Here is a 57,671-nt window from a genome sequence, read left to right on the forward strand (position 1 = left end):
CTGGACCGTGTTTCAGTTCCAGTGTGGCTGATCATCCTCTCAGACCAGCTACTCATCGTCGCCTTGGTAGGCCGTTACCCTGCCAACAAGCTAATGAGACGCGGACTCATCTACAAGCAATAGCTTTCAGGAAGAGGCTATCTTTACCGACAATCAATATATAATCGCCAGACCATCCGGTATTAGCTCCACTTTCGCGAAGTTATCCCAAACTCGTAGGTAGATTATCCACGCGTTACTCACCCGTGCGCCACTCTACTTACCCCCGAAGGGGCTTTCTCGTTCGACTTGCATGTGTTAGGCACGCCGCCAGCGTTCATTCTGAGCCAGAATCAAACTCTCCAGTTATGAAATGAACCCAGGCCAGCTCTTGCGAACTGACCTTTATGCTTAAAACCTTAATATGTTCTAACTCGCTATTTAATTGTCAAAGACCTTGCCTGTCTCCATCAGCAAAACGCAGCTCCTAATCTCCTGCGAACAGCCGTGTCAACAAGTTTTTCAATCAAAGATCAGGTCGATCCCGCCAAAAACTCAGGACGCGACAAGGAGAAGTTTACTAGCCAAACCACCCTCTCCTGTCAATCGATTTTTTATCTTTTCTGCGGATCGGTCCGAGAAACAAATCACCTCGCAACCGCCCGCATCCCATCGACCCTGCTTCGCTCTCAAAGAACAGATACTTCTCTTTACATTCTGATCACTTGAACCGGACCGCTTCGCCTTCACGGCCTGTCCCGCTCAAGAGATGCGGTTTCTATGGACACCCGATCCTTTTGTCAAACACTTTTTTCATTCCTGCAATTTTTTTTGGCAATCAATTCTAATAAAATCTATAAATCAGTATGTTATAATAAATATGCCATCACCTGATCCTTCTGGCCCCCTTAGGTGAATTTCAGAAGAGGCGACAACTTCCCTGACACCGGGGGAGGTAAAGAGTTCCGACATAATATACAAAAAAAACCGCCCATCAGCTATTTTGTCTGACGGGCGGCCACAATGGACTAAGGGTAACCTTATGTGCCGAATATTTCACTTTCAAGCCATTCACGTACTTCGGGAGTGACACCATAGACTCCCTTGTGATGACTGACTTGATCCAGAAACGTCTCTTCCAGCTGACCGGGCAGATCAAACGAGGTGAGCTCCTCGGCGCCATCGGAGTTGCGCCGAATCAGGTATCCCTTCGGCTTGTTCTCCCAGGTGTTGATAACAAAATAATAGGATACATCGGCCTTACTCTTGACCCGGTTTTCATAGCTTCCACCATATCCGCTATTGCCCCATTCGAGATACAGGGCAACTGCATCCTCCGGAGTCATGTTCCAATCAATATCGATATCCTTGAATCGTGCGAACTGTCCCATTTCAGCTCTCCTTGGTTATGATCTTTCGTACGTAATTTTTTTAATAATAATTATTATCGATAATGTCAAGCAGCAATGCACAATTTCATCGACCACCTGACACACAGGATCAATACCCCTTCAAAGGACCTCGGGAGAATCGGCTAAATACGAATATCTGGGCAGGAACATGTGGAAGATCGACGGCGACAGCATTGCTGGTACGTTCGGGAAGCCTCGACAAAGCGATTGGCCCACTCAGGATTGCTGAAGGCATGCATGTGCGTGTAGCCAGCCAGCGTATTTCGGCAAAGAAGCATGTCCATGTGGGCGCGGACCCCTTGACCCCGCTTTAAACTCAGGCAGGGAATGATTTGCACGGGATCATCGGCAAGGGAACGGGAATAATGGAATTCATGTCCTACCAATGGTGTTCCAAGGGGATAAAAAGGATTGGCCTGGGTCACGTGTCCCTGGATATACCCAAGCCCCTGGGGCTTGGGACAAAAGGTTGTCGAAACGGGGAATATTCCCGCCATAGGAAAGGTTCTGCCCAAATATTCGAGTTCCCGGCACAGATACATGAAGCCACCGCACTCGGCATAAACAGGCATACCGGAACGGGACATGGAGCGCACTCGTTGACGAATCACCTCATTGGCCGAGAGCTTGTCCGCCAGGGTTTCGGGAAAACCTCCACCCAGATAGAGGCCATCAAGGGCTGGCCACGGACGGTCGTCAAGCAGGGACAACGGAACCAGCGTAGCCCCTGCTGTCTCCAGTGCCCTGAGATTTTCCTGATAATAAAACCACAGGGACGCATCCCGGACATACCCAATGGTCACGCACCCGGCCGGCCCCACCGGACGAGGGAACAATGATGTCTCAGGACACGGAACAGCGCTTGAGGTGTCAGCGGTGGAAAAGATGGCAGGGAGGTCAAGATGTTCGCGGACAAAAGCCGAAAGACGGGAAAAGGCGAGGTCGGTTTGGTTGAATTCCTGGTCGGAAATGAGCCCCATGTGTCGCTCGGGAATAGGATTGTTCGCCATCTTGGGCAACGCACCAAACACCTTGAGATCCGTATATTTCTCTATGGACGAGCGAACAATGGATTCATGGCGGCTTCCGGCGATCCGGTTGAGAATGACCCCCCTGAGGTCCAGGTCCGGATCAAACATCTGACATCCCATGACGATCGCGGCCATGGTTCGAGTGGCCTTGGTGCAATCGACCACAATGACCACAGGGGCCTTGAGTATGCGGGCCAGCTCGGCCGTGGAACATGTACCGTCCACATCCTTGCCGTCGAACAGACCACGGTTTCCTTCAACTATGGCCAGATCATGGTCGCGCATCCTGGCATGAAACAACGTCTGGATGGACTCCTGGGAAAATAGAAAAGGATCCAGATTAGAAACCGAAGCCTTGGCGGCCAAAGCCAGCCAATGGGCATCGATATAATCCGGACCCTTCTTGAATGGGCGAACGCGTATTCCTGCATCGGCAGCAGCACGGCAGACACCAAGGGAGACGATGGTTTTACCCGACCCTCCACTGAGTCCTGCAAGGACCAACCTTGGGCAGGGATTGGTGAATTCCATGCTAAATATCTCGCGCTACCAACCGTTCTGCCGGGCAGCTATGTGGCAGACAGGTCAAAAATTCTCTATTTCTCACCCTCGGAAGCATGCTGTTTGCCAGCACCTTTGAGACCGTACATGGTCGTGCTGCCACTGGACCAGTATTCAAGGATTTCATCGCTAACCAATTTGTTGATGATCTTCTTGGCTGCACGAGGTTTTTCATCGGGAAAAAGAGCCGCAAGATCCTTGAAATAGAACTTGCTCTTGTTCTTTGCTTTTGACTCCATGAAATCAACAACTTTCTGTGCATTCTCGTCCATGAGTCCCTCTCATTGTTTTCAAGACATGGGGCGGGAAAAACCCGCCCCATTGTTTTGGTCATGCTATTTGCAGATGTTGGCGAAATCTTCAGCACCGTGAGTCCACTTGAAGTTCGTGGTCTGACGCCAGGTGTAATAGGCGGGATCACGGAAATCATCGATGACATGTTCGGTAAAGGGGATATCGCAAACTTCAAAGAACTTTTCCCAGCCGATACGCTCAGCCCAATCACCGAGACGTTCGTATTTGTTGGCGTTCTTTGCATAGGCGTCAACAATCTTGCGAATGGTCTTGGTCATTGTAGGCCAGCGAGGGGGCTCGTTGGGGATAAAGGCGATAACGACCTTGGAGAATTTGGGTGCGGAGATACGGTTGGAGATCTTTCCACCAACCATGAGGGCAATACCATCACCTTCCTGGTCAGCCAGAGGCAGGGAAGGACACATGGTGTAACAGTTACCACAGAACATACAACGTTCGTTCTTGATGGCAACGGTCTTGACGGTCTTTTTCTCGCCATCGGCGTCGATTTCAGTCTTGGAAGGACGGATAGCGGCTACCGGACAGGAAGCAACGGCCAGAGGAATCTCACACACCTTGTCGATGTACTCGTGGTCGATCATGGGCGGCTTTCTGTGAATACCGAGAATAGCCAGATCGGAACAGTGAACAGCACCACACATGTTCAGACAGCAGGCCATGGAGATACGCAGGATGGCCGGGAGTCTCATGTTGGTGAACTCTTCGAAGAGTTCATCCATGGTGGCCTTCACGGTACCGGAAGCATCGGTGGCCGGGGTGTGACAGTGAATCCAGCCCTGGGTGTGAACGATATTGGTGATACATGCACCGGTTCCGCCGATGGGGAACTTGAAGTCACCACCGGGGCCTTTGCGGCTCAGCAGGTCGTCCTTCAAAGGGGCAACCTTATCCTTGCTGTCGACCATGAACTCGATGTTGTTCCGAGTGGTGAAGCGCAGGTAACCGTCGCAATGCTTGTCCGCAATCTCTACGATCTCGCGGATATGCTCGGTGCTCATCAGACGGCAACCGCCGCAGCGAACAGTGTAGACTTCGTCACCGCTGTCTGCCTTGTGCATGAGAACACCGGGCTCCAGGATCTCATGGTAGTCCCATTTCCCGAAATTCTTCTTGATGACAGGAGGCAGGAACTCATTGAAATCACGAGGACCAATATCAGTGATCCTGTTTTCCATTGGTTTATCGGGATTGTATCCGGATGAGATAAATGCCATTTTGGAACCCCCTTATCTTGCGTGATGTTTTCTGAACTCGTTGATGTCGCGTTCCCAGCCGCCTTCAACCTCTTCCTCTCTCCACAGGATGTAGGGATTGGAACGGGGTTCCTGGATATGCTGAGGCATGGCCTTGATGTTGGTCACTTCCAGAAGCTTCTGAAAGCCCTGACGCTTGATCAGCTCACCAAGACGTTCGCGGTTCTTGCCTTCTTCCATCCACCAGTCCCAGATATTTTCGATGACTTCCTGGATTTGATCGTAGTTGTCTTCGACCTTGATGAAGGGAACGAGCAGGGAACCCATCTGAGCACCATCGAGGATGGGAGACTTGGCACCACACAGCATGGAACAACCGCGATCGTTACCGATCTTCAGAGCGCGAGGCATGACGTTGATACAATGCATGCAACGGGTACACTCCTTGTTGTCGATAACCAGCTTGCCATCTTCGAGACTCATGCACTGAGAAGGACACAGGTCGATGACTTCCTTCTGGATGTCGAAAGCACCCCAGTCGCGACCGGCAAAGGCACCGGCGTTAGGCTGGATTTCGCCACCAACGTATGCGGCAACCGCTTCCTGATCGATGCGGATCTCGTCACGCCAGGTACCGAGGAAAGAAAGGTCGGAACGGGCGATAGCGGCAACACAACCGTTGGGACAACCGTCAAACTTGAACTTGAACTTGTACGGAAACGCGGGACGATGCAGTTCGTCCTGGTATTCATGCGTCAAATGGTTACACAGGGCCTGGGTGTCGTAACAGGCGAATTCACAACGAGACTGACCCAGACAGGTAGCCGGGGTTCTCAGGTTGGAACCGGAACCGCCGAGGTCCTGATCAAACTTGTGGGTCAGCTCGAAGAAAATTTCTTCCAACTGTTCGGTGGTGGTACCGATGAAGACGATGTCACCGGTGGCGCCGTGCATGTTGGTCAGACCACTTCCGCGGAAGTCCCAGAGATCACAAAGATCTTTCAGATACTGAGATGTGTAGTACTTACCGGAAGGCTGGTTGACACGCATGGTGTGGAAATGGGCAACACCAGGGAAGTTTTGAGGCTGGTCACAGTAACGGCCGATAACACCACCACCATAACCGAATACGCCAACGATACCACCATGCTTCCAATGGGTGGTGCCGTCTTCATAGGAGAGCTCGAGAACGCCCAGCAGGTCGTCACAAACATCGACAGGAATCTGATACTCGAGGTTTCTTTCGTTTTTGTGCCTTGATTCTGCTGCCCGTTTGATATCGGACACAAAACTTGGCCATGGACCTGATTCAAGCTGGTCCAGCAATGGAGTCTCACGTTTAGCCATCGCATTTCCTCCTTTAAGGTTTACACCGGATTCAAGAAAAACCGCATAACAAGTTTCACGTTTGTTAACCGGATTACATCCTCAACATCAAAAAAATCGAGCTATTAAACTTTGTGATTTTTCTTACAAAACGTTGTTTTTGTCAACCTGAAAATTCCGGCAGGACAACGATTTGTTGACGATTTGAGGCTCCCACGCTTCTCCGCAGACCTCTTTGTTCGCAAAGAGCACATGAAGCCGGAGAAACGAAAAAACGTTTTGTTTCTATCCCAATATCGACTGAGCGTCCAGGTCCATTTTGATTTTTTCTTGTGCGCGTCTGTTTCCTTGCAAAACGCGGCCACAATCAAATTGGTCGACAAGCAGATTAAGAATTGCAGCCAGATACTCGTCAAGCCACTGCGCCAAGACAAGCGAAAACATCCCGAACACTTTCGGTATCATGCAGCCTTCAATGGCGTCTCATGCATCGCCTGGACATCCACTCACGGGTTGTGGTGTCGGATGGTTCTAATCCTGTGCCTCCTGAAGAAGCTGGTCAGGAACTTCATAGCCCGATGCCAATGCCTTATCAAAGGCATCCCTGGCCTTTTCCTTGTCGCCCATTTCCAGATGGGCCAGGCCGATATTGTTCCAGGCAGGACCGAAATGGGGTTCCTGCTGGACAACCTTCATACATTCTTCCAGACAGGCGGTGGCGTCACCCTGCATCAGATAGGCGGCCCCCAAACTCGTCCGTGCCTGCAAAAAGCCGGGATCGAAGGACAGGGCTTTGCGAAAGGAGCCAATGGCCTTATCAATTTGCTGTTGCTGCAGATAGACAAATCCCATGTTTCCATGGGGTACAGCGAACCGGGGTCGGATATCTGCGGCCATCTTGTTGTAGCTTAAACAACTGTCCAGATCGCCACGATACATGGCGATTCCACCCAATTGGACGTATCCCTCGGCGAGTTCGGGTTCCTCCTGGATGGCCAGTCGAAGTTCCTTTTCCGCGGCCTCGAAATCACGTTCACCAAGATAGGTCATGGCCAGATTGTAATGTCCGGTACCGGTGTCCGAGGTACTTTTCATCTCTTCCTTAAACTTCTGAACGACTTGATTCTTATTGTTGTCACTCATATTCGCTCCTTACGATTCGCCGAACAGTGCCATTTATAAAATTTTCTCACGTCAACTCGCCATCAAAATTCCGCCCCTGTTTGGCGAGCAAGGTACTGTACCAGAGCGAGAAATCATACATGGCCTTGATCTTTTCATCATGCGTGGTGGCTCCTAGAGCCATGGCCTCGACACCTTCCCGGTAGGCAATGCCCACATCCATGGTTCGCTTGGCCTTCATGAACTCGGATACGAGCTGCTGAGCCGTCATACGGGCAGGTCCCATACGGATGTCGATGGGATCGTTGGGCTCGGCAAACGGATCCCATGCCTCGTAACCGATCCGATCGATGAACTTGCGGCGTCTTCCTCCCATGCGCTCGTACATGAACCGCTTCTGTTCTTCCTGTTCGGGTGTAAGTGTCTTTGTCATTTTCTGGTATCCGTCTCCAACGATATGATCCCATTGCGGGATCGAAAAAAATCAGCTCCGAACCGACCACTGGGCCTTTTTGGCCTTTTGGCCCTCTCGCTCAATGCCCAGATAATCATCATCATACACCGTCAGAACGGCTGACGATACCGGAACGAATACGGTTGCAAGCTTGGTGTGTTTGGAATTCAGGCTCTTGACCAGGGCATTGCTCAAAAGGACCAGGGCATCCTGGAGGCGCTCGACCTTGACAGTCGGGTACTGCTCCCCCGGAGCGAAGCCGGTGAGGGTGCAGACATGGGCCTTGCCGTTGATTTCCTGGGGAACCCCGTAAAGTCGACAGGTAATGGGCCTATGCTCATACATCTCACATTGGTCGTTCTCCCCTAGAAAAGGACATCGGATTTTTTCCTGTCCGACCATCTTGAGAACTTCTTCCCGAGACTCCCCTTTTTCCTGCATTCTGAAAGCCTTCTTCTTGGCCATGACCATCATTCTGTCGGCTTTATCCGCACGCAGGTATACCCGGTTCTTGACCTCTGGAGGAAGCTGCTTGAAATGGTGATTCAGATACATGGCCTCGACAAGAGTCAGGTCAAACAGCGCATAACAGCAATCACAGCATCCCCGTTTACAGGTCACCTTGTCGGGACAGGCCTGCTGAATCCGGGCAAAGGCCTGATCCGCCCCGGCAACAAGTTTTTCGTATTCTTCAAAGTATGTGGAAAAATCAAGAGACATAACATCATCCTCAAATCTGCGAACCCGCATGTGTAATCCTTCGGCCGAAGGTTCATGCGCGATCACCCATGTTTCGTCATGAAATGGCATGCAAAAAGTCTGGCCATCCTTGGGTCAGAACCAACATGCCAATGGCACTATGCCTTAAATGTTTCGGGGGGAGAGTGCAAGGAGGGGAAAAATGAAAAAAAAGGCCCCCGGGGAAGAGGGCCTGTGCGTCAACTAAGCTTCTTCAACAGTAATGGCGTCGGTCTCGCAAACTTCGATGCAGGATTCGCATCCAAGACACTCTTCCTCGTTGACAGGAACGGATTTTTCGTTCTTAAGCTCATATACTTCAACGGGGCAGACATCAACACATTCGCCGCAACCAACGCACTTCTCAGGATCGACAGTTACGTTATAAGACATACAAACCTCCAAAAAAAGTTGATTGGGTAAGATCACTTACCGAAGTGGTGTATGACCTCCCTTCAAGAGATACAGGGGAGTCATAGACGTGAAGATTCCGGGATGCAAGTTTTTTTAGCACCCTTTTTGGACAGGGAAGTCCCGGGAATGTAACCGGCATCCGCACATTTTTTTAGGCCAGCTGGTTCTATCAAAAAAAGGGCACACACCCATCATGACGCAGGATGTGCACCCTTGATTGCAATCTATTCGTTGATTTCGACCTTGACCCCTACGGCGATCTTGGTCAGCAGGGTCAGGATGAAAAATCCTGCCGCATAGATCCCGAGAGAGACACCGAGTTCAAGCTTGGTCGGAACATACTCGGTTATTTCCATGAGTGCGTTAGGTACGAAACCACCGCCGATCATGCCGAGGCCCTTGTCGATCCAGGCCCCGATAAAAACAAGCAGACAACCGGCAATGAGCGTATTGTCGTTTTCGCGGTTGCTGGGCACGATCAGGATGAGTACGCCAACAAACCCCATGAGCATGGACGTCCACATCCAGGGAACCAGGACCCCATCTCCGAAGAACAGATAGTGCCAATGATGGAGGTGGCTGGGAATATTGCTATAATTGACAGTAAAGACCTCGCACAGAACCAGGAAGAGGTTGACAGACATGGCATAGGCGATGGTCTTGCCAAGCGCCTTGAAAGATTCCTTGCCCGGATCGAACTTGGTGGTGGCCCTGACAATGTACAGCAAAATGATCAAAAAGGCAGGTCCGGCGGCAAAGGCCGAAGCCAGAAAGCGGGAAGCCAGGACTGCGTCCATCCAGTAGCCACGGCCAGGAAGACCACAGTACAAAAAGGCGGTCACCGTGTGGATACTTACGGCCCAGGGAATGGACAGGTAAATGAAAAACTTGATCCATTTGGGCGGCGCCACTTCCTTGCGATGGGCCTGCAGGGTAATCCAGCCCACGAAGATATTGATGAACAGATAGCCGTTGAGGACGATCATGTCCCAAAACAGCATGGAGTTGGGCGTGGGGTGCAGAATGATATTCATCAGCCTCTGGGGAGAACCGAGGTCTGCAATGATGAACATGAGACAGAGACAGACCATGGCCACGGCATTGAACTCACCGAAGATGAGCACACGCCCGTAGGTCTTGTAATCGTGCAAATACTTGGGGATGACCATCATCACGGCCGAGGCGGCCACACCGACCAAAAAGGTGAACTGGGCGATATAAAATCCCCAGGAGACGTCACGGCTCATCCCCGTTATGGTCAATCCATTGACAAGCTGCATGGTATAACACACAGCACCGACGGTTATAAGTGCCAGCAGGATAGCCAACCAGCCCCAATAAACCTTGTTACCTTTGAGAACTTTCTCGAGCATAGCTACCCACCTCTTAGATTAAGTAGTAGACGCCTGGTTCCGTGCCAAGCTCGGGTTTTCTACGAATGGAATACCGCGAAGCAAGAACCTTGCGCACCTCGGAATCAGGATCTTCCAGGTCACCAAAAAGAAGGGCTCCTTCCGAGACCTCCACGCAATAGGGGAGCTTGCCTTCAGCCAATCTCTCGGTACAGAATTCACATTTTTCGACAACTCCCTTGGTCCTGGTGGGGAATTCCGGCGTGGTTTCCTTGATATGCGGTCTCGGGTCCATGAAGTTGAAGCTCCGTGAGCCGTAAGGACAGGCGGCCATGCAGTACCGACAGCCGATGCACCGGTGAAAGTCCATCATGACGATGCCGTCTTCCCGCTGGAATGTGGCCTTGGTGGGACAGACCCGGACACACGGGGGATTGCTGCAATGGTTGCAAAGGGCCAACGTGGTTCGCTTGGCCACCCCGGGAACATGTTCGTGGGCCTGTTCCGGAAAAACGTTATGCATGCCCGCGGACCAGATCCATTTGATGTCCTGCTTGGTATCGATGGTCGGGACATTGTGATTCGTGTGACAGGCCTCGATACATTTTTTTTCTATGGCCGGGGTCAGCTTCTGCATGTCGATGAGCATGGCCCAGCGACCGGCGTGGAGCCCTTCACCATGCTGAGGGGCGCCATGCTTGGATGCCACGAACAGCCCTTCGGCACTTTGGGAGCCATGGGGACTGGCAAAGAGTCTGGACGCAGGTCTGACACTCCATCCAAGGGCGGCCAACCCTGCGATCTTGAGGAATTTTCTTCTTGTATTCTTCATTACTTGGCCTCCTTGGGGGCTACGTGACAATCCCAACAATACGGATTCACATCCAAGGTGTCGTGGCATTTGTCGCAGAACTTTTCCTTGCTGTCATGGCACTTCATGCAGGTCTTGACCAAACTCTTCTGATAATGCTCGCCGTTCAGGGTACTCGTGTACTCATGCATGCCTTCACGGACGACCTCGTCTCTCCAATCGTTAAGCAACTGCATATGCTCGGCACGCATCCAATCCTTGGATTCGACACAAAACTCGCTGTTCTTGGGAAGCTCGGGCTGGGGCTGTTTGTAGGCCGCCGATCCGGTGTTGTACCAGAAGGGAAACGAGAAAAGGACCACAAACACGGCCAGGCCGGCGATCACCGCACCTTTATCGTACATTATTCATCCTCCTTACCTGGCAGGGGTTCGCCTCGCAGATCGGTCTCTCTTTCCTGCTCATTGGGGAAGACCAATGCGTTACCCACAAGTTCGTGAATACCGGTCACCTCGACCCCGGGGACCCAGTAGTCCATGAGATCGGGGAAGACCGCCCTGTCAATGGCGCAGATACAACCAAGCGTGTTCACACCGTACTTGTCGTGGACATGTTTGACCGCATTGGCGCGGGGCAGACCGCCCATCATCCGCAATTCGTCATCCTCACCCGCATTGAGACCGGAACCGCCACCACAGCAGAAGGTCTGCTCGCGGATGGTGTTTTCGGGCATCTCGTAGAAATAGTTGCAGGTATTTTCAATGACATACCTGGGCTCATCCAGAAGGCCCATGCCGCGGGCGGGGTTGCAGGAATCGTGATAGGTCAGCTTGATATTGTCATTCCTGGACTTGTCCAGGTTGAGCTTGCCATGCTTGATCAGATCGGCCGTAAACTCGCAGATATGGACCATCTTGGTCGAAGCCGCGTTCTCAAAGACCGTTCCGGTGATCGGGTTGACAGGGGTTTCCATGTGGGATTTCTGATACTCGGGTCCGTTCATGGTATCCATGTACTGGGTGATCACCCGCCACATGTGGCCGCACTCGCCGCCCAGAATCCATTTGGCACCGAGGCGCTCGGCCTCCATGTACATCTTGGAATTGAGGCGCTTCATGGTTTCATGCGAGGTGAAGAAACCGAAGTTGCCGCCTTCAGAGGCATAGGTGGACCAGGTCACCTTGAGACCGTATTCCCTTTTGAGGTATTCAAAAAGCATCAGATACCCCATGCAGGTGTAGGTGCCCGGATCGGCGAACACGTCACCCGAGGGGGTGATGAACAGGATGTCCGCGCCCTTTTCATTGTAGGAGGGTTCGGGAAGGATGCCGGTGATCTCCTCGATATCCTCGCAGAAAAAATCGAGCATGTCCTTGAAGGCGTGGGGCTGGATGCCGAGATGGTTTCCGGTCCGGTAGCAGTTGGCCACCGGGGTGGCGATCCAGTCGATGTTCAGACCGACCAGATTGAGGAGTTCGCGGCCCATGATGGTGACCTCGGCCGTATCGATCCCGTAGGGGCAGAACACCGAGCACCTTCGGCATTCGCTGCATTGAAAGAAATAATACCACCATTCCTTGAGCACCGAGAGGGTCAGCTTGCGACCACCGGCGAAACGGCCCAGAATCTTCCCGGCCTTGGTGAACTCGCCACGGTACACGGAACGCAGCAGCTCAGCCCTGAGAACGGGCATATTCCGGGGATCACCCGAACCGATGAAAAAATGGCATTTGTCGGCACAGGCTCCACAGCGCACACAGACATCCATGAAAACCTTGAAGGTCCGGAAGCGATCGAGGCGCTCGCGCATTCCATTGAGAATGATCTCCTGCCAGTTTTCCGGAAGCTTCCAGTCATCGTCCAGGGGATTCCAGGACCTGGCGTTGGGCAGGCCCACGTACTCGACGCTCTTGGGGTTCGAGGCATAACAATACCTTCCGTCCTTGATCTCCAGAGGAAGGTCCATCCAATCCCCTTTTGGGGGCATGTAATCAATCTTTTCGGCTAGTTCGTTTGCTTTTGGAAGATTAGACATTCTCCACTCCTTCCTGCTTATCAACCGGCAGACCGGACTCAATCATCTTCTCTCTGAACTCATCCTCGTACTCGGCGTACGTGTGGACAGGAACGGGATAGTTCCAGGGATTGATGTGCCTGACAGCTCTGTTGTTGGAGGCCATATTTCTTGTTGGGCTCATGAAAACACCGCCCATATGCATCAGCTTGCTCAAGGGGAAATACACGAGCAGGGTACATACCAGGAAGAGGTGAACATAAAAGATGACGCCGATCCCCTCGGGAATGACCGGATGCAGCTGGACCATATTCATGGTCAATTCCTTGATGGCGACCACGTCGGTCTTGATGAAGTACCGCATGGCAACGCCAGTGATACCGATGGCCATGATCAGGAAAAGGGGAAAAAAGTCGGCAACCAGCGAGATGAAACGCATGTGGGGTACGACCAACCGGCGGATGAGCAGATAGGCAACGGCCAGAAGGAAAATGCCATCCGTCAGATAGATCACCGGGGCCCCAAGCTGGAGCACACCATCAACCGCATCGAACACGGAGATGAACCCCGGCACGGGTTCGGTAAAAAACCGCATGTGCCTGATGACGATGATCAAAAATGAATAATGAAAGGCGAGGGCCCCGAGCCAGAGCCATTTGCTCGAGCTAAACGTCAACCGGGGACCGGATCTGAGGTCGATCTTCGTGTTTCTGAACAGGGAACGGAAACACAAAACCTCGAGAAGCATCCTCACGACAACTCCGGACGTCGTAGAGGGATTTTCGATTTTAGAATGTTTGATCCATGGCAACGATTTCTGCTGACCACAGGTGGTCGGAATCCTGAAGGGCACCGGAGATTTCGCCCAGTCCATGACTCGCATACAGAAACCGATGACAAACAACAAAAAGGCCGCGTACGGAATGACGGTCCCAAAAAGGGAATGCCACCCCATTGCTCCCGCTCCGAGTACGGAGACCACGACGAGAGCAAATACCAGAAACAGGGAATAAAGTGCTTTCATCTACCTCTACCTCGTTTAGATTTGCACCACAAAAAAATAAACAGACCTCAGTCTGTGACCTCCTCTATAAGGTGGGACTTCTTCAGGAGCTGGTTGGTTCGGTTGTATAGATGGTTGGCCTTGTGCTTCCAGATTTTTTCCCGGCAGGCCATGTACAGATCAAAAGCAATGCGTGTCATATTTTCAATGCGGGACTCAATGGCTTCCCACTCGCGGATGCCCTCGGGATTCGCGAGCTCCACTCCAGCCTCGTCCTTGAGAATCTTCTTGATGCTGAAAACGAACTCCGTGGCAACTGAGGGCGCGAATCCCTGGACGGCCCGAATTCTGACGACGCCATCAACGAGTTTTTCAAGCCCCTCTCCATCGTTCTCCTGAAGCAGATAATCCAACAAGCCCTCCAGGCAAGAACGGAACGTGGTCCCCACGGGATTAGCGAATTCGTTTCTTGTCTCTCTAAAAAACTTGGCCCCCTGGGACTTGTACGTCTCCAAAAAGACATCCAGCCATGCGGCGGAGATCTTCTTCTTCCGCCCGTACAATCTATCTCGCAAACTCATGATTTCTCGGTTCTTTAAAGGTTTCAGCTTGTTGTCACGTAAAATTGGGACCTTGAAGTGCAACCCCAAACGCATAGATGCAGGGTTCTTAAGTCACTGGCAATTTGCCGTCAAGATAAATTGAGAAAAAAAACACAAGCTAATCAGTACAATTATATCGTTATTCCGGATAGTTAGTTTGAATTTTTCCTGGTAAAATGCAGTTCTGAAGATCCTGGTGAAACGAGTTGGACATTTTCTATATCCTCAACGCTGATCAGTATCCTGAATGGATCCCATGCAAAAAGTGATCATGGCATTTTCTCGAAAACCTGTGAACAAACCCGTCTCACTCGCCGATATCAGCCCATATTCTGCTTAGGATCGAAATTGTCATACGGCTCTGCCTCTTATATACTGCAGAAGCAATCCACCCGGGATTTTTTCCTATGCTTTTGCATACTCCTATGCTAAACGGTTCAGCTCTTGAATCGATAGCTGTGCACATGGAATCCCATAACAAGCAATGTATCGTATCATGTCTGAAATACCTTCACATATCTCACCCCGTCCATTCGTTTTCATCCTCCTTTTTCTCCTCGTCTGCCTTCCCCAGGACAGTCGAGGCGCGACCACTTCTCAAGAGGATGTTGCCTGGAATCTCTACGCTGACACGGTCCAAACCCTCAATCAGGGGGAGCTCACCGAGGCCCGCGGCAATGTTCTTCTCTTCCAGGGGGACAACACCCTCCAAGCTGATTACGCCAAATACTACAAGTCAACTCAATGGTTGTATCTTGAAGGAAATATCAAGGTCAAATGGGATGGCGACTATCTGGAGGCCGAGAAGGCTGAATTCGATCTGGGTAACAGCGTCGGCTGGATGACCAACGGGCAGGTGTTCATTGAGGACAATCATGTGTACATCAAAGGGGAAAAAATCCACAAGACCGGAGAGAACACCTATACATTCAGCCAGGCAACCGTCACCTCCTGTGATGGAGAACGTCCGGCATGGTCTCTGAAAACCAGCTCCGGTGATGTAACAATTAATGGATACGCACATCTCTGGAATCCCCGACTCCAGATCAAAGGCCAACCCGTTCTCTATTCTCCATACCTGACCGTACCGGTGAAGACCGAACGCCAGAGCGGATTTCTTCTTCCGGATCTGGAAGTCAGCAAGCAGCTTGGCGCCCACATCAATCTTCCGTATTTCCAGGTTATTGACGAAGAAACCGATCTGACCCTGTATGAAAATTACATGAGCAAACGTGGCCTCATGCAGGGCGTTGAATTCCGTCACACCCCGGATCTGGACACAAAAACCCTGCTCCGTTTCGACTGGTTGAACGACCGTCAGAACTATGAGGATGGCGAATATATCTCGAGTGACTGGCAACGCCCACACAGTGACAGATACTGGCTGCGTGGAAAATTCGACGGTTATTTCCTGTCTCCCCTGTGGCCGGCCAAACTCGATCTGGATATTGTCTCCGACTACCAGTATCTCCGTGAATTCAGTGACGGCCACAGTGGTTTCGATCAAAGCAGGACCGAATTCATGAATGAATTCGGTCGGGACATCGAGGACGATGACGACAGTTTGCGGGAAAACATCCTGTCGGTACGGCACAATTGGGCCAACACCGGCCTTGAACTCCGCCTGGAGTACACCCAGAATCTCGCCTATTTCAACGACAGTTCCGACAGGGACTCGGCCCTGAACCCTACGCTGCAGCGGCTTCCTGAAATCAATTTCAACGTGTACAAGAATAAACTCGCCTCGACCATGTTCGAATGGGAGGCCACCTCGCAGTATACCTATTTCTGGAGGGAATACGGAACCAAGGGATCCCGCCTGGATGTCCACCCGAAAATCAGCCTCCCCCTGCGATCGGGATACGGAGCGGTCATCCCCAAAGTGGGATGGCGTGAGACCCTGTATGCGGTGGACCGATTCGAGAACACGGGCAACACCATAGACACCAGTGATAAATATCCCTTCCGCGGCATCCCGGACGCATCGGTGGAACTGACCACCAATGTTTTCAGGGTATATGATCTCCAAGCCCCTCCCGTCTCCTCCAAGGACAATCTCGGCACATCCGCCTGGACCAAGCTCAAGCATTCCGTAGCGCCGGATATCGAATATTCCTGGGTTCCCAACACATTGGACGACCAGAAGAAAAATCCCCAATTCGACAGGGACGACACCATCTATCCCGAGAGCAACCTGACCTATTCGCTGACCAATCTTTTAACCCGCAAGCGGCTCACCGTGATCAACGATCCTGAAACCCAGGGCAATTCAACCACGACCCGAGAGGATTACCTCGACTTCCTGCGCCTCAAGGTGGAACAGAGTTACGACTTCCGGGAGGCCGCGCGAACCGAGCTCACGGATCGTTATCCCAACCGTCCCTTTTCCGATATCGAGGCGAAACTGACCATCAATCCACGGAAATACCTGAGCCTCACCTCCACCTCCTGGTACTCCCCCTATATCAACCGGATAACCGAACACGAACATACGGCCCGAGTCTTTCTCGACGACTTGGCCAGCGCATATTGCGGTTTGGATTTCGTGGACAGGGAGCAGGAGTATACGAAAAAAACCAATTACCTCGGTGCGGGAGACAGATCACGCATCCTGACTCTGGGTGGAGATCTGCATCTGTCCAAAAACTGGTTTCTGGCCCTCAATTACAAGAGCGATCTCGAAGACGGCAAAGATCTCGAAAGAGAGATGATCCTTACCTACAAGCATCAATGCTTCACCTTTGAGTGCTTTTTCACCAAGACAGACACCGACGAAAAGGTCGCCGTCATGATCACTCTATACAACCTCGGTAGCATGGGAGGATGAACATGAATGCATCCATCCGCATTCTCCCTCCTGAACTACAGAGTCAGATCGCGGCAGGCGAGGTTCTTGAACGTCCGGCCAGCGCGGTCAAGGAGTTGGTGGAAAACAGTCTTGACGCCGGCGCCACGAGCATCGATGTGGAGATTCATCGGGGCGGTCAGGAAAAAATTCTGGTCCAGGACAATGGGGTGGGTATCTCCGAAGAGGAGCTGCCGCTGGCCCTGACACGCCACGCCACAAGCAAAATCGGCTCCATGGATGATCTCCTGAATATCTCCAGTTTCGGGTTCAGGGGAGAGGCCCTGGCATCCATCGCCTCGGTTTCACGAACCACGATCACCACCATTGTTCCGGGAGCCGAACAAGGTGCTCAGGCAGAGGTAGTCCACGGAAGGATTTCCGAAATCCGCCCGGCAGCCATTGCCCGGGGAACCCGCATCGAGGTCAGGGAACTTTTTGCCAATGTTCCGGTCCGGCTCAAATTTCTCAAGACCACGGCCACGGAAGCCAAGCGGTGCCAGGAGGCCCTGGCCCATATCGCCCTGGCACATCTCGATGTTTCCTTCTCCCTGACCCATAACGGTCGGGAAATCTTCCGGTTCATGGCGGGTGACACCCTTGAGGACCGTTTACAGCGTATCTGGCCTCCCAGTTTGATGCAGGGACTTTCCCGAATACACTACGAACGGGACACCATGCGCGTAACCGGGCTCATGGGCGCACCCGGGCAAGCCCAGGGGCGTGGAGACAGGATCATCATCTATGTGAACGAACGTCCCGTAAAGGACAAGCTGCTCCTAAGCGCCCTCAGACGGGGGTATCAGGGGACCCTGCTCTCCAAGGAATATCCCCAGGCCCTTCTTTTCGTGACCCTGCCGACCCGGGAGGTGGACATCAATGTCCACCCGGCCAAGACTGAAGTCAGATTCATGGATGAGCGGGCCGTCTTCACCCTGGTCCAGGGGGCGGTGCGCAAGGGGCTGGAAACCGTCCAGGTACGACCAGACCATCTGTCCACTCCTAGGGAGTCCTTTGTCAGGGAAAGACCGGTGGACATCCCCGCAACAACCATCGAATCAGCAGCTCCTTTTTCCCCGTCGGGGAGAACCGCGGATCATACCACGCCTCCAGAGGATACACGGCGATCCGGGAAATTTTCAGCCCTGCATGAAGCAGAACGCCTTTTCAGCGCACAGGAAACCTCGCCGGATACGTCGAAACATTTTTCTTCGGAAAACCGATCAACGGCAACAGGGACAGAGACCGCCCCGGACAGCCCGACATGCTCCACCAGAGGATCGGATGATACCACATCCCCGCCCAATGCGGCTTCAGCGCCCCACGGATTGACCTATCTCGGCCAGTTCGACCGGACCTATCTCATTCTGAGCCAGGGCGACACCCTTATGCTCATGGATCAGCATGCGGCCCATGAACGGGTCCTGTACCACATCTTTTCCACTGCCGGGAACAGGGGAGAGCACCAGCGTCTGGCCATCCCCCTGGAAATGACCCTCCACCCTTCGGAAATCGAGGTACTTGAAAGAATCTGGGGCAGCCTGGCGCAAATCGGCTTCACCCTTGATCGTCCCGAACCAGCGACCCTGCTTATCCGGGCCATCCCCACCAGTCTCGTCACAGACGAGGCCATGAACTATCTGCGAACGGTTCTCGGAGAGCAGACCCGGGATATGAACAGCCTCTGGACAACCCTGAGCTGTAAAAGTGCCATCAAGGCGGGTCATGTCCTGGCCTATGACGAGGCCATGAACCTGGTACAGGCATGGTCCGAATGTCCTGACAACCGCTATTGTCCCCACGGCCGACCGGTCATTCTTACCTGGACGGTCAGAGAGTTGGAAAAACTTTTCAAGCGAAAGCCGTGAGTTGTACAAAAAACACCCTTTCTGATTGATGCCCGTACAGATGTAACTCGAATCGTGGAATTTTCAAGACGAGGTATGCATTGTCACGATACCGAGCAACGCTTCTTACAAGGAGAACCATTCATGAACATTCTACTCGTTGGATCAGGAGGCAGGGAACACGCTCTGGCCTGGAAGATCAGACAGAGCCCCTTGCTGACCACGCTCTATATAGCACCAGGCAACGGAGGTACCGCCCTGGAGGGCGAAAACGTGGATATTGCCCCGGATGACATCCCGGCACTGGTGGAGTTCGCTGTTGCAAAATCCATTGATCTGGTTGTTGCCGGTCTCGAGCTGCCCCTGGTTCTCGGGCTCAAAAACGGTCTCAAGGAAAAAAATATCCCCTGCTTCGGCCCCGGGGCCTACGCCGCCCAGCTTGAAGGCTCCAAGGGCTTTGCCAAGTCGGTGATGCAGGAGGCCGAGGTACCCACGGCCGATTTCGCCGTATTCGACGACTTCATCCTGGCTAAGGAATATCTGAAAAAACAGACCCTGCCCGTGGTTATCAAGGCGGACGGTCTCGCTGCCGGCAAGGGTGTGGTCATTGTCGACAATCTGCAGGAGGGGATAACCACCCTTGAAGAAATGATGGAAAAGAAGGTGTTCGGAAGCGCAGGCACCCGAGTGGTCATCGAAGAAGCCCTGCAGGGAGAAGAAGCCTCCTTCCTGGCCTTTTGCGACGGCCACACCGTCGTGGCATTGCCCTCTTCCCAGGACCACAAACGCATCGGCGATGGCGACACCGGACCGAACACCGGGGGCATGGGCGCATACAGTCCGGCTCCCATCCTGCCCCGCAAGGATTATCAGGCCACAAGCGATCTGGTCATCAAACCGATCATTCAGCATCTCGACGCCATGGACCACCCCTTTCAGGGAGTCCTCTATGCCGGGCTCATGTATACGGACAAGGGTCCCTATGTCCTGGAGTACAATGTCCGTTTCGGAGACCCTGAATGCCAGCCTCTGTTGGCCCGACTGGACACGGATATCGTCGAGATCATGCTCGCCTGTGTCAACGGCAGCCTGGATAAGGTGGATATCGTCATCAAACCCGAGCATAGCCTGTGCGTGGTCCTGGCAGCCAAAGGATATCCGGGCAGCTATTCCAAAGGCATGGAAATCACCGGAATCAAGGACGCCGAGTCCCTTCCCGGGGTCAAGGTCTTTCAGGCGGGAACCCGCCTTGAAAACGGCAGGACACTGTGCAACGGAGGACGGGTTCTCGGCGTAACCGCTCTGGGCAAGGACCTGGCAGAGGCCAAGATGAAGGCCTACGAGGCGGTGGACAAAATCGCCTTTGACGGCAAATACTTTCGCAATGATATCGGCGACAAAGGGTTGTCCCGGGGATAATCTCCGGCACGATGCACACCGGATAAACCGACATCCAAGGAGGAGCCATGCCCAAGGTGGCCATTTTCATGGGAAGCATTTCGGATGAGGAAAAGGTCCGACCCTGTGCAGACATTCTGGACAAACTCGGAATCGACTACCTGCTGACAGTGACCTCGGCCCACAGAACACCGGAACGGACCACCCGGCTGATCAAGGAGATGGAGGAGCAGGGATGCCTGGTTTTCATCTGCGCCGCAGGCCTGGCCGCCCATCTGGCCGGAGCTGTAGCTGCCAAGACGACCAGGCCGGTCCTGGGAATTCCCATTACCGGTTCCTCCCTTGGCGGCTTGGACGCACTGCTGGCAACGGTCCAAATGCCCCCGGGCTTTCCTGTAGGCACTCTGGCCCTGGACAAGGTCGGGGCCAAAAATGCCGCCTGGCTGGCGGCCCAGATCATCGCCCTGAGCGATCCGGGCCTGGAGCAAAAAATCCAGGCCGAACGCGCCGCCATGCGCGAAGACGTTGAAAAAGCTGCCCACGGCCTTGAATAACCACGAAAAAGCCCCCCTGGAGAATGAACGTACCAGGGGGGCTTTTTCGTATCTATCCTTTAAGAAAAAATCCTTAGAGGAGTTTTTCTTTTTTCTATTTCCCATACCCTTCCAAAAGCTCCAGGAACTCGTTGTCCGGGGTCATGATCAACCGGGTATTCTTGGACAACCCCTTTCTATAGGCCTCCAGGCTTCTGATAAACGCATAGAATTCCGGATCCTGTCCCAGGGAAGCGGCATAGATCTCTGTGGCCCGGGCATCGCCTTCACCCTTGAGCACCTCTGACTTTTTCTCGGCCTCGGCGAGCATAATAGCTCGTTCCCTGTCCGCACTGGTGCTGATCATCACCCCTTGTTCGCGCCCCTCAGACCGGTATTGCTTGGCCTGTCTCTCACGCTCGGCCCGCATACGGCCATAGATGGCCATCTGGTTCTCCGGGGGAAGATCGGTCCGTTTGATGCGCACATCAAGAACCAGAATCCCGTAATCCTTGAGCAGGGAGTTTGCCTTTTCCGTAACCTGAGTCATGATTTCGGCCCGGTCGCTGGACACGATCTCCGTCAGGGTGAACCGGCCCAGAGAGACCCGGAGTTCCGCATAGACGATGTCATCGAGACGGGAACGACCGCCTTCAATATTGTTCACGGTCCGGTAAAAAAGCAGGGGGTCGCTGATCCGCCATCTGGAATAATTATCCACGACCAGGTTCTTCTTGTCCTTGGTCAGGATTTCCGCAGGCTGGGCATCGTACTCAAGTATACGCTGGTCGAACATGATCACGTTCTGGACAAACGGCAGCTTGAAATGCAGTCCGGGGCCCTGGCTGTCGCCAACAGGTTTTCCAAGCTGGAGAACAATGGCCCGCTGGGTCTGGTCGACGATGTACACGGACTGGAACAGACCGAGGACCAGAGCCACGGCAACAATGATCATAATCGTGGGTAGTTTTTTCTCTGCCATGGTCTAGTTACCTCCCGTATTGCCGCTTACAACATTTTTGGATCCCACCATTCTGCCCGCCTGGGCCTGCTCGCCGATCCGGTCCAAAGGAAGATACGGGATCGCCTTGCCCATGGCATCGCTGGAAAGAATCACCTTGTGGACATTGGGCTGGGAGAGAATATTCTCCATGGTTTCCAGATACATGCGCTTCCTGGTGACATCCTTTGCTTTTTTGTATTCACGCAACACAGCCAGAAACTTGGAGCTGTCACCCTCGGCCTTTTTGATCACCGTTTGCTTGTACGCCTCGGCCTTGTTCAGGATAGAGGCGACCTCACCGCGAGTCTTGGGGATCAGGTCGTTGCGATAGGCCTCGGCCTCATTGATGAACCGGCTCTTGTCCTCCTTGGCACTGGCCACATCCTTGAAGGCATCGCTGACCTCTTTGGGTGGATGGACATCCTGGAGCTGGACAGCCACAATCTTGATACCGCTGGTGTAGTGGTCCAGAATCGTCTGAAGAAGTTCCTTGGTCTGGTTCTGGATGGCGAACTTCTCGGTGGTCAGGGCACTATCAATGGTGTTGTGCCCGATGACCTTGCGCATGGCCGCCTCGGCAGCATCCTTGACCGTTTTATTGGGCTGACTGATGTTGAACAGATAGTTCTGGGCGTTCTTGATCTGATACTGAACAATGAACTGGACATTGACGATGTTCTCGTCCCCGGTGAGCATGAGGGCCTCTTCAGGGAAGACACGGCTCTGACCCGCAATGTTGTTCCGCTGCCCCGCGGAACGAAAGCCTATTTCCAGCCGACGGACCTGGGTGACCTTGGGGGTCTGCACAGATTCAATGGGCACGGGCAGATGATAATGAGGGCCCGACACGGTTGTCCTGTTATAGGCCCCAAAACGCTGGACCACCCCGAGTTCGTCCGGAGCGACAATGTAGATGCCGCTTGCCAGCCAGAGAACAACAATGATCAAACCTACCAGTTTCATCCCGGGCAATTTCATCTGGCGGAACTGCTTGATCTTTTCATCCAGATTTCCCAGATCCGGCTTCCTCCCGGGCTGGTGCCTCTGCTTTTGCTCCTGCAATTTTTCCCAATCCCAACTCATAGATATCTCCGCATAAAAGGTGTGTGCTTAAGTGATGGCTCTGTAATGCACGAACCATCATTCAAACACGGGAAACGATCTTCGGATTCCTTGTCCTCGACTCTGTACCAGCTCATTGTTTCAAGTCAGGAAAGGATCACATAGGCATCAAAAGATCAGCTGACAACCCCTCCAGCTCTCTCTCGATTTTTTTGACTTTTATCAGGGGGGCGTCTATTTGTCCTAAAATTTTAAAGGGCCTTCCCCGGAAACACTCGCGTGGTCAGCCCTCTCACCAACAGGGCATGGATTATGCTAGTTGTCCATTATGTATGACTTCACCAAACATTGATCAAGAACCCGCCAACAATGACAGCCTTGCAAACAATTCAAAGCAGGATATCCTAATGAAACCGATCAATCAATCAATTTTCAAAGCTTACGACATCCGAGGCATAGTGGACAAGGATTTTGACGGGGAATGGGTGGAAACCCTGGGACGCGCCTGCGGGACATTTTTCGTCAGCAGGGGCCACAAGCGGGCTGTTGTCGCCCATGACTGCCGCCACTCCTCATCCGGCTACCAGGCCCGTATGGTTCAGGGACTGTTGGATACGGGGATCCATGTGACCTATGTCAACATGGTGGCGACCCCTCTTTTCTACTACGCGGTCAAAAAACTGGGGTTCCATGCAGGGGTCATGATCACAGCCAGTCACAACCCCAAGGAGTTCAACGGATTCAAGGTGTGGGAAGGCGAAAGCACTGTACATACCGATGATATCCAGGCCATCCATTCCATCATGGCAGGGGGTGATTTTGCCCGGGGGGACGGAATGGCCACAGAAATGGATATCGAACCGGCCTATCTGGAAGAACTTGGTGCGCAGACGACTCTGGACAGACCTTTCAAGGTGGTGGTCGATGGGGGAAACGGGAGTGCCGGACTGGTCTGCGTAAAGCTTCTGGAACGGATCGGTGCCACGGTCATCCCCCTGTACTGCGAACCGGACGGCAACTTTCCCAACCACCATCCCGATCCTACCGTGACTGACAATGTCCGGGATCTGCAGGCCGCGGTTCTCGAAAACAAGGCCGACCTCGGCGTGGGACTGGATGGCGATGGTGACCGTATCGGGGTCATCGATGAAAGGGGAAACATTGTTTACGGGGACAAGCTTCTGGCCATCTATGCCCGGGAGGTTCTGAAAAATCACCCGGGAGCGACCGTCATAGGAGAGGTCAAGTGTTCCCATCTCCTCTATGAGGATATTGCCCGGCACGGGGGTAATCCCGTCATGTGGAAGACGGGCCATTCCCTGATCAAGGCCAAGATGAAGGAGACAGGTGCCCTTCTGGCCGGGGAGATGAGCGGACATATGTTTTTTGCCGACCGATTCTACGGATTCGACGATGCCCTGTACGCGGCCCAGCGGCTGGTGGAGATTCTGGCCCAAAAAAACCAGCTCCCCTTGAGCGAATGGCTCTCCTCCTGGCCGGTTACCTGCAACACTCCGGAAATCCGCATGGACTGTCCTGAAGGCATTACATTCGATATTGTTCGCAAGGCCCAGGAATATTTCAGAAATGATTTCGACATGAACGACGTGGACGGAGTGCGTCTGACCTTCAAGGATGGCTGGGCCCTGCTCCGGGCATCCAATACCCAGCCTGTCCTGGTCCTGCGCTTCGAGGCCGAATCCGAGCAGCGATTGGCCGAAATCCGACAGATCGTTGAAAAACCCCTGCACCAATGGATCGAGGCATTTTCCACAACCTAGGAGCTCTCTGACGTGCTCATTCCCAAGATCTCACAACGGCCCGGAGACACGCCCCTGACCCGGTTTTTACGCGTTATGGCCCTTGTCGGTGTCTTTGTCCTGGTGGGCGTTCTCTACTGGCATTACTATGAACACTCTTTGGACGAGATCCAGACCAAACAGGCTATCTGGGATCAGACCAAGACCCTGACCTCGGACCAGAAAAAGGCCATCCACTCTTTCACCCGGATGCTCACGTCGCGCTATGGAATCGACCTGCAGCTCAAGGTGACCAGGGAACCGATCATCGTTCCCACCCTCACCTCGAAAACCCTGTTCATCGGCATCTGTCCGGACAGGCAGGAGGTCACCATCATCTTTCCCCCCCTTGTGCGATCGGCTCTGGGCACAGAGTTCGAAAAGTATCTGGCCAACGAACATTTCCTTCCCTTTTGGCAGGACGAACGCTGGCCGCAAGGCCTGGGATCGGCCCTGGCCCATATCGGGGAACGACTCGAACAATTGGAAAACAATGATGCCACCAACTGAACTCCCCACAGTAACTGTCTATACGGACGGATCGGCCCTGGGCAATCCCGGTCCCGGGGGCTGGGGAGCGATTCTTGAACACCCGAAAAAGGACAAGGAACTCTCCGGGGGGTTCGCCCGGACCACCAACAACCGGATGGAACTCCTCGCCGCCATCAAGGCCCTGGAGGCCCTGACCACAAAGGCGAACGTGGATCTGTATACGGATTCCAAATATCTCTGTGATGCAGTGAACAAGAACTGGATCCGGGGATGGGTGAAAAACGGCTGGAAAACCTCTGCCAAGAAACCGGTCAAAAATCAGGATCTGTGGACCCGACTTATCCCCCTGCTCGCTCGTCACGAGGTCCGTTTCCACTGGGTCAAAGGACATAATGGGCACCCGGAAAATGAACGGTGCGATGTCCTGGCCAAGGAAGCGGCATCGGGAAATGATCTGGCGGTGGATGAGGGGTATGAGGGGTAAAAGAAAAGTGCGCAGGAGGCAGTGCGCAGGAGGCAGGAGACCGGAGATGGGAGACGGGAGACCGGACTCGACAGTCATCCCGGACTTGATCCGGGATCTTCCCCGGTTTGATGGTGCTTGGGCGTTTCAGGCACATCCCTGGCCTTCAAGATCCCGGCCTGCGCCGGGATGACGTCAAAAAGGAAAATCCGACTCAAAAAATGACAACTTTTTTCAGAACTCGGCACTATCCACCGAACCGGCCCGCCTTACCGGGGTTTCCCCCTCATTCCCTCACCCGTTGAACAAACACCAATTGTACACAAAGTGAATGACTACCGGGGCCAGAATATTCCGATACCGGTCCCAGGCCCAGCCGAAGATCAGGGACGGGACGAACACGGCTGCTGCCCACAATGGTGGATGGTGGATGAAATGGACCCCCGTGAACGCCACTGATGTCACAATGTTCGCCCGGGTAATGCCCGGCATCACAAGCTGCCTGCCCCGTGCAAAGCCTCTCAACCATCCTTGCAGACCGTACCTGAACACGCACTCCTCGAGGACCGCCTTGATCAGCAGGACAGTCCATCCCATGGCAATCCGCTGTTGGGGCAGAAGCCAGGCCGACATGCCCGCAGCAGCCACCAGATAAAACAGCGGTTCCCGCACAAAGAACCACCCGCCGACAAAAGGGTTCAATCCTTCCAACGATGCATGGGACGAATGTTTCAAAGCCTGCCGGTCCTTATGCTGCACGTCTGGCGGACGCCGTTTACTTCCCAGCAACCCAGGAGATCGTTATCCGGGCAATTCGACATGGGGGTTGTCCAATGGTCCCGTCAGGCTGATTGTGTAGGTGGTGCCCGGACGCATAATCAGAGCAACTCCGGGGAATTGCTCCTTCACAAATTCGTCGGGAGTGATCGAGACGAGCAGTTTCAAGTCGCTTTTCACAAGAGGATGGCGCAGCATGATCTTTCCCGAGATCGTCCCTGTCATGCCCTTGCAGGAAAAATTGCAGGTTATGATATCAAGTCGTCCCTTTTCCAGACGGGCCTCCACCATCCCCTGACCGTCGACGACCGTGATCTTGTCAGGAATGCGCCTATCATCAATCACGAACATCACCTTGTCCAGCGTCACCGTGGCATTGCCCGTGCCTCGGGCGATTCGGCTCATGGGGCCGTTGAAAACAATCTCTCCGGTTGTTCTCCCGGAAACGTTTTCCAGTGTCTTCACACAGGCCAGCAGACCGCTTAGCCCGATGCCATCGAAGGAGAGCCGTCCGTCAAATTTCTCGGGACGCTGCATGGGTGCAAGTCGTCCCGTTCCTTCCAGATTGCCGCCGAACACCCGCCCCTGCACAGACGCATCCCAGACCTTGCGCACAAAAGAGAGGGGAGAGACCCGGCATCCAAGCTCCTCGAGCTCCATTGTCGGAACACCCGGTACAGTCGGACACGCAAGCTCGATGTCCTGGGCCGCCAGCCCCAGGGGCAACAGCGGCTCGGCCTGTCCGACCTCCACCCGGACCGACGGTGATTCCATCGTTGCCAGTCGGGCATTGACATAGGCGGTATAGGGAAAACCGAACCACAGGCAGATACCTGCCACGAGTACGGCAAAGGCAATGTAGCCGGCTATTCGTTTCATCCAGACCAACATCATTTTCCGCCTCCCAGCCACTGGTGCGTAACGCTGGCCGGACAACAAACATTTCCCACATTCAAAACAACCATTTACTTACCTCGGCGGATTCATGACATGGCCGAAAGAACCAGATCCACATCCAGAAGATTCTCATCGCGCTGCTTGCTCCGAATGGTCAGCCGTTTCACCCGAACCTGCTCGGGAGCCGATTCAATGTGAAAAAGATAGGGAACCAGAATATCCAGATCCACCCCTGTAAGCCGCATTTCCACCAATTCCTCGGTACGTTCCTCGGAAAGGGTCTTCTGGGCCGGGCGCATGAAAACAATGTGATTGCGCAGCCCTTCCCGGGCGGCCAGAGACTCCACAAAGGCAAACAGGGTGAACTGTTCGGGACGCTTCGATGCGGCCTTGCCCATCTCTTCGAGGGCCTTGTTCTGCCGGTTGTAGCGATTTCCCAGAACCATGATCTCCCGGAGGTACCCCCGGGATCGCTCGATCCTGGCCTCCGCCCTGTCCCTCTTCTCATGCAGGGGCACAATCACCCACTGCAACATCGCCATCCCCCCGACAAGAATCAAGGCAAGGGCCACAAGCATTTTCCTGGTTTTCGGACTCAGGTTCTCGAGCATGATTGTTTTACCCCCTCTCCAGCTCCAGGGTGAACTGCACCGTCCCATCCCTGGCCACACTCTTGGCCCCCTTGATCACTGCATCGGCAAAAAGCGGTGAGGACTGCAGCCGCTGTTTCATGGCCTCAACAGTGGCAAATCCATCGGCCGATCCTGAAATACGGACCTTGCTCCCATCCAGTGTGAATATGTCCAGAGTGACCTCGAAGGATGTGTCCACCAAAGCGCTGACAGCCTGCAAAACCTCGATGGCCGACCCCCTGGCCCCCTCCTCGTCAATGTCACCGGCATCGAAAATCGCCAATCTGTCCTTAAGAATACTGATATACTGGGAAGGGCGCATCCCCTTGCGGACATCGGGAAGCACCTCGACGACCCGGTCCCGGATCTGCCTGTCGAACAGATCCGCATTTTCGTTCTTGCGGTGTATATCACTCACCAGGGTGAACAGATAGACACCGATCAGCAACGCCGCACACACACCCAGATGCACAAGTCGTTTGCGCCGATCTTTGAAGGTCGTTTGAGGCGCGAATTCCCCGGTGCGAAAATTGAATCCAAGATCCTGCTTCCTGGCCCTGAGGGCCAGCCCGGCAGCATTGTGCACCAGCGACCAGGGAGTATCGGTATCAATCGCATCCTTGAAAAAATCCCTTTTGAGTTCCCCCATGGTCTGTACGGGAATATGCAGAGCACGTTCCAGAGCTGAACCAAGCCCTTTGACCAGACTTCCCCCGCCGCAGAGAACAATCTGTTCGGGCCTGAGACGGCCGAGATTCTGGGTCATGGTCACCAGACCGATCAGGGAAAGGATCTTCTCTGTCCAGGTACCAAGATCGTGTTCAGTCAGTACAGGGGATGCTGCGTCAACGGATTCGCTGGCCAGGGAGTTCTCACGCTCTTTGTCGTGATCCTCGAGAAAGGACGACCCCCCCATGGCCACAAAACGGTGTTCCATGATCTGATCATGGTGAACGAGGAAGACCTCGGTCCCGGACCACCCGGCATCCACCACGACCAGAGGATCGGGAAGCGCTTCGGCGTGTTCCTCGAGAAGGGCAAGCAGTCCGTGCCAGGAAAGATCGATCACCTCGATATTGAGTCCCGCATCCCGGTAAGCCTGGATCATGGCCGCAAGTTCTTCCCGTGCCATGGATCCGGTCAAAACCACCTGATCCCCGGTAGGTGTCTTTTCCTTTTTGGTGAATACGGAGACCAAGTTTTCTCCGGGCAGGGGCAACCTGCCCTCCAGCTCGAAATCAAGAACCTGGGAAATTTTGGAAGAGCTGGTAAATGGAAAGGTGAGCTGACGGACAAAGACCTGGCGTGAGGAGACCCCCAGAATAATTCGATCGCTCACCATCCCCTTGTCGGCCACAGTCTTGGCAATGACCCGGGCGAGCAGGGCATGGGGATTGACCGGGTCGGAAGTGTTCTTTTCTGCTTCACCATCACCCACTGATTCATCAAGCAGATCCCTTCGAATGAACGCCGTGTTCTTGATCACGGCACCCTGCATGGATCGCTCGATCTGCACCAATTTGATCAGACAGGAACCCGCATCGATCCCGAGAATTGTTTCGGCCATAGAGTTCACCCCTTCAGGGTGTTGATTGCAAATAAAGTGACGTTGTTGCGAGCTGTTCACTGAAACGGGAAACTGATCTCGAAGCCAGTTTCAACGTACGCAGTTTCCAGCTCATCGGATTTTAGTACCTTACTCAAAAGGTTCTGTTATAAAAAACAAGAAAATTTTATAACTGCTTGAACTTAAAACTTAAAACCTAAAACCTAAAACTGCGGCTTGTCCGCATTAGAATCCTGCCGCGGGTTACCCTGCTGTGCATCCTCTCCACGGCCTTGAGTACCTTACTCGTGAAAGTCTGCCATAAAAAACATGAAAATTTTATAACCGCTTAAAATTTAAAACCTAAAACTGCGGCTTGGCCGCATTAGAATCTCACCCGCTCCACCCGCACATTCTCTGGAATGGATTTTTCGGGATCCGGGGACTCGCTGCGATGGAGAATGGCCAAGGCACTCTTTGTTATGGCTCCGACCCGGCCGGACGACCTGACAGCAAACCAGGAACTCGTAATCCCGGCCCCGGGAAAGCTGACAAAAGACGAGCCCTCCATGGCCAATTCCCTGTACCAGTCCGAACGGCTCAATTGATCCCGGTTCCATGGATCCCGTCGATATTCGTCCATGGCCCGGGCCAGGGGCAGGGCCACATCCTCTGCCACATCCCGGGCAATGGCCTGAAGTACCAGCGGATGGGCGGTATTGATATTCACCGCCTGGGTGTGCACCACTGAAAGCAGGTCCTTGAGTCCGGGCATCCCGTCCCCATCGCCTTCATAAAGAAAATCGGCCAGATCGGGAGGAATCTCGAGCCGATTGAGGACCAGGCGGATCTCGTTCACATCCGAGAGCGGGGCGTTGCGGCAATCTTCCAGTTCTTCCACGTCAACCAGCAGACCATTCTGTGACTCCACGGGGATGGATGTCTGCCTGTCTCTGTCCATCCAATCCCTGAGCCCCCAAACCACATATCTGGCCACATCCATGGAATCATCCTCGTCGATTCCCGTTTCACGGAGCATGATCGCGATGAGTGAACCCAGGGATTTGGCGACATCCTCTCCCCCGGTTCCCGCCTGCACGAGTTTGTTCAGCGGATACTTGCCCTGTTCGTCAACAATCTCGAGTCCGATCTCCCCGCTGTTCATCTCCGGAACCATAAAATCACTGGTGTCGGGAAACCTGGCCCAGTCTTCAAGCAAGGTGTCCACGATCTGTTCTTCTTCCTTATCCTCGAGCATATCCTGATACAAAAGTGCCTGGGCCAGACGAATCCCGGAGATGGCCAGCCGTTCGGCCTGCACCCCGTTGCGAAACATGGTGGCCCCGGCCGTGGACACCTGCATGGTTCGCATCCCCTGGATAACGACCACGGCAAGTACGGAAAGAACAATCAGGGTCAAAAAAAGAACCGTGCCGCGCTGATCGTTGAACACACCCCCCTTCATGAATCCCCCGCCTGCGTCACCAGGGGACGGACAATGATCTCGTAGGATGTCGGCTCCCCATTCATAGCCACACGCAAAGACCAGCTGATCAACCGGGGCACGGCGAGCTGTTTCGCTTGCTTCCGCCCGGAACCATCCCATGCAGTGACCATCTGCCCTGTCTCGTCCAGATAGACGGGTCCGCCCTCTTCGACCCAGAGAAGCCCGTCGGCCAACTCCACCTCCTGTGCGGCCAGTTTCGGGTACAGTCCGGCAAAGGGCAGTTCGCGTCGAAGCAACCTGTACGTCGCTGACTCATCACTGTCTGCATCTTCGGGAACAAGCACATAGGAAACCAGGTTGATGCGCTCCAATCGGCTGTCGTTTTCAAATCCCAGCGAAGCCCGGGTCGGAAAGGACATGAGCACGGTTTTGTCCTCGTGATCCCAAAGCATGTCCACCGCGTTCCCTGTGAACACAGGAAGCTCGATCGGATGTTCCAGGCCCTGCGTTTCGTTGGTCGCTGCAGTGGCATTATCATCCCGAATCCCGGTGTTCTCCAGCGTCCCATTTTCTTCTTCGCGAAAGGCCGTGAGGTCCGAGGCTGTCATCGGGGCATATGATCGGATATCGTTGGATATCCGGGATACGACCATGCGCATCATCTGATCGGTTCTGGACAGGGACTCGATATCCCGGGCCACATCGAGACAGGATGCATAAACCCCGAAAAGCACGCTCATGACCGTGGCGGTGATGGTCATGGCGATCAGGATTTCAAGCAGGGTAAATCCACACGACGACATCTTTCTCACCAGATCACCTCACCGCCCCTGCCTGAAAAAAAGTTCTTCGAGCACCAGGGCCCGGGTCTGGTCAATGCTGTGTCGAATGGTCAGCATCCCCTTGTCCATGGTTTCCACATCCGTGGACAGGATCTCGAATTCCCATCTGTACCGATCATAGGGAGGGTCAAAAGTTCCTTGCCACTCGGTCCATTCATCCAGGCCCACGGCCCCGATCCCCTCCATGAGATTCTGCCCGAGCATGCCGACCTCGGTCATCTCTCTGGAGGCGATCAAGGCATCCTGGTTTTCCCCGCTCCCCTTGAGAACCGCCAAAAGGCCCACGGAAAGAATGATCAGGGCCACCAGAACCTCCATGAGGGTCAGAGCGGATTCAGACGACCGGGGAAAGCAGGGCGTGGATATAGTGGACGCAATGGGGCGATCTTCGGGCCCGAAAAAATGGGGATACTTCATCCTTACCCCTTAGACCTGAAACCTTAACCCTCAAACCCTACCCCTCGAAACTGTCTTCCAGACCCTTGTCACCCGACAGGACCACGGGACGAGGGTTGAAGGATTTGAGATAGATTGTCTGGATACGTCCATCATCGGCCAGACAGTGGATCAATGCCGGTTCGGCCAATCCATTGGGTAAAAAAACCAGGTCAACCCGTTCGCCCTCGATGACCTCGCCGGTCCGGATCAGGATAACATCCCGAAACCTGGTTCCCTCCTCGGGCCTGAGCAGAAGGGTATGATCGTCCTGGTTCAGAAAAGTTGCATCCTCCATATCCAGAGACTGTGAGGCATCGATGATCAACCTCCAGGGTTCCCGGTCGAGCATGGCCTGATTCCTGGCCTGGTTCGCTCCGCTCAGCACCCTGTTCACGGTGATCCGCAAGGGATCCCCGCTGAACACCTTGTCCATGCCGGGCAGAACCAGCCCCAGGGTCAGGCCGACAATGAACAGGACCATGGTCAGCTCGATGAGAGTGAATCCCCTAGTCGAGTTCCCAGCTCCTGATATCGGCATTGACGCCCTCCCCTCCTTCCTCGCCATCGGCACCATAGCAGATGATCTCCACGTCATCGTGCTCGCCCGGAGAAATGTACACGTAATCGTTGTTCCAGGGGTCAAGAGGTACCTTGGTGATGTATCCCTTGTCCGGATAATTGGCCGGAACCCTGCCTACAGTGGGCTTTTCCACCAAGGCGGCCAATCCCTGCTCGGTACTCGGGTAATCACCGGCATCGAGCTTGTACTTCTTGACCGCCGTGAGCAGGCTCTCGATCTGCATCTTGGCCTTGACCATCCTGGCCTTGTCCGGCTCGTCCATGAGCCTGGGGACGACAAGCCCGGCCAGAATCCCCAAGATGACAATGACCACCATGATCTCGATCAGGGTAAAACCGCGTTGGAACCAAAATCTTTGATCGACATTTCGATGATGCGTATTCATAGGCATGACTCCTTGGTAACTGCCAATAATGTAACGTCGTTCTATCGGGTCCAGAAAAAAGTTGACACGTCTTTGAATTTTTCCTGCGCCCTGCGCCCTGCGCACTTACCCCGTCAGCTTTGCATAAGGTCTGCTAACCTCGCAATCTCCCTAAGCATTCACTTTTCCTGCCTCCCGCCTCCTGCCTCCCGTCTCCCGCCTCCCGTCTCCGTCTCATTTCTTCCCATGCACACGATTCTCAAACATCCTTCCGGCCAGGGAGACCCGTATGCTCTCCTTGAGAATGGCCTCGACCGTGTAGCCATCGCCCACAGAGGCACCCTGTTTGACAATGCGCTCATTGACAACGGCCAATCTGAATCGGGGAAGCGGGTCCCAGACAATGGCGTTGACCTCGATCCCCGGTGCCGGGGACAGGGAAATTTTCCGGATTTCCGGTTCCACAGACCGCACCCGTGAAGTCACGTCTGCCTGTTCCTTTTCGGCAACGACGGTGTCCGTTGCCCCTGCTTGAAACGGTTTGCCCTGACCGGATTGCTCTGCTTGCGGAGAAACGTGTGAGGCAGGATCTTCCGCTTTCATCTCGACAGCGGACGTGGACATATCCTGGTTGGCGGGTATTTCCGGTGCTGATTCCCTGGCAGCCAGGAGTTCCAGAATTTTTTTCAGTTGCTCTTCCACCCCTGCGTGGGTTCCATTGCCCCGGGTATCGACAGATTCCGGTAAAGAGATGGTTGCGACATCGTCCCTTTCGGAGAAACTTGCACCCGAAACCTCGTCCGGAACAGCCAATTGAGGGGCCACGGTCCCATTTTCCACCCCAGCCATCACAATCGTATCGGATCGTTTTCCCATCCCGGGTGCAGCGGTTTCGGGGATGACGAATGAAGCGTTGGCAGCAGTCGTCATGGGGAGAGTGGCTTCAGGAAGGGTGACAGCCACGGGCGGCTGGTCATCAAATACGCGGGTCCCGATCCCGACAGACACACAAACAAGCACCAGGGCCGCAAGCACCGGTCCCCATACGATCGTCCTGGATGTTTGCATGTCCGGAAAGAGGATTGGAGCGAAAACCGGGTTCTTGCACAACTGGTTCACGTCTTTGGGGCCGATGCTCCCGACCCGTCGTTCATACGCCCCTTCAAGAAGACGTTCACAAACCTGGTTGATCAACCGAGGGTTCCCCCGGGTCACCTTCCAGATCCTGGTCACGGCCGCAGGGGTGAACAGATCCTTGCCCGAACCGCCCGCCTGGTCCAGCCGGAAACGGATGTAGGCGGCAACATCGTCCTCATCGAGATCTGCAACCACAATCCGGTTCCCGAGTCGCTGATTCAGGGAAGAAAACCTGGGTTGCCTCAAGGTTTCCTGAAACTCGTTCTGGCCCGCCAGAACCATCTGCAAGAGATGCCTGCCCCTGTGCTGGATATTGGTCACGATGAGCAAAAACTCGAGCACGTCGGGGCTCAGAAGATGGGCCTCGTCCAGAAAAAGTACGACCACCCGGCCCGTACGGTCCTGCTCCCGCAAAAATGCAGTCAGCATACGGACAATATCTCCCGACCCCGTAACCTCTCCGGAAAGACCGAATTCCAGAAGAATCTGTCGACCGAACTCCTGGACATCCAGAAAGGGATTACCCAGATAGCCGATCAGAAACTCATCCCGATAGCGTGTCTGGACATAGCGACAGACCGTGGTCTTGCCCTGTCCGATCTCACCCAGAACAAGAACCAGTCCGGCCCGTTCGCGAATGGCGTGAACCACGCGATCAACGGCCCGAAGATGCAACCCGGAAGCAAAAAAATACTCCGGATCAGGCGCGGTTCTGAAGGGACTCTGGTTGAGGCCGAAGTAGGATATGTACATAACGAACTGTTTTAGGTTTTAGGTTTTAAGTTTTAGGATGCGGACAGGGCCTCCAGCATCTAGCCCCGATACAACACAATCCAGGGCAGTAATCTGTCGAGCCTTAAAAAAAGTTGTCACTTTTCGAGCTGAATTTTCGCTACCTGCCGACATTGCCAGAGACAAGGCATGCCTTGTCTCTGCAAAAACGTGCACCCCACACCGGGGATATCGGACTTCTATGATTCTTGTCTTCCGTCCTTATCCTAAAACGTAAAACCTAACACCTAAAACCGCCCCTATCTTATAAGATGACTCATCTCGAAGATCGGCAGAAGCACGGCCAGGACCACGAATCCCACGACCATGCCCAATCCCAGGATCATGACCGGCTCGAGCAGGGATGTGGCCACGCCGAGACGGGTGGAGACCTCCATTTCCGAGGTTTCCGCGACCTTGAAGAGCATGGCGTCCAGATGCCCGCTCTGTTCGCCGGCGGCGATCATCTGGATGACGGTTTCCGGGAAAATGCCCTTGCGCGACAAAGGAGCGGCAATGCTCTCGCCCTCGCTGATCTCTTTGCGGCTCGCGTCAATGGCCGAGGCCATGACATCGTTGTCCACCACGTTGCGGACCACGCTCAAGGCCGTGAGCAGGGAAACGTCGTTCTTGAGCAGGGTGGCAAAGGTCCGTGCAAACCGGGAAATGGCTGCATGGTGAAGAATGGGGCCGACCACCGGGACCTTGAGGATGAAGCCGTGAAACCGGACCCTGCCGGAAGTGGTCCGCACATAGAATCTGACAAGGATCGCTCCAACCAGAACCGCGCCGAGGATAATCGGCCAATACTGCTGCAAAAACGAACTGATGGCCATGAGAATGATCGTGGGTCGGGGAAGGATCTGCCCGTAATCCAGAAATATCTGGGTCACCTTGGGGATGACGTAGGTCAGCAGAAAAAACACGACCGCAAGGCCGGTGATGAGCATGAGCAGGGGATAGGCCAGACTGGACTGGATCTTCCTGGACAGGGCGAGCTTGCGTTCTTCAAAATCCGCCAGCTGTTCCATGACCAGTTCCAGGGTGCCGGAGGTTTCACCGGCCCTGACCAGGGCTGAAAAAGTCGGAGGAAAAACCGAACCATGTTCTTCCAGGGCGTCGGCCAGACTGCTCCCCTCGTTGACCCTCTCCTTGATCTGGGCCAGAACCAGACGCAACGGCCCGGGTTTCATCTGTTTGACCACCCCGCTTATGGAGGTGACCAGCGGCAGCCCCGCCCCCAGCAGAGTGGACAGCTGCCGGATGGATGAGGCGAGCTGAATCCTGGAAATTCTGGCCAGGGAAAATCGAGACCCGCGGGATCCTCCGCCCCCTTTGCGCCTGGCACGCTTCACCTGTTTGATGACCGAAGGATACAGCCCTTTGCCGCGCAATTTCTGCCCGGCCAGACGCACACTGTCCGCATCCACGATTCCCTTGGTGGACCGCCCCTTGCCATCGATGGCCTTGTATTCAAAAATCGCCATAACCACCCAAAAGTTGAAATCTCAACCATCATGCGCAACAGGGGCGATTCGTGATCGCCCCTCCGATTGGAAAACCTTTTTACCTGTCGAGTCCTAAAAAATAGTTGTCACTTGTCTGGGATTCTCCTGTCTCCTTTCTTTTCCTCCTGCTCGTTCCGGTTTGGGCGAACACAAGATTCACCTCTTGTATGTTAGTTCCATTCGCCTTTCCTGCGCACTGCGCCCTGCGTACTGCGCACTTTTTTCCCGTCTCCCCTTCTCCAGCCTCCCGTCTCCCTTTCTCCCTGTCTCCCGTCTCCCTTTCTTCTGCCTCCTGCCTCCTGCGCACTGCGCACTCCCTACACCTGCGTCACCCGCAAAATCTCACTCACCGTGGTCTCGCCCCGGGCGACCAGTTCCATGCCGCATTGACGCAAGGTTTTCATCCCCCTGGCCACGGCTGCAGTGCGAATCTGATTGGCGTCCGAGGTCTGCAGGATCAGTGAGGCGAGTGCCTCGTCCAGATGCAGAAATTCGTAGATACCGGTCCTGCCCCTGTATCCCGTCTCCAGGCACGCGGGACATCCCCCGGCCTTGTACAAACTGGTTCCTGCGGGAAGAGAACCAATGCCCCATTCTTCCAATTGTTCCCTGGTGGGTGTGTAGGGGCTGCGGCATTGCGGACAGATTCTGCGTACCAGCCGCTGGGCAACGATCGCACGCACCGATGACGATACCAGAAAGGGCTCGATACCCATATCGATGAGTCGGGTCACAGCCGAAGCCGCATCATTGGTATGCAGGGTGGAAAAGACCAGATGACCGGTCAGGGCGGCCTGGATGGCGATCTCGGCGGTTTCCAGATCCCGGATTTCCCCCACCAGGATAACGTCCGGATCCTGACGGACCATGGCCCGAAGCCCCCGGGCAAAGGTCAGATCGATCTTGGAGGAAACCTGCATCTGCCCGATTCCATCGAGCTGGTATTCGATAGGATCCTCGATAGTCAGGATGTTCTTGTCCGGTGAATTGATGTGGTTCAGGGCCGCATACAGGGTGGTCGTCTTGCCGCTTCCTGTTGGACCGGTGACCAGAACGATCCCGTGGGACAAAGTGACCAGACGGTACATGTCCTGAAGCAGTCGATCAGGAAGCCCGATTTCTTCCAGGGTCAGCAGCCTGAGCCCCTTTTCCAGAAGCCGCATGACCACCCGCTCTCCAAATGCCGTGGGAATGGTGGACACGCGCAGGTCCACCTGCCGATCCCCGATGCGGATCTCGATGCGCCCGTCCTGAGGAAGCCGTTTTTCCGCGATGTTCAGTTTGGCCATGATCTTGATGCGTGAAACCACGGCGGAATGGAGTTTTCTGGACAGGGAAAGCTTGTTGTAGAGCACACCGTCCAGTCGAAAGCGGATATTGAGCTCGTGGTGATACGGCTCGATATGAATGTCGCTGGCCCGCCCCTTTACTGCCTGGGCGAGGATATGGTTGACCAGTTTGATGATCGGGGCCTCGCTGGTTTCATCGAGCAGATCCGCACTGACCTCTTCCTCGAGCCCTGTGAGCAGTTCCTCACCCTCATCCTGATCCAGATCCTGAATGATCTCGCTGGCCCCATCGTCTTCTGCCTGTCCATAGACCCGATTGATGGCCGAGAGAATCTCCCGGGCAGGGGCAAGAGATGCATGCACGGTCAAGGGAGCGAAAATGACATGCAGATCGCCCATGACCTCGTCACTCTTCAAGGGATCGTGGATCACGACCTGAATCTCGGCATCGGTACGTCCATAGGGGAGAACGAGATGTTTCTTGGCGTATTGGATGGGCAGGGTGCTGACCAGATCGTAATCCAGATCCCGGGCACCGAGATCATCGATGATCTCCATTCCCAGATTCTCGGACCAGAATGCGAGAAGCTCCCGTTCGGAGATTTTTTTCTGGTCCATCAGGATGCGGGTCACCTGACCGCCCTTGTCCTCCATGATGGCATGGGCCTCGGCCACATCCTCCGGCGAGAGTCGTCCCTTGTGGACAAAATATTCCTCGGGGAGCATCGTTTCCATCATCTGACCGCCATGGGACCAGCCACATACAGGGGTTTGTCAATGGGTTCGATCCGACCGTGAGAGTCATAGCGAACGGACTCGATGAGCTTCATCTTGTCTAAAAAGACCTTGCGGGAATCCTCCGGGCTGTTCACCACATGGGGGGTCAGAAAGACGAACATGTTTTTCTTGCCCATTTTTTTGGAGTCCGTTTTAAAGAGCCATCCCAAAAGAGGAATATCTCCCAATCCTGGAATTTTATTGACGGTATCCGTGGCACTGTCCTCGATCAATCCGGCTATGACCACGGTTTGACCGTCGGCCACCTCCACGGTTGTCTCGGCCTGCCGTTTCCGGGTGATAGGTGTCTTGATCAAGGCGGCAGTAGTCGCCGAGTCATCGACCCTGCTCACTTCCTGAAAAATTTTCATCTTCACCGAGCCACGATCATTGATCTGGGGAGTGACCTTGAGGGTCACGCCGACATCCTTGTACTCATAGTTGGCGTAATCAATGTCCGCATTGGAGGTGTTGGTGCTCGTCTGATAGGGTCGGTTTTCTGCCACAACGACCTTGGCCTCCTCGTTCTCCAGGGTCATGAGCTGAGGCGTGGAAATGATGTTCACGTCACTATTGGTCTGGGAAGCCTGAACAAATGCGCCCAGGCTGAAATAATTCTTGCCTTCGTAGGAAAAAGGCAACGAAAGTACACCAAAGGAAACACCGGTCCCGCCCAACATCTTCGTTGCCGAGTCCACGTCCGTAACCAGGCCCTCGGCATTGCCCGTCCCAAACATGAGGGTCTCGTCACCCGATGCCCCAAACTTGCCGCCTCCCTGCCAGGACACGCCAAAATCAAAGGTATCGTCAGCCGTAACCTCCATGATGGCCGCCTCGACATAAACCTGTTTTCGCGGTTGATCCAACCCCTTCAAAACTTTTTGCAGGGTCTCGAATTCATCCGGATCGGCCGAAATGACCAAACTGTTGGTCGCCTTGTCGGCCACAATTTTGACATCCGTGGAAATGATAGGGTCCTTGCCGGTTTGTCCCCCCTTGCCTGCCAACCCGGTAAGGACCTTGGAAAGTTCTTCGGCATCGGCATTGTCCAGATGAACGACATGGATGGTTTCCTCCCCTTCGGGCGTCGGATGATCCAAACTGTCCAACAACCTTATGATCTGGGCCATCTCCTGGGTCTGGGCCAGAACGATGACCGCATTGAGTCGTTTGTCCGCCACGACCTTGACCGGGTCGGAAATCTTGCCTCCCTTTTTCACGGGTTGCACAATTTTGGCCAGATGCTGGGCAACATCCTCGGCCTCGGCATGATCGAGCCGAACGACGTTGATGCTCGCGTCTTCCATGGGCACATCGAGTTCGCCCACAATTCTGAGCAACCGCTGAATATTGGAGAAATAATCGGTCAGGATGAGGGTGTCCGTGGGGTCGTAGGCAATGAGGATACCCTCCTTGGAAACCATGGGCATCATGATCTTGCGCAGATCTTCGGCCGCAGCATGCTGCAGGGGGATGATCTGAGTGACAAAGGTGTCGTCTGGGCGTGAGGAACGCAGCGGCTTGATCCTGGTCTCGATATTCTTCTGCCGGGCTGAAACCGAGGGAACGACCTTGGTCACATCCCCGGCGGGAACAGCGGTCAGCCCGTTGACCTCGAGAACCGACTCGAACACCTTGTAGGCCTCGTCCACGTTGATCTGGGAAGGCGAGAGCACCGTGACCTTGCCCTTGACCTTGTCGTCGACCACGAAATTCTTTCCGGTTATCTCGCTGATGAACTTGATGAAGATATTGATGTCGACCTGATCGAAATCCATGGTGATGTACTTGGGCTGCTTGGACGGTTGGGCCCCCACTGGAGAGGGGGACACAATCACCAGAACGATGAACAGCCCCAACAAAAGACAGCCGGTTCGTTTACCCGAAAAATGCATATGATATCTCGCTTTGCATGCTTGATTGAAGCTCATTGACCCTGATTATTTCAAACGCAGGGCTATATCCCGCTGGCGTCCGAAGCGTTTGATATTCACGGCAACCTGCCCGCCCTTCTCGAGTTCATCATACAGACTCGTGGCCTGATTCAAATTGGTAATCGGAGCCCCGTTGACCCCAAGGATGATGTCGTTGCTCCGAAGTCCCAGCTTGGAAAAAGCGCTGTTCTTGGCCATGCTCCTTACCTTGAATCCGTTGATCCCGCCGGACCTGTACCGTTCAAACCGGGCCGATTTGAAAAGCCCTGGAATATCTTCGAGGCTCTCCTGCACATCCTTTCGGTCCAGGGTGACCACCTGAACCGGGGTTCTGTTGGCGGATTGGTCGGAACGCTGATCCGTTCGGATTTGTTTGCCGCTTTCCGCACTCTCCATCTTCAGAACCTCGTCGCGTTGGCCCGTGTTCAGGACAACCGCATACCGAAGGATCTTCTTGATCGTGGCCCCCTTGACGCTCTCTCCTTCCCGGTACATCCGCTCGTTGCGCCCGTTGGCTTCGGCAATGATGGCCGTGCGCATGGCAGGGTCACTGGCGACAACCGTACCCATCAACTTGAGTTGCAAAGAAGCCAGCGGCATTTCCTCGATCTTGACCTCTTCCTTTTCAGATTCTTCCTTGACGGATTGCCTGGCGGTTCCAAAAAGATCCCTGGCCGCAATCACCCCATAGTCGTCAAGTCGCTGGGACCGGGACCCGGATCGCGTTTCCGGCTTGATCTGCTCAGCGACATGATCGTGACCACTCAGAACGATTTCATCCTCCAAAGAGGCCTTGTACCCATCCAATCCGGAAGACATGAGCATGTAAACGACCATGCCGATCACCGCCAGGTTGAGGGCCTTTGCCGGCACCGAGCCGCTGAGCATCTGCACGAACAGGCGCAGATGGCCAACCTTGGAACCGGAAAGCGTCGACCAAAGGCCGTCAAATCCCCTTGTCAATCCGAACATGAAAAAACCTGCATCGTGAATAGTTTCGGTTAGTGATCGTCATCAGCATCCACAGGGCACTCGCCCATCTTCTGCAGCTGCCTGTACCGGTCGCACAAACCGAGACTGCAGGCCTGGCTCATGTCCGCGCATCCGAGGCGATTGCCACCCAGACGCATATACAAGAGACCCCGGTTGTAATAGGCAGCCGCAAACCCGGGATCAAACCCCACGGCCTTGGTATAGTCGGAAATAGCCTGATCATAATCGGTCATTTCCTCCCAGGCCACAGCACGGTTGAAAGAGACCTGGGCATCCGCCGGTTTGAGCCGCAGGGCCGCACTGAAATCCTGAACAGCCTCCTCGGTCCGCCCCAGAGCCACATGGCAATTGCCCCGATTGACAAAGGCTGAACGCATGGAAGGATCACGGTCAATGCAGCCGGAAAATTCCTTTACAGCTCGCTCGTATTGCCTTTTGTCCAGATAATACAGGCCAAGATTGTAATAGGTGGGAGCATAGTCGGGATGCGTTGTTACAAGCAACTCCCATTCATCCCGGGCTTTTTCTTCCTGGCCGCTTGCATACAGGACCGCCCCCCGGTTGCTTGCGGCCTGAACCATGTCCGGATCGATCTCCAGGGCGGCGGAATAATCCGCCAGAGCATTCAGGTATTTCCTGGTCTGCTGGAAACAATACCCCCGGTTGTACAAGGCCACACTATCGTCGGGTTGAGCCGAAACAACCTTGTCCAGAATATCAATGGCCTTGGGAAAATTCCCTTCCTGGATCTGACGGAGTGCCTGCCGAAATGTCGCCTCAGGCGTTGTAACAGCCGGAACGGTCTCCTTTTTTTTGGTAGCAGCGCAACCAGCCACCAACATCAGGACAGCCATGACACAAACAGCACACATGGCCGGACCGATGATCTTAGCGCATCTATTCATTGTATCGCCTGTTGTTTTGAGTCTATCGTACATCCCAATCAATGAAGGATCGTTGGAGAAAATGGCAGAACAGAGCATAGGGTGACTGATTGATGTCTGTGCCCCCATGATGTTACGAGAAGATATACCGAATACAATTTCGGATACCAGTTGAGATTAATGCAAGGATCCAACCAAATACCCGCCTATCTCGCGACAGCCGGAACGATCTTGGTCTTACAGGGTCTAGAATCAAGCCCGAAACAGGAAACGAAAAAACTAAAGTTCCAGCAATCTCCACATCTGCTTCGTCTGCCCCAACCGCCTGAGTATCTTACTCTTGAAGGTCTGCTATGAAAAACAAGAAAATTCTATAACCTCTTGAACTTAAAACCTAAAACTGCGGCTTGGCCGCCTTAGTTCACTCCATGAATATCTTCCGAAACTTGTCCAGCAGGCTGGTTTCAGTGATTTTCTTGTCATCGAGCATGCCTTTCCTGTCCCGATCGAGCATCCGTTCGTTGAATATGGTCTGGATGTTTTCGTAAATGCGCGGCGATTTGGACAGAATCATGCTGAATCCTTCCCGGTCGACCACCAGGCAGCGGACAACGGTTTTCGCCGTGATATCGGCGGATCGGGGCTGTCCGGTAAGCAGGGCCATTTCCCCGAAAAAATCACCCTGTTCAAACTCGGCCAGGGTCTTGCCTGCAGATTCGACCACAACACTGCCTTCCAGAAGAATGAACAGGGCCGTGTCGCTCGAACCCTTGGTTACAATAACCTGATTCTGCAAAAACGACTTCATGCACGACGAACGAACCAGCAGATCAAGACTGTCTTCCGCCATCCCCTTGAACAGGGTGATGTTTTTGAGCATTTCGATAATGGCCGGGGTTTCATCGCGGGGCTGGTGATATTCCCTGCTTGCCAGGACACTCTGGGGATAGGGAATGGGAATATCTTCCTTGCGGAATTGATACCAGACGGCCGTGTTGATTTCGTCAACAGCCCGTCTGGCAGACTCGAACTGGCGGACATAAAAAATGATCCGGTATTGCATCCTGTAGGGACCGTACTCCATCAAACGGACAAGGGGGGGGAGGGGATTTGAGAATGATGGAGGATTTCTCGAGCACCTCCATGAGTGCGGTTTTCACCCGAATCGGAGGAATGGAAAAATCAACGCCGATTTCTATCTGCCTCCGGACATAGGGAATGGGCCGGTTGAAATTGATGAGGGTGTCCTTTGATATGCTGTTGTTGGGAATGAGCACGTAATCCCTGCTGATGGTCTTGATCTTGGTGTACCGCCAGCTGATCTCCACGACCTTCCCCTCGTTGGTGGCAACGGAGATCCAGTCTCCAATGGCAAAGGGCTTTTCGATCTGAATGAGCAATCCGGAGATGAGGCTGCCGATGGTATCCTGCATGGCAAAACCGATGACCGCCGTGAGGATGGCCGATGAAGTCAGAATGGAACTGGGATCGATGTCAAAGGCACTCTTGAGAACGACAACAACGATAACGATGAAAAAAAGAAACTTGGTCAGATCGATGAAAATATGATTGACCTGCTCCTTTTTGATCTTCTTGAGATAGATCTCAGCGTAACATCCGTCCAAAAAACGGATGACAACAAACCAGATCACCACGGCCTTGATAAAAAGAAACGGTATTTCAGGCACCGATATGCCCATTTTGGGAAAAACCATATACTCGAGGACATAGACGCTGATCAGGACAAAAAACCACTTCAAAAAACGGATAGCCTTGATGGCGATATTATATCGTTTAAAGGCAGCATCCAATCCAAAGGAGATCGCTGCATAGATGACCACTAAAACGACCAGCAAGAGCCAGGCGTCAAGGGAGAACTCGCCCAAAAAATCTGTAAAACCTTGAGAAACGTCCATAAAATCAAGACTCCATAACTATGAGCGATGAATACCCGTCACTGTGTTGACCCAATTGGAAAAAACGGTTTCAGCGAGATTTTCTGCACACTTTTGTACCGTATTGAATCTCCTAATCAAAACAACCAAAAAAGGCAAAGAGTCCCTGTGACCCTTTGCCTTTTTTTCAAGCACGTTCAATCGTTGTCCCTTACAGCTTATGCCAGGTCGATCTTTTCCTTGATATGATCGAAATCAAGCAGAGAAGCCACGAGATCACCCCCATGACGGATCTTGATAGCGTCCCGGAGCTTACTCCGGGAAAGAATGACCTCCATCTTCCGGGCCACGGTATAGGTGTCGTCCCGGACAACGATAAGCGGAATACCAAGCACCTCCGCGCGGGTCATGATGATGTCGTTGGGATAGAGATTCCCGGTCATGATCAGACATTCGCATGCACCTTCCAGAGCCACCAGATGCACATCGGAACGGTCACCACCGACGATGACTGCGGATCGTCGGCTTTTCTTGAAGTGGGTCATGAAGTTTTCCACCTGCATGGTTCCAATCAGAAAATTCTCCACAACCTTGTCCTTCTTGTCCTGAGCCGTGATCAATTGCCCGCCGAGTCGCTCGCAGAGATCTTCCACCCGAATGGCCCCCATGAGCGGATCGCTCGGAATGGTACCGAGAATATGGATGCCCTGCTGCTCGAAAAAAGGGATGAGCATGGTCGTCAATTCACTTGTAAAGGAAGCTGGAATATCATTGAGGATCGCTCCCAGAAACTGATCCCCCAGGCTTTCTTTCATGACCGCCAGATAATCGTATTTGAGTTCCTTGTCGAAACGATCGATGACCAGGGCCTGGAGCCCGAGACGCTTGACAATACTCACGCCGTCCAGGTTGCAGTACTTTCCGGAAAACATGCTTCCCGATCCGGAGACAATCATTACATCCTTGTCCTTGGAAAGCCGTGCATAGGCCTCTTCGATCCTGGGCATGAGATCTTCGGTCCGTCCGGAAAAGGCCTTGACCATAAAATCCTGGTCAACAACCACCGGCGTGACATCACTGGAATCACCCTCAAGACCCAGGACATCCTGAATAAAAAAAGCATCTTCATCGCCCGGTTTGCCGTCTTTCTTGAACGGCAACGCCCCAATGGGCTTCATGTAACCGACACGATATCCATCTTTTTGCAGTTTGAGACCCAGACCCAATGCGACAAGATTCTTGCCCGCATAGGCCGAGGTGGCTCCAACATAAATTCCATGCATAATGCCTCCAGGGGAGAATAAAAACAGGTCATCGGGGGAGTTCACAAGCAGATAAACCGATACATCCAGCTACTGAAAAATTGTTGTTGTCCGTAAGGACGTCGACGGTATCAATCCAGGGGAGCAAGGATCACCTTGGCATCTCCGATGATTGTTTGCTGATGATCCACATAAACCGGGCTCAATTCGAGCTCGAGTATTTCGGGGCAGTCCAAAGCAAGCTGGGATACCGTGAGCAGGACATCCTCCAGGGATTGCAGATGGGCACCGGGCTCTCCTTTTTCTCCGCGGAGAACGGGAAAAGCCCATGGTTCCCGGATGATATCGTGGGCATCCTGCAGACTCAAGGGAGCCAGGCGATGAGCGATCCCTCTGCGCTCATCGTCACACCCACCGTCGAGAGCAAAGGATATCAACGGGCCGAATTGCGGATCACGCACAAAACGAATGCAGACCGGCCGTGCCGTGGATACGGCCTTTTTTTGAATCATACAGCCGGAAATGAAGATTTCCGGCCAAAGACGACGAACGCCTTCGGTTATCTCCCAAAATGCCTCGTACACACCCTTGTTGTCTTCTACATCGACACATCGTGTTGTCCCCACCATATCCGCCTGAGGTGAGGCCAGTTTGAGGACGACGGGAAAGCCCATCTTCCGGGCCATCTTGGCGGCACTCTTGGCCGTTCGTGCCAGCTTCATCTCCCAAAAGGACAATTCATAGGCCATGAGCAGGGGTTGGGCCTCGGCACCCTGCAGGACAAAAATCCCTGACTGGCGTGCATCATCGATGATTTTTCTGATCTTGGGGCTATCCCGGCGGTAGCAGACCTCAACGGGATAGGGCTTACGCTGCCATACCAGATAATCGTGCATGGCTCGGGCTGTAAACACGGCCTGTTCCAGATGAGAATAGCAGGGTATCCCGCTTGATTCAAAAATATTTCGAGCGCTATCGGCTGTAGGACCACCAGGAATGCACAGGTACACCGTTTTATCGATATCTTTCAACCGAGTGGCCAGCGACCGGGCCAGTGCAATCATATTCATTCCTTGGCGTGGAACAATAACAACCATCAGAATATGGACCTGCGGGTCACTTCCCACGCATGCAACAACCCGTGACCAGTCCCGTGCACTGGCATCTCTTCCCATGACAACAGGTCCGGACGCGTCAACATGTCCGGGAATTATTTCGTCGATCGCATGGATTGTCTCTCTGGAATAACCGGGAAGCTCAAATCCGAAACCATCGGCAGCATCTGCAGCCAAAATGGCAAAACTGTCTGCATTGGTTACAATGGCGACATTGTTTCCCTTGGGCAGATCTTGATTGGAAAACCCCTTGAGCAGGGCGAGAAAAGAGGGAATATCCGGGGGAGAGATGATACCGGTCTGCCTGAAAACCGTGGCATAGGTCTTGGCGAACCCGAACATGGAGTCACGATGAAACAGCGCAGCGGTAGCTCCCTTTGGCGTATTGCCCGGCCTGATCAGGATCACAGGTTTTTTTTTGGACACGTCCTGAGCGGTTCGCAAAAATCCCGGACCATCCCCGATTCCCTCCATATATCCTGCGATGACGTCCGTATCCGGATCATCTCCCAGAAAGGCGAGCATGTCGGCTTCACTGACCCTGGACCGGTTCCCCAGGTTGATGCATTTGGAAAACCCGATCAGATCATCCTGGGCCAGGTCCAGAATGCTTTGGGTCATTGCACCCGATTGCGAAAAAAAAGCGATACGTCCCTGCAGGATGTCAGGCAGCGACAGGCTTGCGTTGACTCCCGCGACCGTGTTGACTAAGCCCATGCTTTTGGGTCCGACAAGGGTTATATCCCATTTGCGAACCAGGGCACCAACACGCTGCTCAAAAACAAATTCATCGGCCCGTGTTTCTGTCTCACCCGGTGCCAGACAGATCATAAAGGTGATTTTGACCGTACCCAGGGCCTCGACAATCGGAACTACGGCCGACATTTTCAAACAAATGACGGCCAATTCTATATCCCCAGGCAAGTCATCGACACGCTCGCATGATTGCAACCCGTGCACTTCCGCGCCACCGGGCACGACCGGTACGATCCGTCCCTGAAACCCCGAAGCAACGATCCGGGCCACGACGGACCATACAAGTCCCCCTTCATGACCGGATTCGCCGATCACGGCAATGGATCGTGGTGCAAAAAGTGGTTCAAGAGATGTCACTCGCATGGAAAAAACCTATGGAGCAATTCGTGGAAGACGGTGTTAAGGAAGTGGGAAGCCTGCAACGGGCTATCCATTATGAATTCTCGCAAGTCAAGCTTTTAGTCATGGCGCTCACGCACAGTTCCTTTGCCAATGAACACAATACACAAAGCAATGAGCGCATGGAATTTCTCGGTGATGCCGTTGTGGAAATCTGTATTTCAACGGAACTCTATAACAGATTTCCTGACATTCCAGAAGGGGAACTGACCCGGTTGCGAGCCAGCCTTGTCAGTGAACCCGGTCTGGCCCGAGTGGCCAAGACCATCGGGCTGGGAGATTTTCTGCTCCTGGGTCGGGGAGAGGTCGCTCAAGGTGGGAGGGAAAGGGATTCCGTTCTGAGCGACGCTTTGGAGGCTATTCTCGGGGCTGTCTACCTTGACGGGGGATTCAGGGCGGTTCAAAAATGCATCGCATCGCTGTTCGCCCCGTTCTGGCCCGAATACACGGAAAAACAGCGCCCCAAGGATTATAAAAGCAAGCTGCAGGAGTTGACCCAAAAATACGACAAGGCCCGACCGACCTACCAGCTCTTGTCCAGTGAAGGGCCTGAGCACGCAAAGGTCTATATTGTCCAGGTGAGCCTGCCTTCGGGGGAAACCCTGGTGGCAAAAGATACCAGCCTTAAAAAGGCCGAGCAAAAAGTGGCCCAAAGCGCCATCGAGCTCCTGGAGACAAGACGCTGACAACCCATGACGATTCAGGTGAGCTTTACAAAAAACAGAATGCAGAAAATTTATAGTGAGAGGTAATTACAATCGGTTAGCATGCATGCCTGTCTTTTCTTCCATGCACGGATCCGCACCCGGTGCATGGTTGCATCTCAGCATGGTGAGTCGTCAAAATACGGACCTGACCCATTGCAATAACTCTCGATTTTTTGAGAAGGAGAGACAAGATACGTTCTCAGACCGTATTCCCCTGCAAAGAGGGATCGCCTCCTTGCAGGGGTGCCTTGGTCATCAGCGCACGATATCCGAACATGAGGTCAAGCAGGAAACTACATTTATCCCTGAATGAGCTGCATGGCCATCTGCGGCAGGGAGTTGGCCTGAGCGAGCATGGCAACGGCCGACTGCGTCTTGATCTGCTGTCGGGTAAATTCTGTCATTTCCGAGGCAACATCCACGTCTGAGACACGGGATTCGGCCGCCTGGAGGTTTTCAGCCTGGATGTTCAGGTTGGCAACCGTTGCCTCGAGCCTGTTCTGCAGGGCACCGAGATTGGCCCTGATATTGTCCTTGGATATAATGGCCGCGTTCAGGGCTTCCAGGGCGTCCTCAGCCAGTGCCTGGGTCGAGATGGACCGCCCCGTGGCCGTTTCTGCGGCTCCCATCCCCAGTCCCAAAGCCGAAGCGGTGGCTGTACCGATCTTGATATCGTAGTAGTCTTCCGCCGAGTCGTTGCCCGTACCGAAATGGATCCGCAGAGCGCCTGTCGAGCTGAGACCGGTACCGTCATGATCCACATCGGAAAGATTCCCGTTCAAAAGATAGATACCATTAAAGTCCGTGGCATTGGCGATCCGCGAAATTTCCGAGGCCATGGCCTGGTATTCGGAATTGATGATGATACGCTGATCGGATGTGTAGGTACCGGTTGCGGCCTGTTCAGCGAGTTCCTTCATGCGGATCAGCTTTTCATCGATCACCCCAAGGGCGCCGTCGGCGGTCTGGATCAGTGAAATGGCGTCATTGGCGTTCCGGGTCCCCTGGTTGATGGTCGAGATGTCCGAGCGCATCAATTCCCGAATGGCCAGACCAGCAGCGTCATCAGCGGCGCTGTTGATACGCAGGCCCGATGAAAGTCTGCTGGTTGAGGTTGAAAGGCTGTTGTAGGAATTACTCAAATTCCTGGACGAATTCATCGCCATGAGATTGTGATTGATGACCAAAGACATGATACAAACCTCCTTGATAGGCTTATGTGCGTTTGTGCCCTACTAAGCAATCAAAGTGCCATCAAAAAAAAACTACGCTATTTCAAGCTAATAAAGTTCATACGAGGCATTTTTTTCCCATCAATTCTCAGGCAATGGTCAATTTTATATCTGTTGATCCAGGTGCTGAGTGTCAAAATTTCCGCACAAAACAATCAATGCGTACAGTGCATCTTTCGGATTTCAGAGAGATGGTCCTAAAGAAATTTCATTTTTGGCCGATTACCTTTTTAGAAAAAATAGCTACGACCACGATCCACCACCCAGGAGACCGTCATGGAACTGAACCTAGAAACCATCGAGTCAAAAAATAGGGAGATTACCGGCCAGGAATCAATCTCCCCGCCACGGCACGCAGAATTTCCCCAAGACCGGCCTCGGGAAGAAAAAAATCTGCAATCCCCTCTTTCCCGCGAAGACGCTTCCAGTGAACCCAAAAACATTCAGGAAGTGGAAATCGAAAAGGTCAGTAACGCCCTTGAACAATTCTGGGACGCCATGGGGGTCAGCCTGAAATTCAAGGTCGACAAAACCACCGAGATTATCCAGGTGGAGGTTATCGATCCCAGCTCTGAGAGGGTCATCAAAAAGATTCCCGAAGATGAGATCCTGCATATGGCCGCCTCTCTCAAGGAATCAGTGGGCTTTCTGGTGGATAGAAAATTCTAGAGACAGTTCATGATGGTTGATGCGTGGGGCAACACATACATGGCGGGAGCCAAGCAGCATGGCGGTATTGTGCCGAGCGGAATGATCGCTGTTTTATTCCAACATTTCAAGGCATTAAGCTTAATCATACTGCTTAAATGCACCCGCGCAACACCCCCTGGGCGTGCACCGTGCACCAGACCAATAAAAAGCCCCCGTGGAGATCTCCACGGGGGCTTTTTATTGGATCAGTTACATCCGGCTGAACAGCAAGTTACTTGCCCAACCACGCCTTGACCAATTCCGGATGCTCCTTGAGAAATCGCTTGGCATTTTCCAGAGGATCGGCATCGGGTTCCTGATTCCAGGCCATGAGCATCTGCAGCTGGTTGGGATTCTCATAGGCAAAACGGTCCAGAATGCCATAGACCTCAGGCATATCATCCTTCAGGCCCTTACGGACGATGGTATCGATATGCTCTTCTTCACCCAGGACGCCCTTGGGATCTTCAAGATACTTGAGGTCCCAGCGACCGAACATCCAATGGGGGGACCAGGCAGTGACCACGACCCATTCCTTGTTCTTGATGGCATTGGAAAGAGCCATGGTCATGGTTGCCCCACTCCCTTCAACCAACTCGAACTTGTTCAGGTTGTATTCTTCCATGACCTTCTCTGACAACCCCATGATACCGGCTCCGGGATCGATACCAATGATCTTGCCGTCGAACTTGTCCGCATTGGCGTTCATCTCGGTAATGGAATCGATGGTCACATAGGAGGGAACCGCCCAACCAAGACGAGCTCCGTAAGAGATTGGGCCCAGATTTTCAAGCTTGCCCTCGAGTTTTTCAAGATACGTGGCGTGGGTCACCGGCAACCAGGCCGTGACCATACCGTCCATGTCGCCCGCACCCACGGCCTGCCACATGGCGGCAGCGGCAACAGGATAGAGATCGACCTCATAGCCTTGATCTTCGAGCAAGGCCTTGACCAGATTGGTGCTGGCCGTGGCGCAGTCCCATTCGACATAGGCCAGCTTGACTTCGCCCTTACCAGCCAGAGACGGAGAAACAACCATCAGACTCAAGGCCAAAACGGCCATCAGTGCAACAACACATTTTTTCATTACATACTCCTTGTAATTGTTTGGTAATTTACATTGATTTTGAGGAACCGAACTTTTGCAGTATACGGTCCAAAACAATAGCTACAATAACGATTCCTATACCGGCTTCAAATCCATTGCCCATCTGCAGACGCTGAATGGCCTTCCAAACTTCGCCACCCAGACCTTTGGCACCGATCATGGAAGCGATAACAACCATGGACAGGGCCAGCATAACCGTCTGATTCACTCCGGCCATGATGGTTGGCGTGGCAATGGGGAGCTGAAGCTTGAATAATTTCTGCCACCGGTTGGAGCCAAAGGCATCGGCACATTCCACCAATTCACTGGGCACCTGCCGAATACCGAGACAGGTCAAGCGGATGGCTGGAGGCATGGAAAAAATGACCGTGGAAAAAATGGCCGCCACCTTCCCGAGTCCGAAAAAGGGAATGGCCGGGATCAGATAGACAAAGGCCGGCATGGTCTGCATCACGTCCAGGATGGGCATGATGACCCGATACCCGATGGTGCTCAATGCCGCGAGCACCCCGATGGGTATACCCAGCGCAATGGCGACCATGGTGGCCACAATGACCAACGAAATGGTGCTCACTGTGGCCGCCCAGAGATCCATGTTCCAGATGAGCAGAAATCCGAACAGGGTGAACAGGGCTACCCCGCGTTTTCTGGTCAGAACCAGGGCTATGCCCGCAAGGATCAGAATCAGGAGCCAGGGCGGCAGAAACATGAGACCGTCCTCGAGCCAGCCCAGAAGTTCTTCCATAATGGCGGAAAACCCCTTGGTAATAAACGAAAAATGTTCCACCAGGAAATTGATGACTCCCTCAATACAATCTCCTACGGGAATCGAGGGGATGTTGATTCCAAAAAGTATCATGAGTTCCTCCCTCTTTCAGCGATAGCTCCAATAAGGGATCCCCGAACAATAACCCCCTTGAGACGTCCGTTTTCTCCAACAACCGGCAAGGGATGTTGGATGTTCTGCATGATGCTGAACAATTCGTGAGCCGGAGCACCAGGCAGCACCGAAGTATAATCGGTGAGCATAAACTTGGTAATATCTTTTTCTCCGGCATCAATCATCTTGGCAGCGTCATCTGCTGAAAGGATGCCTACGAGTTTGTGTTCATCGTTCAGAACGAAAATGCTGGAGATCTTGTGCTTGCGCATCTTGCGCAGGGATGCCCGAGGTCCGTCGGTCTTCAGGTGTGCGGCGGTTTCGGACTTTTTCATGACCGATTCTGCGGTCAGCACCTTGGAGATGTCCACGTCCTCAACAAACCGACGCACATAATCGTCGGCCGGGTTGGTCAGGATTTCTTCGGCCGTGCCGGTCTGGACAATGGCCCCATCCTTCATGAGAATGATCCGGTCACCAAGTTTGAGGGCCTCATCCAGATCATGGCTGATGAACAAGATGGTCTTGCGCATCTCATCCTGCAGATTGAGCAGCTCATCCTGCATGTCACTCCTGATGAGCGGATCGAGTGCGCTGAAGGCCTCGTCCATGAGCAGGATATCGGGATCAAGGGCCAGGGCCCGGGCTAGGCCAACCCGCTGTTGCATACCGCCGGACAATTGCTTGGGATAGGAAGTCTCCCACCCCTTGAGGCCGACGCGATCCAGGCTGTTCATGGCTTTTTCCCGGCGTTCCTCCGGGTCAACCCCCTGAATCTCCAGACCATACTCGGCATTTTCAACGACTGTTCGGTGAGGAAAAAGGGCAAAATTCTGGAAGACCATGCCGAGCTTGGTCAACCTGACATTACGCAGGTCATCAGCAGACAAACCCACCAAGTCTTGTCCGTCGATAATCACCTCTCCGGCAGTTGGCTCGATCAGCCTGTTGATGCAGCGGACCAGAGTGGATTTTCCACTTCCCGAGAGACCCATGACGACCAGTATCTCTCCCTCTTCCACATCAAACGATACATTGCCGATACCCACGGTCTGGCGGGTTTTTTCAAGGATTTCATCCCTTGAAAATCCTTGATTGAGCAACTCCAACCCTTTGTCTGGATTGGACCCAAAAATTTTGGTAAGATTTTTAATGCGTATTTTTGACATTGTCACCTTCGGATTGTGGTTACAAGCAAAGAAAAGACTAGAGCCGGGCATCAAAGAAAGACGATCTCCATGAGGGTGCCTGCTCCAACCTTCCAAGGACAAAAATCAAAATTCATTCTTGTTCCCTTTACGAGCAGGATGTTTATTTAGCACAATTAACCGTGATGTCAAATACGTATTTTTTCTTAAACAATCATCTACAATCAATCTATACACATATTTTTTATTCAACTATAAATTATTGAACGTTTACTGCAGATAATTATTTTCGTATTTCCAGTTTAAAAAATAATTATTAAAAATATTAATAAGTTTTTACATAGCATTTTTTTGCAAAATGATCACAGTGTTAATTTACTGAACTTCTTCTGGACAAAGAGTACATCCAAAACATGAAATTTCATTCAAAAGGAAAAAATGCATTATTTTCAGCGGCCACATTCTTGAATGCATACCCTCCTGGTCAACGTTTGAGATCCCAAGCAAGGCCGTCCGTTTACCAATCGAGCGGACGCATCACCCCTGGTAAGTCCTGGATTTCTCGTTCTTTTCAAAGACCGGATTACGTGCATACGCTCAACATCCATTTCTGATAGGAAATTCTATCCTACCATGCCCAGAGAAAGTTCACAAGCAAATCATGTCCTTTTTGATTAAAAAAACACGGTCACTACCTTCTCTACTGCAATACACCCCTTTCTCCTTAAATGCCCAATGGTTCTGAAGAGGATCACATCGAGAGGACATCAAAATCATGTCGCCAACCAAAGAGTTTGGCTCCTGGTGCAGCTAATGCGGCCAAGCCGCAGTTTTAGGTTTTAAGTTTAAGCGGTTATAAAACTTTCTTGTTTTTTATGGCAGACTTTCACGAGTAAGGTACTAACAAGAATGTCTTCATCGCAGGATCATCACATACAGACAGCCCGCAGATACAGACGGCATCATGTCTGTATGACGTACTCGCATCGGTCACGTTGTTTTCATGCTGACTCTGTTTGCAAACAACCATTACGAAAAAAGCGTTTCCCTGGCACCTGGGAAACGCTTTTTTCGTGATTTGAACATTTGGTCAACAAACCGGTCTTTCCATATCTTTCCTTTTCATCTTCCGGATCTTGAGCTACAAGGCGATCAAAAATTTTGATGCTCCCACGGGATGTTGCATCTCATCCCGCTCATCTCTCAGATCATTACCAGCTCAAGGAGTCGACTCATGCCAAAAATCGGACTAATCCGTTGTGACAAAAACCTCGACAAATGCCCGCTGACAGGTTGTTTTACCTGCCTGCAAGAGAAAAAACAGGGCTTTGCAGGGTACGATGCAACCACCCTCACCGGGGTCATGACCTGTCACTGTCCTGGAGACGATATTGTGGCCAAGGCCAAACTGCTCAAGACAAAGGGTGCCGAGGTCATCCACCTGTGCACCTGTCTGTTCTGCAAACGGGAAGAAGGTACCACCTGGACACTTGGAAATGGATTCTGTGATCATACCGACGAAATGGCCCGGCGCATAGCCGATGAAGCCGAAATCACCTGTATCAAGGGTTCAGCGCATCTGCCAAAAGGATATGTTCCGGAAGTCTTCACACCCAGACCAGCTGATCTTTGAGCATCCGGGGCGAACCTGGCCAGCAACTACCTGAAAAAGGGGCGATTCGTGTACTACGAACCGCCCCTTTTTTACATCCGGATCTCATCAGCGAAAATCTCTCCAAATTGCGGGTGCTCTCCTGCAGAGGCGAGAAGATTATGAGGGGTGGGGCAAGTTGGCACTCAATATGCCCACGATGAGGGATATGGTATGTCCAGAGCAAATTACCTATACATCCAGGGTGTCGAATGTTGCTTTTTGCAAATCAATAATCAACATTCTTCCAGCAAGAGCTGGTTGTTTGCCCGTTAAAAAAGCAATGGTCTCGGCACATTGCACAGACGCGATGGTCGCTGCCGCAGGTGCCAGACTCCCCAGGACATTTTCCGCATCCTGGGCATCGTCCGCCTGCCACAAAAAATCGAGAGCGGGACCGCCCGGAAGCATCGTAGCTGCAATGCCTGTCCAGCCAGCCAGAGCTCCTGTGACCAAAGGGATTTGCGCTTCCATGCATGCACCGCTCAATTTCCGGTGGGAGGATATTCCTCCCAGGGCGTCCACGACAATGGATGTATCTGCAATGTACCGGGCAAATTGGTTTTGATCCAAAAATTCCGGTACAATCTTGCAAACAATGGTCTTATCGATTCGCTCCACCCTTTTCCGAGCCGCCTCCGCCTTGAGCGAGCCCATGGAATCTTCCAGACACAGAAGCTGTCGATTCAGATTGGAGGGTTCAAATCTATCGCCATCAACAATTGTCAGTCGTCCGATGCCAATGCGTGCCAGCAATTCGATAACATATCCCCCAAGTCCACCCGCTCCGGCCACGAGAACGTGGGACTGGTGCAATTTCTCCTGATCCTCGGCACTCAGCGATTTTTTATTCGTGGCATATCGCTTTGCAAACGGTGACCACCCATGGCTATCCATCATCCCCCTCCCACCGGCGGAAAGATTCCCACCCGATCACCCGGTTGGATCTGATAGGACCAATCGGCTTGGACCTTCCCATTGACGAACACCAGACGGACCTCCTTTGCTGGAACCCCAAGATGTTCGAGAAGTTCCTGAATTCTCGCGCCTTCACTGACATCCATGCTCCCGTGCGCAGGTCCATAGGACGCCAGAGTGGCGAAGCATTGAACATCTACTTGCATCTTCATCTCTCCTGAAACGAAAAGGCGGCCACAGGCCGCCTTTTCGTTGATCGCATTTCACGCTTTTGTATCGGACATTACGCCCTGGCCTTCTGCAGATCATCAATGGAGTATTCCCACCGGGTATGGTGCGGCGGCAGGGTTTCCTTGCTGAAGAATTCGGGCAATTGATCCTGGGCCTTGGTGAACCCTGCAGCCTCGTTAAAGGCATATTCATCCTTCAGCACGCTGATCCCCACCGGGGCCACATCGGAAGCCTTGAAGTCGATCCCATACTTCGCACTGATCATCTTGGCAATAACATCCAGCGAGTCCTCCGTGTCCAGGACCGCAAAGGCCACAAACAGGCACAGTCCCGTGGAATCCACCGCAGCCGTGGCTATCTGGAGATTCTTGGAAACCTCGATATTATCGTCCGTACTCTTCAAGGGATCGATGTCGCCACCAACCTTGAGAATATTCTGACATACGGCATAGCCGGCAGTATGGTCGGCCCCCATGGGGGTTGTGGCGTAGGTCACACCGACCCCCTTGACCGAGCGGGGATCATAGGCAGGCAGGGCCTGCCGCTTGACCACGGGAATGCGTTCCACCCCAAAGGCCTCACCGGCAAAGGCAGTGCCGTTACCCATGATCTGTCCCAGGGGATCCTTCTTGTCATAGATCTTTTTCAAGAGACCTATGGCCGCCTGGCTGTCTCCCCAGGGAATGACTCCGCCGTCCATGGCCATGGCGACGGCATTGCCCATATCAATGGTGTCCAGACCGAGATCGTCGCAGAGACGGTCCATCTGGGCGATGGCGTCGATATCATCGATCATGCTGTTGGCCCCAAAGGCCCATACGGTCTCGTATTCAAAACCGGAGGTCAGGTACTTGCCTTCCTTGTCATTGTATGACTGGGAGCATTGAATCACACATCCGGGATGACAGCCTTCCTTGACCCTGCCACCGCGAGCATTCATGTACTCGACCATTTTCTCGCCGGTGATTCCGGCAACACCCTCGAATCTACCATCACGGAAATTTTTGGTGGGCAATGCACCGGCCTCGTTGATGATATTGACCAGGATCGACGTCCCGAATGCAGGGAGTCCCTGGCCAGTGACCGGATGATTC

At 53.3% G+C, this 57,671-nt stretch carries 53 protein-coding genes and 1 rRNA gene (1 of these 54 running past the window's edge); 10 read left to right on the forward strand and 44 right to left on the reverse strand.

The genetic code is table 11. The features are described from left to right. From ACTVJH_RS02035 to ACTVJH_RS02110, 16 genes are all read right to left on the reverse strand, one after another. Positions 1-348 (reverse strand): 16S ribosomal RNA (locus ACTVJH_RS02035); the annotation flags it as partial. A 671-nt stretch (positions 349-1,019) separates the two neighbouring features. After that, complete coding sequence (locus ACTVJH_RS02040) at positions 1,020-1,370, reverse strand: DVU0772 family protein (protein WP_455986956.1); 351 nt, start codon at positions 1,368-1,370, stop codon at positions 1,020-1,022. A 143-nt stretch (positions 1,371-1,513) separates the two neighbouring features. Next, a complete protein-coding gene (locus ACTVJH_RS02045; protein WP_455986958.1) occupies positions 1,514-2,953 on the reverse strand; it encodes a cobyrinate a,c-diamide synthase in 1,440 nt (479 codons plus the stop codon). Between the two features lie 65 nt (positions 2,954-3,018). Next, positions 3,019-3,255 carry a dissimilatory sulfite reductase D family protein gene (locus ACTVJH_RS02050; protein WP_455986960.1) on the reverse strand — a complete coding sequence of 79 codons (237 nt, stop codon included), beginning with the start codon at positions 3,253-3,255 and terminating at the stop codon, positions 3,019-3,021. Positions 3,256-3,318: 63 nt separating this feature from the next. Further along, positions 3,319-4,512, reverse strand: a complete 1,194-nt coding sequence (gene dsrB / locus ACTVJH_RS02055) for a dissimilatory-type sulfite reductase subunit beta (protein WP_455986962.1) — start codon at positions 4,510-4,512, stop codon at positions 3,319-3,321. A gap of 12 nt (positions 4,513-4,524) precedes the next feature. After that, positions 4,525-5,838, reverse strand: coding sequence for a dissimilatory-type sulfite reductase subunit alpha (dsrA, locus tag ACTVJH_RS02060; protein ID WP_455986964.1), 1,314 nt, complete (start codon positions 5,836-5,838; stop codon positions 4,525-4,527). A 510-nt stretch (positions 5,839-6,348) separates the two neighbouring features. Beyond that, complete coding sequence (locus tag ACTVJH_RS02065; protein WP_455986966.1) at positions 6,349-6,960, reverse strand: tetratricopeptide repeat protein; 612 nt, start codon at positions 6,958-6,960, stop codon at positions 6,349-6,351. 46 nt (positions 6,961-7,006) lie between these two features. Next, a complete protein-coding gene (locus ACTVJH_RS02070; protein WP_455986968.1) occupies positions 7,007-7,372 on the reverse strand; it encodes a hypothetical protein in 366 nt (121 codons plus the stop codon). A 51-nt stretch (positions 7,373-7,423) separates the two neighbouring features. Beyond that, on the reverse strand, positions 7,424-8,113 hold the full coding sequence (locus ACTVJH_RS02075; RefSeq protein ID WP_455986970.1) for a YkgJ family cysteine cluster protein: 690 nt from the start codon (positions 8,111-8,113) through the stop codon (positions 7,424-7,426). Between the two features lie 222 nt (positions 8,114-8,335). Next, a complete protein-coding gene (locus ACTVJH_RS02080; RefSeq protein ID WP_455986972.1) occupies positions 8,336-8,524 on the reverse strand; it encodes a ferredoxin in 189 nt (62 codons plus the stop codon). 245 nt (positions 8,525-8,769) lie between these two features. Next, the gene (gene dsrP / locus ACTVJH_RS02085; RefSeq protein ID WP_455986974.1) at positions 8,770-9,918 is read right to left on the reverse strand and encodes a sulfate reduction electron transfer complex DsrMKJOP subunit DsrP; all 1,149 of its coding nucleotides are present in this window, start codon (positions 9,916-9,918) and stop codon (positions 8,770-8,772) included. A 13-nt stretch (positions 9,919-9,931) separates the two neighbouring features. Beyond that, the gene (gene dsrO, locus ACTVJH_RS02090) at positions 9,932-10,729 is read right to left on the reverse strand and encodes a sulfate reduction electron transfer complex DsrMKJOP subunit DsrO (RefSeq protein WP_455986976.1); all 798 of its coding nucleotides are present in this window, start codon (positions 10,727-10,729) and stop codon (positions 9,932-9,934) included. Next, entirely contained in the window at positions 10,729-11,112 is a 384-nt protein-coding gene (gene dsrJ / locus ACTVJH_RS02095) for a sulfate reduction electron transfer complex DsrMKJOP subunit DsrJ (protein ID WP_455986978.1), read from the reverse strand. The genes dsrO and dsrJ overlap by 1 nt, the downstream gene beginning before the upstream one ends. After that, entirely contained in the window at positions 11,112-12,743 is a 1,632-nt protein-coding gene (gene dsrK, locus ACTVJH_RS02100) for a sulfate reduction electron transfer complex DsrMKJOP subunit DsrK (protein ID WP_455986980.1), read from the reverse strand. Before dsrK ends, dsrJ begins: the two co-directional genes overlap by 1 nt. Next, positions 12,736-13,746: a sulfate reduction electron transfer complex DsrMKJOP subunit DsrM gene (gene dsrM, locus ACTVJH_RS02105; RefSeq protein ID WP_455986982.1), complete on the reverse strand. Its 1,011-nt coding sequence runs from the start codon at positions 13,744-13,746 to the stop codon at positions 12,736-12,738. The genes dsrK and dsrM overlap by 8 nt, the downstream gene beginning before the upstream one ends. 47 nt (positions 13,747-13,793) lie before the next feature. Further along, on the reverse strand, positions 13,794-14,306 hold the full coding sequence (locus ACTVJH_RS02110; RefSeq protein WP_455986984.1) for an RsbRD N-terminal domain-containing protein: 513 nt from the start codon (positions 14,304-14,306) through the stop codon (positions 13,794-13,796). A gap of 517 nt (positions 14,307-14,823) precedes the next feature. Here ACTVJH_RS02110 and ACTVJH_RS02115 point away from each other — a divergent pair. From ACTVJH_RS02115 to purE, 4 genes are all read left to right on the forward strand, one after another. Beyond that, on the forward strand, positions 14,824-17,154 hold the full coding sequence (locus ACTVJH_RS02115; RefSeq protein ID WP_455986986.1) for an LPS-assembly protein LptD: 2,331 nt from the start codon (positions 14,824-14,826) through the stop codon (positions 17,152-17,154). Positions 17,155-17,156: 2 nt separating this feature from the next. Further along, positions 17,157-19,040 carry a DNA mismatch repair endonuclease MutL gene (gene mutL / locus ACTVJH_RS02120; protein ID WP_455986988.1) on the forward strand — a complete coding sequence of 628 codons (1,884 nt, stop codon included), beginning with the start codon at positions 17,157-17,159 and terminating at the stop codon, positions 19,038-19,040. Between the two features lie 123 nt (positions 19,041-19,163). After that, positions 19,164-20,438 (forward strand): phosphoribosylamine--glycine ligase, encoded by a 1,275-nt coding sequence (purD, locus tag ACTVJH_RS02125; protein WP_455986990.1) that lies wholly within the window; start codon positions 19,164-19,166, stop codon positions 20,436-20,438. A 47-nt stretch (positions 20,439-20,485) separates the two neighbouring features. Next, entirely contained in the window at positions 20,486-20,971 is a 486-nt protein-coding gene (gene purE, locus ACTVJH_RS02130) for a 5-(carboxyamino)imidazole ribonucleotide mutase (protein WP_455986992.1), read from the forward strand. Between the two features lie 94 nt (positions 20,972-21,065). Here purE and hflC read toward each other — a convergent pair whose 3' ends face one another. Beyond that, the gene (gene hflC, locus ACTVJH_RS02135; RefSeq protein WP_455986994.1) at positions 21,066-21,932 is read right to left on the reverse strand and encodes a protease modulator HflC; all 867 of its coding nucleotides are present in this window, start codon (positions 21,930-21,932) and stop codon (positions 21,066-21,068) included. A 3-nt stretch (positions 21,933-21,935) separates the two neighbouring features. Then, positions 21,936-23,036 (reverse strand): FtsH protease activity modulator HflK, encoded by a 1,101-nt coding sequence (gene hflK, locus ACTVJH_RS02140; RefSeq protein ID WP_455986996.1) that lies wholly within the window; start codon positions 23,034-23,036, stop codon positions 21,936-21,938. 386 nt (positions 23,037-23,422) lie between these two features. Between hflK and ACTVJH_RS02145 the strand changes: the two genes are divergently transcribed. The 3 genes from ACTVJH_RS02145 to rnhA are packed head-to-tail and all read left to right on the forward strand — an operon-like array spanning position 23,423 to position 25,790. Further along, positions 23,423-24,796, forward strand: coding sequence for a phosphomannomutase/phosphoglucomutase (locus tag ACTVJH_RS02145; RefSeq protein WP_455986998.1), 1,374 nt, complete (start codon positions 23,423-23,425; stop codon positions 24,794-24,796). A gap of 12 nt (positions 24,797-24,808) precedes the next feature. Then, a complete protein-coding gene (locus ACTVJH_RS02150) occupies positions 24,809-25,324 on the forward strand; it encodes a hypothetical protein (RefSeq protein WP_455987000.1) in 516 nt (171 codons plus the stop codon). Next, positions 25,311-25,790 carry a ribonuclease HI gene (rnhA, locus tag ACTVJH_RS02155; RefSeq protein WP_455987194.1) on the forward strand — a complete coding sequence of 160 codons (480 nt, stop codon included), beginning with the start codon at positions 25,311-25,313 and terminating at the stop codon, positions 25,788-25,790. The genes ACTVJH_RS02150 and rnhA overlap by 14 nt, the downstream gene beginning before the upstream one ends. A gap of 273 nt (positions 25,791-26,063) precedes the next feature. On the opposite strand, the gene mrtJ is transcribed toward rnhA, so the two are convergent. The 19 genes from mrtJ to ACTVJH_RS02250 form a co-directional block, all read right to left on the reverse strand. Further along, the gene (gene mrtJ, locus ACTVJH_RS02160; protein ID WP_455987002.1) at positions 26,064-26,504 is read right to left on the reverse strand and encodes a JDVT-CTERM system glutamic-type intramembrane protease MrtJ; all 441 of its coding nucleotides are present in this window, start codon (positions 26,502-26,504) and stop codon (positions 26,064-26,066) included. Between the two features lie 66 nt (positions 26,505-26,570). Continuing rightward, a complete protein-coding gene (gspN, locus tag ACTVJH_RS02165) occupies positions 26,571-27,440 on the reverse strand; it encodes a type II secretion system protein GspN (protein WP_455987004.1) in 870 nt (289 codons plus the stop codon). 89 nt (positions 27,441-27,529) lie between these two features. After that, positions 27,530-28,054: a hypothetical protein gene (locus ACTVJH_RS02170; protein WP_455987006.1), complete on the reverse strand. Its 525-nt coding sequence runs from the start codon at positions 28,052-28,054 to the stop codon at positions 27,530-27,532. A 7-nt stretch (positions 28,055-28,061) separates the two neighbouring features. Then, positions 28,062-29,642 carry a pilus assembly protein PilM gene (pilM, locus tag ACTVJH_RS02175; protein ID WP_455987008.1) on the reverse strand — a complete coding sequence of 527 codons (1,581 nt, stop codon included), beginning with the start codon at positions 29,640-29,642 and terminating at the stop codon, positions 28,062-28,064. A 364-nt stretch (positions 29,643-30,006) separates the two neighbouring features. After that, entirely contained in the window at positions 30,007-31,086 is a 1,080-nt protein-coding gene (locus ACTVJH_RS02180) for a general secretion pathway protein GspK (protein WP_455987010.1), read from the reverse strand. Further along, positions 31,083-31,871, reverse strand: coding sequence for a PulJ/GspJ family protein (locus tag ACTVJH_RS02185; protein ID WP_455987012.1), 789 nt, complete (start codon positions 31,869-31,871; stop codon positions 31,083-31,085). The genes ACTVJH_RS02180 and ACTVJH_RS02185 overlap by 4 nt, the downstream gene beginning before the upstream one ends. An 18-nt stretch (positions 31,872-31,889) precedes the next feature. Continuing rightward, positions 31,890-32,327: a type IV pilus modification PilV family protein gene (locus ACTVJH_RS02190; protein WP_455987014.1), complete on the reverse strand. Its 438-nt coding sequence runs from the start codon at positions 32,325-32,327 to the stop codon at positions 31,890-31,892. 37 nt (positions 32,328-32,364) lie between these two features. After that, the gene (locus ACTVJH_RS02195; RefSeq protein WP_455987016.1) at positions 32,365-32,886 is read right to left on the reverse strand and encodes a pilus assembly FimT family protein; all 522 of its coding nucleotides are present in this window, start codon (positions 32,884-32,886) and stop codon (positions 32,365-32,367) included. Continuing rightward, positions 32,855-33,319, reverse strand: a complete 465-nt coding sequence (gspG, locus tag ACTVJH_RS02200; protein ID WP_455987018.1) for a type II secretion system major pseudopilin GspG — start codon at positions 33,317-33,319, stop codon at positions 32,855-32,857. Before gspG ends, ACTVJH_RS02195 begins: the two co-directional genes overlap by 32 nt. A 207-nt stretch (positions 33,320-33,526) precedes the next feature. Further along, positions 33,527-35,182, reverse strand: coding sequence for an ExeA family protein (locus ACTVJH_RS02205; protein ID WP_455987020.1), 1,656 nt, complete (start codon positions 35,180-35,182; stop codon positions 33,527-33,529). Between the two features lie 278 nt (positions 35,183-35,460). Continuing rightward, positions 35,461-36,687, reverse strand: coding sequence for a type II secretion system inner membrane protein GspF (gene gspF, locus ACTVJH_RS02210; protein WP_455987022.1), 1,227 nt, complete (start codon positions 36,685-36,687; stop codon positions 35,461-35,463). Between the two features lie 338 nt (positions 36,688-37,025). Further along, positions 37,026-38,735 (reverse strand): type II secretion system ATPase GspE, encoded by a 1,710-nt coding sequence (gene gspE / locus ACTVJH_RS02215; protein WP_455987024.1) that lies wholly within the window; start codon positions 38,733-38,735, stop codon positions 37,026-37,028. Then, entirely contained in the window at positions 38,732-40,669 is a 1,938-nt protein-coding gene (gene gspD / locus ACTVJH_RS02220) for a type II secretion system secretin GspD (protein ID WP_455987026.1), read from the reverse strand. Before gspD ends, gspE begins: the two co-directional genes overlap by 4 nt. Positions 40,670-40,714: 45 nt before the next feature. Then, entirely contained in the window at positions 40,715-41,680 is a 966-nt protein-coding gene (locus ACTVJH_RS02225) for a type II secretion system protein N (RefSeq protein ID WP_455987028.1), read from the reverse strand. Between the two features lie 29 nt (positions 41,681-41,709). Beyond that, complete coding sequence (locus ACTVJH_RS02230; protein WP_455987030.1) at positions 41,710-42,606, reverse strand: tetratricopeptide repeat protein; 897 nt, start codon at positions 42,604-42,606, stop codon at positions 41,710-41,712. Between the two features lie 400 nt (positions 42,607-43,006). Then, a complete protein-coding gene (locus ACTVJH_RS02235) occupies positions 43,007-43,648 on the reverse strand; it encodes a cyclic nucleotide-binding domain-containing protein (protein WP_455987032.1) in 642 nt (213 codons plus the stop codon). Further along, a complete protein-coding gene (locus tag ACTVJH_RS02240) occupies positions 43,590-44,501 on the reverse strand; it encodes a mechanosensitive ion channel family protein (RefSeq protein ID WP_455987034.1) in 912 nt (303 codons plus the stop codon). Before ACTVJH_RS02240 ends, ACTVJH_RS02235 begins: the two co-directional genes overlap by 59 nt. A gap of 197 nt (positions 44,502-44,698) precedes the next feature. Beyond that, positions 44,699-45,763: a phosphotransacetylase family protein gene (locus ACTVJH_RS02245; RefSeq protein ID WP_455987036.1), complete on the reverse strand. Its 1,065-nt coding sequence runs from the start codon at positions 45,761-45,763 to the stop codon at positions 44,699-44,701. A gap of 110 nt (positions 45,764-45,873) precedes the next feature. After that, positions 45,874-47,976 (reverse strand): acetate--CoA ligase family protein, encoded by a 2,103-nt coding sequence (locus ACTVJH_RS02250; protein ID WP_455987038.1) that lies wholly within the window; start codon positions 47,974-47,976, stop codon positions 45,874-45,876. 23 nt (positions 47,977-47,999) lie between these two features. Between ACTVJH_RS02250 and rnc the strand changes: the two genes are divergently transcribed. Continuing rightward, the gene (gene rnc / locus ACTVJH_RS02255) at positions 48,000-48,698 is read left to right on the forward strand and encodes a ribonuclease III (protein WP_455987040.1); all 699 of its coding nucleotides are present in this window, start codon (positions 48,000-48,002) and stop codon (positions 48,696-48,698) included. Between the two features lie 320 nt (positions 48,699-49,018). On the opposite strand, the gene ACTVJH_RS02260 is transcribed toward rnc, so the two are convergent. After that, positions 49,019-49,912, reverse strand: coding sequence for a flagellin N-terminal helical domain-containing protein (locus ACTVJH_RS02260; protein ID WP_455987042.1), 894 nt, complete (start codon positions 49,910-49,912; stop codon positions 49,019-49,021). 315 nt (positions 49,913-50,227) lie between these two features. Between ACTVJH_RS02260 and ACTVJH_RS02265 the strand changes: the two genes are divergently transcribed. Then, positions 50,228-50,620: a flagellar protein FlaG gene (locus tag ACTVJH_RS02265; RefSeq protein ID WP_455987044.1), complete on the forward strand. Its 393-nt coding sequence runs from the start codon at positions 50,228-50,230 to the stop codon at positions 50,618-50,620. A 253-nt stretch (positions 50,621-50,873) separates the two neighbouring features. Here the strand turns inward: ACTVJH_RS02265 and ACTVJH_RS02270 are convergent, their stop codons facing one another. From ACTVJH_RS02270 to ACTVJH_RS02280, 3 genes are read right to left on the reverse strand one after another with little or no spacing between them, the layout of a single operon-like run. Beyond that, positions 50,874-51,728 (reverse strand): glycine betaine ABC transporter substrate-binding protein, encoded by an 855-nt coding sequence (locus ACTVJH_RS02270; RefSeq protein ID WP_455987046.1) that lies wholly within the window; start codon positions 51,726-51,728, stop codon positions 50,874-50,876. A 28-nt stretch (positions 51,729-51,756) separates the two neighbouring features. Beyond that, the gene (locus ACTVJH_RS02275; RefSeq protein WP_455987048.1) at positions 51,757-52,608 is read right to left on the reverse strand and encodes an ABC transporter permease; all 852 of its coding nucleotides are present in this window, start codon (positions 52,606-52,608) and stop codon (positions 51,757-51,759) included. Next, a complete protein-coding gene (locus ACTVJH_RS02280) occupies positions 52,605-53,798 on the reverse strand; it encodes a quaternary amine ABC transporter ATP-binding protein (protein ID WP_455987050.1) in 1,194 nt (397 codons plus the stop codon). Before ACTVJH_RS02280 ends, ACTVJH_RS02275 begins: the two co-directional genes overlap by 4 nt. A gap of 1,213 nt (positions 53,799-55,011) precedes the next feature. Between ACTVJH_RS02280 and ACTVJH_RS02285 the strand changes: the two genes are divergently transcribed. Further along, positions 55,012-55,410 carry a CGGC domain-containing protein gene (locus ACTVJH_RS02285; protein ID WP_455987052.1) on the forward strand — a complete coding sequence of 133 codons (399 nt, stop codon included), beginning with the start codon at positions 55,012-55,014 and terminating at the stop codon, positions 55,408-55,410. Positions 55,411-55,620: 210 nt separating this feature from the next. On the opposite strand, the gene ACTVJH_RS02290 is transcribed toward ACTVJH_RS02285, so the two are convergent. The 3 genes from ACTVJH_RS02290 to ACTVJH_RS02300 form a co-directional block, all read right to left on the reverse strand. Further along, positions 55,621-56,328, reverse strand: a complete 708-nt coding sequence (locus ACTVJH_RS02290) for a HesA/MoeB/ThiF family protein (RefSeq protein WP_455987054.1) — start codon at positions 56,326-56,328, stop codon at positions 55,621-55,623. Further along, a complete protein-coding gene (locus ACTVJH_RS02295; protein WP_455987056.1) occupies positions 56,325-56,552 on the reverse strand; it encodes a MoaD/ThiS family protein in 228 nt (75 codons plus the stop codon). Before ACTVJH_RS02295 ends, ACTVJH_RS02290 begins: the two co-directional genes overlap by 4 nt. Positions 56,553-56,629: 77 nt before the next feature. Further along, positions 56,630-57,671 carry the 3' portion of an aldehyde ferredoxin oxidoreductase family protein gene (locus tag ACTVJH_RS02300; RefSeq protein ID WP_455987058.1) on the reverse strand. It continues 692 nt past the right edge of the window, so the window shows 1,042 of its 1,734 coding nt (coding positions 693-1,734); its start codon lies off the right edge, out of view — the gene reads right to left on this strand; it ends in the stop codon at positions 56,630-56,632.

The sequence above is a fragment of the Desulfoplanes sp. PS50 genome (assembly GCF_053851535.1).

Coding starts and splice junctions, on each gene's coding strand:
- gspD (WP_455987026.1), bottom strand. CDS start 40,669: ATGCATTTTTCGGGTAAACGAACCGGCTGTCTTTTGTTGGGGCTGTTC.
- gspN (WP_455987004.1), bottom strand. CDS start 27,440: ATGATGTTGGTCTGGATGAAACGAATAGCCGGCTACATTGCCTTTGCC.
- dsrM (WP_455986982.1), bottom strand. CDS start 13,746: ATGAAAGCACTTTATTCCCTGTTTCTGGTATTTGCTCTCGTCGTGGTC.
- ACTVJH_RS02110 (WP_455986984.1), bottom strand. CDS start 14,306: ATGAGTTTGCGAGATAGATTGTACGGGCGGAAGAAGAAGATCTCCGCC.
- ACTVJH_RS02225 (WP_455987028.1), bottom strand. CDS start 41,680: ATGTTCGGATTGACAAGGGGATTTGACGGCCTTTGGTCGACGCTTTCC.
- ACTVJH_RS02230 (WP_455987030.1), bottom strand. CDS start 42,606: ATGAATAGATGCGCTAAGATCATCGGTCCGGCCATGTGTGCTGTTTGT.
- purE (WP_455986992.1), top strand. CDS start 20,486: ATGCCCAAGGTGGCCATTTTCATGGGAAGCATTTCGGATGAGGAAAAG.
- purD (WP_455986990.1), top strand. CDS start 19,164: ATGAACATTCTACTCGTTGGATCAGGAGGCAGGGAACACGCTCTGGCC.
- hflC (WP_455986994.1), bottom strand. CDS start 21,932: ATGGCAGAGAAAAAACTACCCACGATTATGATCATTGTTGCCGTGGCT.
- gspE (WP_455987024.1), bottom strand. CDS start 38,735: ATGATGGAAACGATGCTCCCCGAGGAATATTTTGTCCACAAGGGACGA.
- ACTVJH_RS02080 (WP_455986972.1), bottom strand. CDS start 8,524: ATGTCTTATAACGTAACTGTCGATCCTGAGAAGTGCGTTGGTTGCGGC.
- dsrA (WP_455986964.1), bottom strand. CDS start 5,838: ATGGCTAAACGTGAGACTCCATTGCTGGACCAGCTTGAATCAGGTCCA.
- ACTVJH_RS02270 (WP_455987046.1), bottom strand. CDS start 51,728: ATGAAAAAATGTGTTGTTGCACTGATGGCCGTTTTGGCCTTGAGTCTG.
- dsrK (WP_455986980.1), bottom strand. CDS start 12,743: ATGTCTAATCTTCCAAAAGCAAACGAACTAGCCGAAAAGATTGATTAC.
- pilM (WP_455987008.1), bottom strand. CDS start 29,642: ATGGCCGAAACAATTCTCGGGATCGATGCGGGTTCCTGTCTGATCAAA.
- ACTVJH_RS02190 (WP_455987014.1), bottom strand. CDS start 32,327: ATGAAGTATCCCCATTTTTTCGGGCCCGAAGATCGCCCCATTGCGTCC.
- ACTVJH_RS02240 (WP_455987034.1), bottom strand. CDS start 44,501: ATGGACGTTTCTCAAGGTTTTACAGATTTTTTGGGCGAGTTCTCCCTT.
- ACTVJH_RS02295 (WP_455987056.1), bottom strand. CDS start 56,552: ATGCAAGTAGATGTTCAATGCTTCGCCACTCTGGCGTCCTATGGACCT.
- dsrJ (WP_455986978.1), bottom strand. CDS start 11,112: ATGTACGATAAAGGTGCGGTGATCGCCGGCCTGGCCGTGTTTGTGGTC.
- ACTVJH_RS02275 (WP_455987048.1), bottom strand. CDS start 52,608: ATGATACTTTTTGGAATCAACATCCCCTCGATTCCCGTAGGAGATTGT.
- ACTVJH_RS02280 (WP_455987050.1), bottom strand. CDS start 53,798: ATGTCAAAAATACGCATTAAAAATCTTACCAAAATTTTTGGGTCCAAT.
- ACTVJH_RS02250 (WP_455987038.1), bottom strand. CDS start 47,976: ATGCGAGTGACATCTCTTGAACCACTTTTTGCACCACGATCCATTGCC.
- hflK (WP_455986996.1), bottom strand. CDS start 23,036: ATGAGTTGGGATTGGGAAAAATTGCAGGAGCAAAAGCAGAGGCACCAG.
- ACTVJH_RS02245 (WP_455987036.1), bottom strand. CDS start 45,763: ATGCATGGAATTTATGTTGGAGCCACCTCGGCCTATGCGGGCAAGAAT.
- ACTVJH_RS02145 (WP_455986998.1), top strand. CDS start 23,423: ATGAAACCGATCAATCAATCAATTTTCAAAGCTTACGACATCCGAGGC.
- dsrB (WP_455986962.1), bottom strand. CDS start 4,512: ATGGCATTTATCTCATCCGGATACAATCCCGATAAACCAATGGAAAAC.
- ACTVJH_RS02075 (WP_455986970.1), bottom strand. CDS start 8,113: ATGTCTCTTGATTTTTCCACATACTTTGAAGAATACGAAAAACTTGTT.
- ACTVJH_RS02185 (WP_455987012.1), bottom strand. CDS start 31,871: ATGTCGTCGTGTGGATTTACCCTGCTTGAAATCCTGATCGCCATGACC.
- ACTVJH_RS02045 (WP_455986958.1), bottom strand. CDS start 2,953: ATGGAATTCACCAATCCCTGCCCAAGGTTGGTCCTTGCAGGACTCAGT.
- ACTVJH_RS02205 (WP_455987020.1), bottom strand. CDS start 35,182: ATGTACATATCCTACTTCGGCCTCAACCAGAGTCCCTTCAGAACCGCG.
- ACTVJH_RS02290 (WP_455987054.1), bottom strand. CDS start 56,328: ATGATGGATAGCCATGGGTGGTCACCGTTTGCAAAGCGATATGCCACG.
- ACTVJH_RS02050 (WP_455986960.1), bottom strand. CDS start 3,255: ATGGACGAGAATGCACAGAAAGTTGTTGATTTCATGGAGTCAAAAGCA.
- dsrP (WP_455986974.1), bottom strand. CDS start 9,918: ATGCTCGAGAAAGTTCTCAAAGGTAACAAGGTTTATTGGGGCTGGTTG.
- ACTVJH_RS02115 (WP_455986986.1), top strand. CDS start 14,824: ATGTCTGAAATACCTTCACATATCTCACCCCGTCCATTCGTTTTCATC.
- gspF (WP_455987022.1), bottom strand. CDS start 36,687: ATGGCGATTTTTGAATACAAGGCCATCGATGGCAAGGGGCGGTCCACC.
- ACTVJH_RS02260 (WP_455987042.1), bottom strand. CDS start 49,912: ATGTCTTTGGTCATCAATCACAATCTCATGGCGATGAATTCGTCCAGG.
- gspG (WP_455987018.1), bottom strand. CDS start 33,319: ATGCCTATGAATACGCATCATCGAAATGTCGATCAAAGATTTTGGTTC.
- ACTVJH_RS02040 (WP_455986956.1), bottom strand. CDS start 1,370: ATGGGACAGTTCGCACGATTCAAGGATATCGATATTGATTGGAACATG.
- ACTVJH_RS02065 (WP_455986966.1), bottom strand. CDS start 6,960: ATGAGTGACAACAATAAGAATCAAGTCGTTCAGAAGTTTAAGGAAGAG.
- ACTVJH_RS02180 (WP_455987010.1), bottom strand. CDS start 31,086: ATGAAGGGGGGTGTGTTCAACGATCAGCGCGGCACGGTTCTTTTTTTG.
- ACTVJH_RS02235 (WP_455987032.1), bottom strand. CDS start 43,648: ATGCAATACCGGATCATTTTTTATGTCCGCCAGTTCGAGTCTGCCAGA.
- ACTVJH_RS02265 (WP_455987044.1), top strand. CDS start 50,228: ATGGAACTGAACCTAGAAACCATCGAGTCAAAAAATAGGGAGATTACC.
- dsrO (WP_455986976.1), bottom strand. CDS start 10,729: ATGAAGAATACAAGAAGAAAATTCCTCAAGATCGCAGGGTTGGCCGCC.
- ACTVJH_RS02170 (WP_455987006.1), bottom strand. CDS start 28,054: ATGCTCGAGAACCTGAGTCCGAAAACCAGGAAAATGCTTGTGGCCCTT.
- rnhA (WP_455987194.1), top strand. CDS start 25,311: ATGCCACCAACTGAACTCCCCACAGTAACTGTCTATACGGACGGATCG.
- ACTVJH_RS02285 (WP_455987052.1), top strand. CDS start 55,012: ATGCCAAAAATCGGACTAATCCGTTGTGACAAAAACCTCGACAAATGC.
- ACTVJH_RS02195 (WP_455987016.1), bottom strand. CDS start 32,886: ATGCCGATATCAGGAGCTGGGAACTCGACTAGGGGATTCACTCTCATC.
- ACTVJH_RS02070 (WP_455986968.1), bottom strand. CDS start 7,372: ATGACAAAGACACTTACACCCGAACAGGAAGAACAGAAGCGGTTCATG.
- mutL (WP_455986988.1), top strand. CDS start 17,157: ATGAATGCATCCATCCGCATTCTCCCTCCTGAACTACAGAGTCAGATC.